This window comes from Micromonospora sp. NPDC005171, assembly GCF_040608575.1.
In the GTDB taxonomy this organism is placed as follows: domain Bacteria; phylum Actinomycetota; class Actinomycetes; order Mycobacteriales; family Micromonosporaceae; genus Micromonospora.
Genome location: NZ_JBEXIM010000001.1, coordinates 57,672 through 114,366, shown reverse-complemented (window position 1 = coordinate 114,366; position 56,695 = coordinate 57,672). Strand labels below are relative to the sequence as shown.

Genomic DNA, 56,695 nt, shown 5'->3' with positions numbered 1-56,695 from the left:
ATCCCGGCGCTGGCTGCCGCGACCGCCCTGGTCGCCGGCCTGATGACCATCCTGATGGGCGTGGTCGGCCGCTTCCCGCTTGCGCTCGCCGCCGGTCTGGGCGTCAACGCACTGGTGGCGTACGAGATCGCTCCGGAGATGACCTGGGCGGACGCGATGGGCCTGGTGGTGATCGAGGGTCTGATCATCGCGGTGCTGGTGCTGACCGGTCTGCGGACCGCGGTGTTCCGCTCGGTGCCGACCCAGATGAAGACCGCGATCGGCGTCGGCATCGGCCTGTTCCTGACCATCATCGGCCTGGTGGACGCCGGCTTTGTCCGGCGCACCCCGGACGCCGCCAACACCACGGTTCCGGTCGGCCTGGGCATCGGCGGCAAGCTGGTGAGCTGGCCCATGCTGGTCTTCGTGGTGGGCCTGCTGATCACGTTGGTGCTGGTGGTCCGTCGGGTGAAGGGCGCGATCCTGATCGGCATCCTCGCCTCGACGGTGCTCGCGGTGATCGTCGAGGCGATCGGCAACATCGGTCCGTCGTTCGTGAACGGTCAGCCCAACCCGAAGGGCTGGTCGCTGAACGTTCCGGAGCTGCCGAAGACGGTGGTCGACCTGCCGGACCTGTCGCTGCTCGGCAAGTTCAACGTGCTCGACTCGTGGGGTCGGGCCGGCTGGGTCGTCGTGCTGATGTTCGTCTTCACCCTGTTGATCACGGACTTCTTCGACACCATGGGCACGATGGTCGCGGTCGGCCAGGAGGGTGGCCTGCTCGACGAGCAGGGCACCCCGCCGAAGGCCAAGGAGATCCTGCTTGTCGACTCGATCGCGGCGGCGGCCGGCGGTGCGGCCAGCACGTCCAGCAACACGTCGTACATCGAGAGTGCCGCCGGTGTCGGGGAGGGTGCCCGGACCGGCGTGGCCAGCCTGGTCACCGGCGTCCTCTTCCTGCTGGCGATGTTCCTGGCGCCGCTGGTGGTGATCGTGCCGTTCGAGGCGGCGTCGACGGCCCTGGTGGTGGTCGGTTTCCTGATGATGACCGCGGTACGGACGATCGACTGGTCCGACTACGAGATCGCCATTCCGGCGTTCCTCACCATCGTGCTGATGCCGTTCACCTACTCGATCTCGAACGGGATCGGTGCCGGTCTGATCACCTTCGTGGTGGTCAAGTTGGCGCGCGGCAAGGCCCGGGAAGTCCACCCGTTGCTGTACGGGGTGGCAGCGCTCTTCGTGCTGTACTTCCTGCGTGGGCCGATCGAGTCCCTGGTGCTCTGAGCCACGTTCGGGCGGGGAGTCGATCAGGATTCCCCGCCCGTACCATCTGAATCCCCCCGTGAGCCTGGTCATAACGGATGTCGTTAGCCATGCTCATTAGTTAAGCTAACTACTGTGACGGAGCGGACGGTGACGGCGGAACGCGTGCCACCGGCGCAGCTGGCTCCCCAGCTGCGTGATGCGATCACCCGACTCAACCGGCGGGTCCGACAGGCCCGACCGGTCGGCGACCTCACGGTCACCCAGGTCTCCGCGCTCACCAGCCTGCGGCTGGCGGGCGCGATGACCCCCCGGGAACTGGCCGACGTGGAGCGGGTGCAGCCGCCGACGATGACCAAGATCGTCGGGAAGTTGGAGGACCGCGGCCTCGTGCAGCGGACACCCCATCCGACCGACGGGCGGCAGGTCATCCTCGCGGCGACCGAAGGAGGGCAGGCCGTGCTCGACCAGTTCGAGCGGGCCCGCGACGAGTGGCTGGCCCACCGGCTGGCCGCACTCGACGAGGACGAACGGGAGACCCTGCGGAGGGCCGCCGAGATTCTTCAGCAGCTCGCTCGCGCCTGAGCCGCACCCGCGCCACCGGGTCCGTGCCGTCACCTGTCGATGACGCGTACGTCCGGAGGAGGCGCACCAAGAGTGCAGGCGAAGCTGAGCACGATGTTCCAGTCCCTACAGGTCCGCAACTACCGCCTCTTCGCATCCGGGCAGCTGATCAAGTTGATCGGCGTCTGGATGATGTTCATCGCCCAGGACTGGCTCGTCCTCGAGCTCTCCAACAACTCGGCCACCGCGCTCGGCGTGGTCACCGCCTGCCAATTCACCCCGGTGCTCCTGCTCACCCTGCTCTCCGGCCGGCTCGCCGACCGGTACGACAAGCGGGTGCTGCTCTTCGTCGCCAACGCCTTCTGGAGCCTTCTGGCCCTCGGGATGTCCCTGTTGGTCATCACCGACCTGGTGCAGCTCTGGCACGTCTTCGCCTTCGCCGCGCTGCTCGGCACAGCCAACGCGGTGGAGACCCCGGTCCGCCAGGCGTTCGTCTCCGAACTCGTCGGCACGCCCCTGCTGCCCAACGCGCTGTCGCTGAACGCCGCCGTGTTCAACTCCGCCCGGATCGTCGGCCCGGCAGTGGCCGGTCTGGCCATCGCCGCGTTCAACGTGGGCCCGGTCTTCCTCTTCACCGCTGTCAGCTCCATCGCGCCCCTGGTCAACGTGGTCCGGATGCGCACGGCCGAGCTGCACCGCGACGCCCTGCTGCCGCGCGACGAGCGGGCGTCCGCCCGGGTCGTCGACGGCCTGCGGTACGTGTGGCGCCGCCCCGACCTGCTGCTGCCGATGGCGATCATGTCGGTGATCGGCATGTCGTTGTTCAACTTCCAGCTCACCCTGGCCGCGTTGGCGAAGACGGTCTTCCACACCGGCGCCGCCTCCTTCGGCCTGTTCAGCACGGCGCTGGCCGTCGGCGCGCTCGGCGGTGCGCTCAGTGGCACCGGTCGGCGCAGCCGCCCGTCCGTGTGGCTGGTGCTCGGCGCGGCTATCGCCTGCGCCAGCTTCGGCACCCTGGTCGGCCTCTCCTCGGCGTACTGGCTGGTCGTGGCGTTGCTGGTGCCGACCGGCTTCTGCATGGTCTTCTTCGCCCAGGCCGCCAACCAGCGGATCCAGATGGGCGTGGACGCGGCCTTCCGGGGGCGGGTGATGGCCCTGTGGGTGCTGGTGTTCCTGGGCACCAACCCGGTCGGCGCGCCGCTGATCGGCTGGGTCGCCGAGCACTACGGTGCCGGTGCCAGCATCTGGATGGGCGGGCTCATCTCGCTGGCCGCCGCGGTGATCGCCCTCACCTGGCAGCTGCGCCACTCCGGTGCCCGGCTGCGCTTCCGGGTGCTGCCGATGCCCCGTTTCTACGTCACCTCCACCGACTGCTGAGGTTTAGGGCCACCCGGCCGCGTCCGGTTGCGCGGATCGCGCGGATGCGGCCAAACCGCTGGCGGGGTGGCGCGGTGGGGCTTAGCGTCGATACGTGGGAGTCGGACGCGCGCTGATGCTGGCCCTGGCGTTCCTCGCCGTGGCCACTCTGCCGGCGGCGTTCGCCCTGCTCTTCTGCTATGACGAGATCCTCGACCGGGTGGTCTGCGGCTGGTCCGAGTGGCGTGACAGTCGACGGGAGAAACGCACGATCGCCCGTCTCGACCGGGCCGTCGAGGCCGACGCGCTGACCCGGGACATCGACCTCAGCGAGTTCGACAGCGCTGACCGCCGGCCGCTGGAGCAGCTCGCCGCCGACCTGCGCCGTCTCGGCGGTCAGCGGGTCGGCGGCAGCGGTCGCTCGATGGTCTGGCACAGCGCACTGCTCCAGGCGTACGACGACCGGCTCCGCCTTGCCTGCCGCGCCCTCGGCATCGCCGAGCACCTCGCCGAGTTGGAAGGCGTCGATCAGGAGATCGAGCGGGTCCGGGTGGAGGGCGTGCTGCACGCCGCCGGGCTGGCCCTTCCGGCGGCCCGGGCTGGGCTTCGGCAGCGGCACCGCTGAGCGGGCGCACCCTGTGCGACTCTTCGTCGCGGTCCGCCCGTCCGTCCAGGCGGTCAACCACCTCGGCGCACAGGTCGCGCGTCTGCGCGTCGCGGCTGCGACCGCCGCTGGCGTCAACGTCCGGCTCGCCGACCCGGCCGACCTGCACCTCACAGTGGCGTTCCTCGGCACCGTCGAGCCTGACCGGCTGGTCGAGGTGGAGAGTGCGCTCGGCTTGGCCGCCGAGCGGTTCCGGGACGGCAGGGACGCCGCACCCCGGTTGAGTCTCGGCGGCGGTGGCCGGTTCGGCTGGGACCGAACCACAGTGCTGTGGGTGGACCTGCGGGGGGAAACCGAGGCGTTGCACGTGCTGGCCGGGCTGATTCGGTCCCGGCTGAGCCACTCTCGGCTGCCGTGCGACGAGAAGCCGTTTCGGCCGCACCTGACCGTCGCCCGGCCCGGCAACCGGATGGACCCGGCCGACGTCGAGGCCGACCGGGCCAGCCTGGACGGGTACGAAGGGCCATCGTGGCCGGCGTCGGAGCTGCTGCTGGTGCGCAGCCACCTCGGCGGCCGACCGCGCTACGAACGGATTGCCGCCTGGTCGCTGTGATCCGACGGCACGTGGCTGGTCGCTGTGGAAGGCCTGCTGCGGAGAACATCGCGGGCCTGCTCGGCGGCGCGGGTGATGCTCTCGCTGATGAAGTCGAGGAAGCGGGCGATGTTCTCCAGCCGGGCGGCGGCGGGGGTGTGCGCGCCGAGGAGGGCGACGCCCTGGCGTGCGGTCGCGACGAGATGGTCATTGGCCCGAGCACTGGCGATCGTCGCCTGGTAGAAAAGCTCGTCGTCGATGACGTAGCGGTCGCGGCGGCGTTCGTCGCGCTCGCGGCGGACGAGGCTCTGGCTCTCCAGGAAGGTGATCGCCTTCGAGATCGACGCCGGGCTCACCTGGAGGCGCTGGGCGAGTTCGGACGCGGTGAGACTGCCCGAGTCGGTGAGGAACAGGTTGGTCAACACCCGGGCCGCCATCTTGTTCAGACCGGAGGCCATGAGGACGGTGGTGAACACCTCCTCGAACTCGGCCACGGCCCGGGCGTCGCGTCCGTCTGGTTGGCGGGCCGCCTCGGCCCCACGGGAGGGGGCCGGCCTGCGCCGGTGGGCTCGGCGCTCGGTCGCGTGGTGGGCCAGATCGGCGCGGTAGCCGGTGGGGCCGCCGTTGCGCATCACCTCGCGCGTGACCGTCGAGGTGGGACGGTCGAGGCGTCGGGCGATCTCGGCGTACGGGAGGCTGTCGGCCAGCCCCAGCGCGATCTGCTGGCGTTCCTGCTGGGTGAGCCTGCCTCCCGGCATCGCGATCTCCCTCGTGGTCCCGTAGGGCTACCGCCCCAGACTCCGCCACCATAGCGTTAACCCGCATACCAATGCAACGACCACGGGCGTGACGTTGCATTAGATTCAGGGTCGTTGCAACAATTTCGTGACGTTTACCAGTAACAACGCAGTTTCACTGCAACAAGGTTGTTGCAGAAACTGGAAAGCAACGTAGCGTTTCCCACATCAGAAACAAGCACGGATCTGGGAGAACACGATGCAGACGTTCGACACACCCGCCCCCATCTCCGCCGTCCTGGACATCCCCGCCGGACGCATCCAGCTCATCGCCGCGGACCGCGCCGACACCACCGTCGAGGTCCTCCCGGCCGACCCCGCCAAGAGCAGCGACACCAGGGCCGCCGAGCAGACCACCGTCACCTACGCCGACGGCGTCCTGCGAGTCACCACCGCGCGTCCCATCAACAAGATCTTCGGCTCCTCCGGCTCTCTGCAGGTCACCGTCCGGGTGCCCGCCGACTCCCATGTCGAGGCCAGGACCGCCAGCGCCGAGCTTCGGGGCGTCGGCCGCCTCGGCGACGTCACCGTCGACGGGGCGTACCGGGAAATCAAGATTGACGAGGCCGCGAGCGTGCGCCTCACCGCGATCGACGGCGACGTCGAGGTCGGCCGGCTCAATGGCCCCGCCGAGATCAGCACCGCCCGGGGTGACATCACTGTCGCCGAGGCCATGCGCGGCACTGTCGTCCTCCGTACCCAGTCGGGTGACATCTCGGTCGCGGCGGCAGCCGGCGTCTCGGCCACCCTGGACGCCGGCACCGGCCACGGACGCGTCAGCAACGCCCTCAAGAACGATGGCACCGCCGAGCTCGACATCCACGCCAGCACCCTGCAGGGCGACATCAACGCCCGCAGCCTCTAAAAGGGACGGACCGAGATGACCAACCACAGCATGTCCTCGACCAACTCGACGTGGACCGGCATGGTGTCCGTCGACGACACGGCCCTGGCCGTCACCGACACCGGCGGCCCCGGCATCCCCGTCATCTACCTCAACGGCCAGTTCGCCACCCAGGGCTACTGGCGGCGGGTCATCGCCGACCTCGGCACCGGATTCCGACACATCACCTACGACGAGCGGGCTCGCGGGCGGAAGTCGAAGCGCTCAGCCGACTACTCGTTCGAGGCAGCCGTTCGGGACGTCGACGCCGTCCTCGCCGCCCGAGGGGTGGACCAGGCGGTGCTGGTGGGCTGGTCCTACGGAGCGGTGGTCGGGGCACACTGGGCCAACCGGAACCCGGAGCGTGCCCTGGGCGCCGTCCTGGTCGACGGAGCGTTCCCGCACGACTGGCTCGACGAGGCCATGGCGCAGCGGATCCGCAAGATGTTCCGACGGATGAACCTGTTCATGCCGCTGCTGCGCCCGACCGGACTGACCCCACGCATGAACGCCGACCAGATGGCGGACAGCAACATCGAACTCGGCGAACTCTCCCGCGAGCGGGAACTCGGCCCGGTGCTGGACGCCATCACCGTCCCGGTGCGGTACGTGGTCGCCTCCGGAACGTCCCTCGGCAGCCGCGGGGACGAGCAGGAACAGATCCGGGCCAGCCTCGACGCGGTGACCGCCCGCAACCCGCACATCACGATTGGTGCGAAGGTCGCCAGCAACCACGGTGCGATCCTCAAGAAGGACTTCCGCACCGTCGCCGACGCCGTACGCGGGGTCGCCGCCCCTCATCGCAACGGCGCTGGCACCATTCGCTGAGGTCCGAACGCTCGCGTTGACGGGTGGCGCACTGTCACCCGTCAACGCGAAGCGTCAGGAAGACTCGCGGGCGGCCGGGCCGCTGCCGAAGAGCACGTCGTCCCAGCTCGGCAGCCGCTTGCGGGGCTTGCCGTTGGCGTCGGTGGACTCGCCGCCGGCAGCCGCCGCGGTGCCCGTCCGGCGGGGCCGCAGCACCGCCAGCGACGGCACGGCCGGCACCTCCTTGGGAGCGTCCGAATCGTCGTCGAAGGCCGAGCCCTGGCCACCGCCGAGCAGCGCGGCGGCACCCCCACCGACCGGCCGCTGCCGGGGCGCGTCCGACCCGGCAAGGGCAGCCGGGGTACGCGGCTCCAGCCCGCGACCCGACGAGGCGCCGAGCGGGCGGTCCAGGGAGGCGAGCAGAGCGTCACGGCCGGCCCGGATCGGATCGCGGCCAGGGCGCGGGTGCTCGGACGCCGCCGGCAACCCGTGCCCGCCACGACTCGGCTCGCCACGCGACGGACCAGGCAGGGCGTGCCCGCCCCGCTCCGGCGCCGGCTCCTGGCCGAGGATCGGTGTGGGCCGCTCGGCGCACAGGTACTGCGCCATGTCGTCGTGCGGCGTGACCATCTGCCGGGCCTTGTCCATGTCCCAGATGGCCTGCGCGGTGGCCTTGCCGGACGGCCAGGTGGCGATGATCCGCCAGGTGCCGTCGTCGCGCCGGTACGCGTCCCAGGAGATCTTCTCGGTGTCGATGCCGTGCTGGCTCAGTCGGCCGTTGACCACCTCGGCGAGCGGGGTGGGCTTCTCCGCGCCCTTGAGCCGGGTGCGCCGGGCGTGCTGGGCGAGCATCGCCCGCTCCTGCAACACCGGGCCGGCGTAGCGCAGCACGCGGTCGACCGGCACCCCGGCGATCCGGGCGACGTCCTCGGCGGACTCACCGGAGCGGATGCGGGCCTGGATGTCCCGGGGGGACAGTGAGGGAGTCGGGTCGACGGTGCTCGGTGCCACCGCGAGCGGCGGGGCACCCGGCTCGGGGTGCATCACGCCGGCGATGCGTTCGTCGATCGGCAGGGCGAGGAGTCGCCCGACCTCGTCGGCGAGCACCAGCGCCTGGCCGTCCTCGGAGAGGGCGACGAAGCGTACTGGGCGCATAGCGTTGCCTCCGTCCCGCTTCGCTGGCCGTACGCCACGAGTCGGCCACCCAGGCGTCTCGGACCACCGTACGCGCATCTGCCTCAGGGTGGGGGAAGCGACACCCCGCATGTCGTGACTGAGCTGCGGCGATGATCACGGTCGGTGTCCGTGGAGGCCCCAACGGACACCGACCGTGACGAACGTCAGAGTCGCTCGACGACGTAGTCGATGGACGCGGTCAGCGCCTCGACGTCGGCCGGCTCGACGGCCGGGAACAGCGCCACCCGCAGCTGGTTGCGACCGAGCTTGCGGTAGGGCTCGGTGTCCACGATGCCGTTGGCGCGCAGCGCCTTGGCGATCGCCGTGGCGTCCACCCCGTCGGCGAAGTCGATGGTGGCAACCACGTTGGAGCGCAGCGCCGGGTCGGTGACGAACGGGGTGGCCACGCTGGATTGCTCGGCCCAGCCGTAGACCGTGGCGGCGCTCTCGGCGGTGCGCTTCGCCGCCCAGGCCAGACCGCCCTGCGAGTTCATCCAGTCGGTCTGCTCGGCGGCCAGGAAGATGGTGGCCAGCGCCGGTGTGTTGTAGGTCTGCTCCAGCCGCGAGTTGTCGATCGCGGTGACCAGGTCGAGGAAGGCGGGGATGTAACGCCCGGACGCCTTGATCTCGGCGGCCCGGTCCAGTGCGGCAGGGGACATCAGGGCCAGCCAGAGACCGCCGTCGGAGCCGAAGCACTTCTGCGGAGCGAAGTAGTAGACGTCGGTCTCGCCGACGTTGACCTCCAGGCCACCCGCGCCGGAGGTCGCGTCGACAAGCAGCAGCGCGCCCTCGTCGGCCCCGGCCACCCGGCTGATCGGGACGGCCACACCTGTCGAGGTCTCGTTCTGCGGCGTCGCGTACGCGTCCACGCCGGACTCGGCGACCAGGGCCGGAGCGCTGCCCGCGTCGGCCTTGCGGACGGTCGGCTCACCCAGGAACGGGGCGTCCTTGACCGACTTGGCGAACTTGGCGCCGAACTCGCCGAAGCTTGCGAACTGGGCCCGGTCGCGAATCAGGCCGAAGGTGGCGACCTCCCAGAACGCGGTGGTGCCACCGTTGCCGATCACCACCTCGTAGCCCTCGGGCAGCGAGAAGAACTCGGCGATGCCGGAACGCAGCCGGGCCACCTGGTCACGGACCGTCTTCTGCCGGTGCGAGGTGCCGAGGTAGGTGGTCGCGACCTCGGCGAGAGCGGACACCGCCGCCGGGCGGACCTTGGACGGGCCGCAGCCGAAACGTCCGTCGGCGGGCTTGATCTCATCGGGAATCCGGATGATCGGTGCGTCAGCCACGGTCTTGAAGATCCTTCCGCAAGGGCGAGGGCGGGCCCGGCGACACTGCCGACCCTCATCCTTGCACCCGGGCCGGACGGCGATGGGCGGGGTCCCGGCGGTCGGTCTGAGTCCTTCGCCACAGTCGGCCCGGGCAGTCGTCGAGAAGGGCCCCTCCTCGACGCCCGGCGTCGAGAAGGGGCCCTTGTCTATCGCTCAGACGCCGTGCGGGATGGCCGCCCAGCCCTCGACGTCGGACGGCTTGCGGGTCTCCGGGCCCATGTAGCGGGCGGACGGGCGGACCAGCCGCTGGAGGCGCTTCTGCTCCAGGATGTGCGCGCTCCAGCCGCCCATCCGGGCGCAGGTGAACATCGAGGTGAACATGTGTGCCGGCACCTCGGCGAAGTCCAGCACCACGGCCGACCAGAACTCGACGTTCGTGGCCAGCACCCGGTCCGGGCGACGGGCCTGAAGCTCGGCGAGGGCGGCCTTCTCCAGCGCCTCGGCGATCTCGAAGCGCGGCGCGCCCAGCTCCTTGGCCGTGCGCCGGAGCACTCGGGCGCGCGGGTCCTCGGCACGGTAGACGCGGTGGCCGAAGCCCATCAACCGCTCGCCACGGTCGAGGACGCCCTTGACGTAGCCCTCCGCGTCGCCGCTGCGCTCCACCGCCTCCAGCATGCTGAGCACCCGGGACGGGGCGCCGCCGTGCAGCGGGCCGGAGAGGGCGCCGATGCCCGACGAGATGCAGGCGGCGGCGTCCGCCCCGGTGGAGGCGACGATGCGAGCGGTGAAGGTGGACGCGTTCAGGCCGTGCTCGGCGGCCGAGATGAAGTACGCGTCGACGGCCTTGACGTGTCGCGGGTCGGGCTCGCCGCGCCAGCGCTTCATGAACCGCTCGACGATGGTCTGCGCCTTGTCGATCTCCTTCTGCGGCACCGCCGGCAGGCCGAGGCCGCGAGCGGACTGGGCGACGAAGGAGAGCGCGGTCACCGAGACCCGTGCGAGATCCTCACGGGCCTGCTCGTCGGAGATGTCCAGCAGTTGGTTCAGACCCCAGTACGGGGCCAGCATGGCGACCGCGGACTGCACGTCGACGCGGATGTCACCGGAGTGCACCGGCACCGGGAACGGCTCCGCCGGCGGCAGGCCCGGCCCGAACCGGCCGTCGACCAGCAGTGCCCACACGTTGCCGAACGACACCTGGCCGATCAGATCCTCGATGTCGACTCCGCGATAGCGCAGCGCACCGCCCTCACGGTCAGGTTCGGCGATCTCGGTCTCGAAGGCGACGACGCCCTCCAGCCCGGGTTTGAAATCGGCCATGTCGCTCTCCTGGATCTGGTCGGTGCGCCCGATCGCTCATCCGGCCCGATCGGCCGAGCGCCTTAGGCGACCCTCAGGGATGTGTTCGGAACATACTGCCTGCTGAGTAAGGGATACGCGACCCGCTGCGACTGTGCTGCACGCGACATCCCCGGACGCGCATTCTCCGCCCGGCTCGGTGAGACTGGGCAGGGCGGGCTGGTCAGCGCGGGAGGGCGCTGGCGGGGCCCCCGAGAAGGAGTGGGGACGTGACGGGCGACACACCCGCCCCGGCCGCGATGCGTAACGAGTACGCCGCGGACCTGGGCCTGACCGAGGCTGACCTGGCCGTCGACTGGCACACCCAGTTCGACAGTTGGTTCGCCGACGCGGTGGCCTTCGGGCTACCCGAACCGAACGCCATGGTGGTCGGCACCGCCGACTCGGCCGGCCGGCCGAGCGGGCGGACGGTGCTGCTGAAGGGGTACGACCCGGAGGGCTTCGTCTTCTTCACCAACCACCTGTCGCGCAAGGGCGTCGAGGTGACCGCCAACCCGTACGCCAGCCTGGTCTTTCCGTGGTTTCCCATGCAGCGTCAGGTGGTGGTCGCCGGGCGGGTCGCGCCGGTCGACCGCGCGACCAGCGAGGCGTACTTCGCCAGCCGGCCGCGCGGCTCCCAACTGGGTGCCTGGGCCAGCCCGCAGTCCCAGGTCGTGTCGGGTAGGGCGGCGCTGGAGGAGCGGTACCAGGAGGTGGCCGAACGGTTCGCCGACCAGGCCGAGATCCCGACCCCGTCGCACTGGGGCGGGCTGCGGGTCCAACCCGAGTCGGTGGAGTTCTGGCAGGGCCGGGCCGGCCGGTTGCACGACCGGCTCCGCTTCCGTCGCCTCGACGCGGGTGGCTGGATCGTCGAGCGGTTGGCGCCGTGACGGGTGTGCAGGAGACCCGGCCGCGCGCCGCGCGCCGCTGGGCGATCGACGTGCGCCCGCTGCGGGTTCCGGCGTACCGACGGCTGTGGCTCGGCAACACCGTGGCGATGTTCGGCTTCCAGTTCACCGCCGTCGCGGTGCCGGTGGAGATGTACGCCCTGACCCAGGACTCGTTCTGGGTCGGCCTGCTGGGAGTGGCCGCCTTCGTACCGTTGCTGGTCTTCGGGCTCTGGGGTGGCGCGGTCGCCGACGCCCGCGACCGGCGTGCGGTGCTGCTCGGCGGCTCATTGTTGCTCTGGGCATCCACTCTCGGGCTGCTGCTCCAGGCACTGCTGGACGTGGGCAGCCCGGTGCTGCTGCTGGCGTTGATGGCGGTGCAGTCGGTGGCCTTCGCGATTAGCTCGCCGGCCCGCAGCGCCATGCTGCCCCGGCTGGTGCCGGAAGACCTGGTGGCGTCCGCCACCACACTGAACTACACGACCTTCACCGCCGCCTCGGTCGCCGGACCGCTCGCCGCCGGCCTGATCCTCTCCGCCTCGCCGGACACCACTGTGGTCCTGCCGATCGCGTACGGGCTGGACGCGGTGCTGTTCACCGCGATGCTCTGGGCCGCGCTACGGCTGCCCTCGCTCCCGCCCGAGCCCACCGCCGACGGCCAGGTCCGGCGTGCCGGCCTGGCCAGCGTCATCGACGGGTTCCGCTACCTGGCCACCACCCCGGTCCTGCTGCTGTCCTTCGGGGTGGACCTGATCGCGATGATCCTCGCCATGCCACGGGCCCTCTTCCCGGAGATCGCGCACGAGCGGTTCGGCGGCGGCGGCGCTGTCGGGCTGCTCTACAGCGCCATCGCCATCGGCTCGATGATCGGTGGGCTGACCTCCGGCTGGATCGGCCGGCTCCGCCGGCAGGGGCTCGGCCTGGTGCTCGCGGTGGTCGGCTGGGGCCTGGCGATCGCCGCGGCCGGGTTGGCCCACCAGCTCTGGCTGATGGTCGTGCTGCTCGCCGTGGCGGGCGCCGCCGACCTGATCAGCGCGGTGCTGCGTCAGTCGATGCTGCTGGTCTACGCGCCGGACCGGATGCGCGGCCGGCTCCAGGGCGTGAACACGGTGGTGGTGGCGGGTGGCCCGCGGCTGGGCGACCTGCGCGCCGGCACCATGGCCGCCGGGCTCGGTGGCGGGGTGGCCTGGGTGGCCGGTGGGCTCGCCTCCGCGGTGCTCGTGGTGGTGCTCGCTGTCGCGTTCCCGGCGCTGCTGCGCTACCGGGCGGCGGCGTCGAGCGACAACCGGGCCTGACCGGCTAGGGTCGCCGGCATGGAAAGCCCCGATCAGCGCCCGTTCTCCGGCGCCCAGTGGACCATCTCGGCCGCCGGCCACGAGGCCGTCATCGTGGAGGTCGGCGGTGGGCTCCGGACGTACCGGCATGACGGTGTCGACCTGGTCGACGGGTACCAGACCGACGAGGTCTGCCCCGGTTGCACAGGGCAGGTGCTGGCACCCTGGCCGAACCGGATCCGCGATGGTCGCTACCCGTTCGGCGGGCGGACGCACCAGCTCGCCCTGACCGAGCCGGAGCGGCACGTGGCCATCCACGGGCTGGTCAACTGGGTGCCGTGGCAGTTGCTGGAGCAGTCGACGGACGCGGTGACGGTCGGCTACGACCTGCCGCCGCAGCCCGGCTACCCGTGGCCGCTGCGGCTGCGCAGCCGGTGGAGCGTCGACGCGGACGGGCTGCGCGCCGAGCACGAGGTGACAAACATCGGCGGGGAGCTGGCCCCGTTCGGCTTCTCCGTGCACCCGTACCTGCAACTGCCGGGCGTCGCGGTGGACGACCTGGTGCTGCGGATGCCCACCCGGAGCCGGGTGCTGGTGGACGGTCGGCTGCTGCCCGTGGGGGTGACCCCGGTGGCCGGCACCGAGTACGACTGGACCAGCCCGCGCCGGATCGGCGCGGCCGTGCTGGACTCCTGCTTCGGCGACGTGATCCGGGACGCCGACGGCGGTTCGTCGGTGAGCCTCTCCGCGCCGGACGGTGCGACAGGTGTGAGCATCTGGGCGGACGCCGAGTTCGGCTGGTGGCAGGTCTTCACCGGGGACGCCCTCACCGGCGAGCGGCACCGCCGCTCGGTGGCGGTCGAGCCGATGACCTGCCCGCCGGACGCGTTCCGGTCGGGCAAGGACCTGCTCACGCTCAAGCCCGGCACCACCTGGCGAGGTGCCTGGGGCATCCGCCCCGGCGTCTGATGGAGTTCGCCGAGGTCGTCCGCCGTCGGCGGATGGTGCGCAACTACGACCCGGACCGTCCGGTCCCGCCCGACGTGGTGGACCGGCTGCTCGACCACGCGGTCCGCGCGCCGTCGGCCGGGTTCGCCCAGGGCTGGGGTTTCCTGGTCCTGGAGGAGCCGGCCGACCGGGAGCGGTTCTGGGCCGCCACCACACCGGACGGCGGTGGGCGGGAGCGCTGGCTCGCCGGCATGCGCCGAGCACCCCTGATCGTGGTGCCGCACGCCAACGAGTCGGCCTACCTGCGGCGGTACGCCGAGCCGGACAAGGGCTGGACGGATCAGTCCACGGACCGGTGGCCGGTGCCGTACTGGCACGTGGACACCGGGTTCGCGGCGTTGCTGATGTTGCTCACCGCCGTGGACGAGGGGTTGGGGGCGTGTTTCTTCGGCATTCCGCCGCAGCGGCTCACCGCCTACCGGGACGCGTTCGGCGTGCCGGCGGAGTATCAACCCATCGGTGCCGTCACAATCGGTTACCGGGCAGCCGACCATCGGTCACCGTCGTTGCGCCGGGGACGTCGCCCGATGGACGAGGTCGTGCGGCGCGGCCGGTGGAACTGAGGTGGACGTCCTGTTCGTCCGGTTGGGGATCGGACGAGCGGTAGCGAAACTGACATCAGGGAGCAGAACGCAGCGTGCGCTGGGCGGCTAGGCTGGCACGGTCATCGAGGTGCCGCGCCGCGCGGTGCCCGCCGCGGCCCGGCTCGGCGCCGTCGGTCGGCCCGGCCACGGGGAGGGGAGCGTGCCGTCGTGATCTTCAGAGCGGTCCGGGACGGGCGTCCCTATCCGGAGCACAATCTGACGCTCAAGCAGTGGGCGGAGATCCCGCCGCGACCACTGCGCCTGGATCAGATGATCACCACCAAGCGCGAGTTGGCGCTGGACAAGCTCCTCGCCGAGGACTCCACCTTCTACGGTGACCTCTTCCCGCACGTGGTGCAGTGGAACGGTGGGCTCTACCTGGAGGACGGGCTGCACCGGGCGCTGCGCGCCGCCCTCCAGCAGCGCAACCAGATCCACGCCCGGGTGCTGGTGCTCTCCGAGCCCATCGAGTGACGAGCCCTTCTTTCCCGCGCTGAACCTTCGTTAGGGTGGCGTCCATGACCGCTCCGCTGGACCTGCTCGACCTGGACCCGTCGCTCAGCGAGGAGGAGCGGCAGATCCGTGACGTCGTCCGCCAGCTCGTCGACGACCGGGTGCGGCCACACGTCGCCGACTGGTACGAGGACGGCAAGGTGCCCGCCCGGGAGCTGGCCCGCGAGTTCGGCAAGCTCGGCCTGCTCGGCATGCACCTGACCGGCTACGGCTGCGCCGGCGCCTCCGCGGTCGCCTACGGACTGGCCTGCCAGGAGCTGGAAGCCGGCGACTCCGGCCTGCGCTCCCTGGTCTCCGTGCAGGGATCGCTCGCCATGTACGCCATCTGGCGCTATGGCAGCGAGGAACAGAAGCAACGCTGGCTGCCGTCGATGGCCACCGGTGAGGCGGTCGGCTGCTTCGGCCTGACCGAGCCGGACCACGGCTCCGACCCCGCCTCGATGGCCACCCGGGCCCGCCGCGACGGCGACGACTGGGTGCTCACCGGCGCAAAAATGTGGATCACCAACGCCCCGATCGCGGACGTCGCGGTGATCTGGGCGCGCACCGACGAGGGCGTACGGGGTTTCGCCGTACCCATGGACACGCCCGGCGTCACGGCCCGGGAGATCCGCCGCAAGATGTCGCTGCGCGCATCGGTGACCGGCGAGATCGTGCTCGACGACGCTCGGCTCCCGGCCGACGCCCAACTGCCCGAGGCGGTCGGGCTCAAGGCGCCGCTGAGCTGCCTCACCGAGGCCCGCTACGGCATCGTCTGGGGCGCGGTCGGCGCGGCCCGCGACTGCCTGGAAACCACATTGGCGTACGCGAGCACCCGCACCCAGTTCGGTCGCCCACTGGCCGGCTTCCAGCTCACCCAGGCGAAGCTCGCCGACATGGCCGTCGAGCTGGTGAAGGGGCAGCTGCTCGCGCTGCACCTGGGCCGGCTCGCGGACGCCGGGCGGTTGCGGCCCGAGCAGGTCAGCGTGGGCAAACTGAACAACGTGCGGGAGGCCCTGGCCATCGCCCGGCAGTGCCGCACCATCCTCGGCGCCAACGGCGTCTCCGGTGAGTACCCGGTGATGCGGCACGCCAACAACCTGGAGAGCGTGCTGACCTACGAGGGCACCTCCGAAATCCACCAACTGGTCATCGGGCAGCGGCTGACCGGGCTCTCCGCGTTCGCCTGACCTGCCCTTTTGTCGCTTCCTGGCGCTCGCCGAGCGACTGTCGTATCGGGGCCGTACCGTCATTGACAGACGACGTGTCTGACGAGGACGGTGAGGGTGATGGCCCGCGACGCTGGCAGCAACGAGCCCACGAGAGAGTTCCCCGGTTACCCGACCGGTGACGATCTCAAGGCGCGGTCGAGCGCGACACCCGAGTGGACCACGGACACGCCTGGCGGCCCCGCTGGTCCTGGTGGTCCCGCCGGTCCTGGTGGCCCCGGCGGGTCCGATGGCCCGACGAGCGGTGGCGACGGCCCCGGCGGTGGTGGTGGCGGTGGGGCGGCCCGAGGGCTGCTCCTGCTGCTCGGCGCCGCCGCGCTGGCCGTGGTCGTGCTGCTCGGCATTCAGGCGACCGGCATCCTGCCGGAGTTCCGCAACCCGTTCGCCAAGGAGCAGACCGACCGCAGTCAGCCACCGCTGCTGAAGTCGATCCAGGACCTCAGCCGCTACGTGGCCGCCGAAGGCAACTTCCAGGTCGTGGTCGACACCCAGAACGACCGGCGCAACGTTCCGGACTTCCTGCTCAACGAACGCACCCTGTTCGTCGGGGCCGGCAGCGTCGAGGCGTACGTCGACTTCACCAAGATCGGTGAGGGTGCCATCGTGCAGTCCGCCGACGGCAAGTCCGTCGAGATCAAGCTGCCCGCGCCGCAGCTGGGCGAGACCAACCTCGACATGGAGAAGAGCTACGTCTTCGCCGAGCAGCGCGGTCTACTCAACCGACTCGGTGACCTGGTCGGCAACGACCCCAACCGGCAGCAGCAGGTCTACCAGCTCGCCGAGGACCGGATCACCGCCGCTGCCCGGGACAGCGGGCTCTCCGCCCGAGCCGAGGAGAACACCCGCAAGATGCTGGAGGGGCTGCTCCGCTCCCTCGGCTACCAGCAGATCACCGTCACCTACGTGGCCCCCTGACCTGCCCCCCGTACGCCGAAGCGCCCGCCCCGACTTCCGTCGGAGCGGGCGCTTCCGCGTGGTGGCTCGCGGGTGGGCCGGCCCTAGAGTTCTCGTCCCCCCGGGCGGCCGGGGTGGCACGGGCGGCCTCGGCGGTCCCGCGCGGCCTCTCCGGACCGGCGCTGGGCGCCTCCGGGCCGGCGCTTGGGCGGCCCCGGGCGGCCAGCGCTGGGCCGGCGCTGGCGCCTTTGGGCCGGCGCTTGGGCGCCTCGGTGCCGGCGTTGGGCGCCTTTGGCCAGCGCTTGGGCGGTCCCGGCCGGCGTTGGGCGCCTTTGGGCGGGCGCTTGGGCGGCCCGAGTTGCCGCCCTGGTCGCCCCCGGGCGGCCCCGGCTGCGCCGGTCGTCGCCCTGGCCGAAGTCGATCACCGATTTGCCGTCTTTGAAGTGCCGGTGTGGCCGCGATGCAAGCAATCTTGGACAGTTTCCGTTAGGTCGGCGGGCCCTCCTAACGGAAACTGTCCAAGATCTGCGATTCCGGGGGTGTGCGGGGCGGGATCAGTGTCCGGTGGAGGCGAGGTAGCGGTCCTCGTTCGGCATCAGCACCCACAGGATCAGGTAGACGATCACCTGCGTGCCGGGCAGCAGCAGCGACAGCAGGAACAGCAGCCGGACCATTCCGGCCGACATGCCGAACCGCCGCCCGAGGCCGGCGCAGACACCGGCGATCATGCGCCCCTCGCGGGGCCGGACCAGTTTGCGACTCATCGTCGTACTCCCACTCTGCGGCGGTGCGCCGCGTCTGCAATCCACGGTAGAAAGGGATGACCACCTCGCCCTCGGTCCCGAGGAGGAGCGGCGACCCGTGGACCCGTAGGTGCTTTACCCGGGCAACCCCCCGCTGACGCCTCCCCAAGCGCCCCACCGGCCGGTCAGCCGCGCCTACCGCCGCCTCAAGATCGTGCTCGATCCTGGTTTTAGTGGCATCGAGGCGCACGGACACCACTACATCCTGGATCGAGCACGATCTTGCAGCGGGCAGCGGGCAGCGGGCAGCGGGCAGCGGGCAGCGGGCAGCGGGCAGCGGACGGCCCACGCGGGCGACGGGCGGCGCGGTCGGGGTGCGCGATGGGCGGGCGGAGGGGCAGGGTCGGGGTGGGCGACGGGCGCTGGCGAGTGAGGTGGGGGAGACAGGCGGCGTGCGTGGCCGGGCGACGGTGGTCGGGTGTTCACGTCCCGGACCGGATGGGCGGTGAGCTGGACGGGTAGGCTGGCTGATCGGCCTTCCACACCCCGGAGGGCCGGCACCCCATACCCCGGACGGTCACCAGCGGGGCCGCCAGATCGGTGGTCACGCCCCGGCCGGGTCCCGTACGCCGGGACGACGGCGAGGAAGCGCAGCCATGATCAGTGTTTTCGACCTCTTCAGCGTCGGCATCGGGCCGTCCAGCTCGCACACGGTGGGGCCGATGCGGGCCGCGCGTACGTTCGTTGGCGGGTTGAAGGCCGACGGGCTGCTCACGGACACGGCGCGGGTGCAGGCCGAGTTGTTCGGTTCGCTGGGTGCCACCGGGCATGGCCACGGCAGTGACCGGGCGGTGCTGCTCGGGTTGGCCGGTGAGTCGCCGGAGACGGTTGACACGGACACCGTCGGGCCTCGGGTCGAGCGGATCCGGGCCGAGCGGCGGATCAACATCCTCGACGCGCACGAGATCGACTTCGACCCGGATCGGGACCTGACGCTGCACCGCCGCCGGTCGTTGCCGTACCACCCGAACGGGATGACCTTCGTTGCGTACGACCGGGCCGGTGCCGTGCTGCGCAGCCGCACCTACTACTCCGTCGGTGGCGGGTTCGTGGTGGACGAGGCGGCGGCGGGGGCGGACCGGATCAAGCCGGACAGCACTGTGGTGCGGTACCCGTTCCTGACCGGGGCGCAGCTGCTCGACGTCACCACCCGCACCGGGTTGTCGATCAGCGAGGTGATGCTGGCCAACGAGCGTTCCTGGCGCAGCGAGGCGGACATCCGGGCCGGTCTGCTGGAGATCTGGCGGGTGATGCGGGAGTGCGTGCAGCGCGGGTGCGAGCGGGACGGCGTACTCCCTGGGGGGTTGAAGGTTCGGCGGCGCGCGGCGGAGCTGCGGCGCGGCCTGGAGGCGGAGGCCGGGTCGGCCGACCCGCTGCACGTGATGGACTGGGTGACGCTGTTCGCGCTCGCGGTCAACGAGGAGAACGCGGCGGGTGGCCGGGTGGTCACCGCGCCGACGAACGGCGCGGCCGGGATCATTCCGGCGGTGCTGCACTACTACACCCGGTTCGTGCCGGGCGCCGACGACGAGGGTGTGGTGCGGTTCCTGCTGACGGCGGGCGCGATCGGCGTGCTGTTCAAGGAGAACGCGTCGATCTCGGGCGCCGAGGTGGGCTGTCAGGGTGAGGTCGGTTCGGCGTGTTCGATGGCGGCGGCGGGGTTGGCCGAGGCGCTCGGTGGCACCCCGGAGCAGGTGGAGAACGCGGCCGAGATCGGGATGGAGCACAACCTCGGGTTGACCTGTGACCCGGTGGGTGGCCTGGTGCAGATCCCCTGCATCGAGCGGAACGCGGTGGCTAGCATCAAGGCGATCACGGCCGCCCGGCTGGCGCTGCGCGGCGACGGGGTGCACAAGGTGTCGCTGGACAAGGTCATCAAGACCATGCGGGAGACGGGCGCCGACATGAAGGTCAAGTACAAGGAGACGGCGCGTGGCGGTCTGGCCGTCAACGTGATCGAGTGCTGAGTCCGGTCGATTCGGGGCAATCGTTCACCGACTGCTAACCTGTCGTCCGTTTCAGGAGGCGGGAGGCTGCGGTGACCTCTGGCGTCGCGGCGTTGTGGTCGCACCGCAACTCGCTGCGCATCCTGGTCAGGCGGGATCTGGCGGTCAAGTACCAGCAGTCGGTGCTGGGCTACTTCTGGTCGTTGATCGAGCCGCTCGGAATGGGCGCCATCTACTGGTTCGTCTTCGGGGTGCTCTACTCCCGGGACACCGGTCGGCATCTCGGTGAGGCGGCCGGGTCGTACCCGTTGTTCCTGATCACCGGCATCTTCGCCTGGATGTGGACCAGTTCGGCGCTCAGTGAGGCGACGAACGCGTTGACCGGCCAGTCCCGGCTGATCACCACGATGAACGTGCCGCGTCAGGTCTTTCCGATCGGCCGGGTCACCGGCCGGTTCGCCGAGTACGCGGCGGGCCTGCCGATCCTGATCGCCATCGCGGTGATCTACGCGGCGCACGGTCGGATCCATCCCGGCTGGTCGCTGCTCTCCCTGCCGCTGGCGGTGGCCGTGCAGGCCGTCCTGTTGACCGGGCTCGCCCTGCTGCTGTCGGCGTGGAACGTGCTGATGCGCGACGTGGAACGGTTGATGCGACTGATCATCCGGGTGCTCTTCTACGCCACGCCGATCATCTATCCGCTCAGCCTGGTCCGGGAGTCGGGGCTGCCCGGCTGGTTGAAGGTGGTGTACGAGCTGAACCCGCTGGTCGGGATCTTCCAGCTGCACCACGCGATCTGGTACCCGGACGAGTTCCCGGACGCCCGGCTGCTGGCCACCACGATCGTCGGGAGTCTGCTGGTGCTGGCACTTGGTTGGTGGTCGTTCCGCCGGTTGGAGCCCGCCGTGCTCAAGGAGCTCTGACATGGCCGCGCCGATCATCGAGGCGGACGGCCTGGGCATCCGGTTCGTCCGCAACCGTCGCCGCCAACTGCGGCTGCGTGAGTTGTTCATCCACCGGGGCGCCCGTGGTGCGCTGCCCGGCCAGTTCTGGCCGCTGCGGGACGTGTCGTTCACCGTGCAGCCCGGCGAGACGGTCGGGGTGATCGGCCGCAACGGCACCGGGAAGAGCACTCTGCTGCGGCTGATCGCCGGGGTGCTGATTCCGGATGAGGGCAGCATCCGGGTGCACGGCGCTGTGGCGCCGTTGCTGGAGTTGTCCGCCGGTTTCTCCAACGACCTGACCGGGCGGGAGAACCTGCACCTGGTCGGTGGGCTGCACGGACTGTCGACGAGCTACCTGAAGCGGCACTTCGACGAGATCGTCGAGTTCGCCGGTGAGCAGGTGGAGCGGGCCATCGACACGTCGGTGCGGCACTACTCGTCGGGGATGAAGGTGCGGCTGGGCTTCGCGATCATCTCGCACCTGCCGCACCCGATCCTGCTGATGGACGAGGTGACCGCGGTCGGAGACGCGGAGTTCCGCAAGAAGTGTTACGCGACTATTGATCGTCTGCTCGGGGAGGGGCGCACGCTGGTGCTGGTGTCACACAACGAAAAGGACCTGACCCGGTTCTGCCGTCGGGGGTTGTACCTCGACGCGGGCCGGTTGACGCTCGACGGCACCATCGCCGAGGCGCTCGACGCGTACCACGCCGCGGTCCCGCGGTGACGCTCGCGATAGTGCTCGCCGCCGGGACTCCCGCGGCGGGGCTGACCACGGCGACAGGTGAGCCGCTGGCTGACCGCCTGGCCGCCCAGTTGCGCCTGGCCGGGGCGGACGAGGTGCGCTTCGCCGCCAACCTCGACGAGCTGACCGACCTGGTCGCCACCGCGACCACCCCCGTGCTGATCACCGGCACCGACCTGGTCGCGCACACCGCCGTACTGCGGCACCTGGCCACCAGCCCGGTGGGCCCCACCGTGGCGTTGGTGCTCGGCGACCCCCCGGTGCCCGGTCGGACCGCGGTGCGGGAGGAGCGCGGCCAGGTGGTCGACGCCGGCGCGTTGAACACCCTCGACGGGGCCGCCACCGGTGTGTTTGGCGGCGCGCTGCGGGTCGGCGTGGACGACCTGCCGACCCTCGCGGCCGCCGCCCGGGCCGCCGCGTCCGGGATGCTCCCCGTCGCCGCCCCGATCGGCCCGGCCGGCGACGTGGCGCCGCTGCCGGCGACCGGCGGGGTCGGGTCCGGTGACTCGGTCGCGGCCGGTGGCCCCGGGTCCGCCGTGGACCGGCTCTTCGCGGGTCTCGCGGGGCTCGGCACCCTGATCTTCGCCCAGCGGGTACGCCTGCTCGTCGCCCACCGGGTCGAGGACGCCGCCGGGCTGACCGCTGCCGAGGCGGCGGTGACCGCTGTCGACGAGGACCGGGCCGAGCTGCGGCTGTCGGTGAAGGAGAAGGACGACTTCTTCTCCACCTACTTCGTCAGCACCTGGTCGCCGTATGTGGTCCGGCTCTCGGCGCGGCTCCGGCTCACCCCGACCGGGGTGACGGTGATCTCGGTGCTCTTCGCGTTGGGCGCGGCGGTGCTGTTCGGAGTCGGTGGGCGACCCGCGCTGGTCGGTGGCGCGGTGCTGCTCTACCTGGGCTTCGTGCTGGACTGCGTGGACGGCCAACTGGCCCGCTACACCCGGCACTTCAGCGCCTGGGGTGGCTGGCTGGACACGATGGCGGACCGGGCCAAGGAGTACCTGGTCTACGCCGGGCTGGGCTTCGGGGTGAGCCACGCCGGGCTGGGCAACGGGTGGGCGCTCGCGATCGCCGCGATGACGTTGCAGACCGTCCGGCACATGACCGACACCTGGTACGGGGTGCTGCACGACGAGGCGGCCCGCCGACCGCGGACGGCGACGAACGCCGGCGGCGGGATCGGTGACCGGCTCAACGCGGCGTCGACCCGGGTGCAGGCGGACACCGGTTCGGTGTCGTACTGGCTGAAGCGGACAGTGGTCTTCCCGATCGGTGAGCGGTGGGCGCTGATCGCGCTGACCGTGGCGCTGTTCAACCCACTGGTCAGCCTGATCGCCGTGCTGGTCTGGGGGGTGCTGGCGTTCGCGTACACCGGGGCGCTGCGGACGCTGCGGGCCCGCTGGATGTGGGTGCCGGTGCTGGACACGGTCGACGCCACCCTGCACCGCGACGACGGGCCGCTGGCCCGCTGGTTGCCTGTGGTCCGCCCGATGGGGCCGCTGACCCTGGCGGTGATCGCCGCGCTCGGCCCGGCGGTGCTGCTGGTCGCGGCGCTGCTGAGTGACGCGCCGGACGGGTTGCGCTGGGCGGTGCCGGTGGCGTTGCTGGTGCTGCTGGTCGGCGGCCTGGGCGCGGGGGCCGCGCACAACGGTCCGCTGGACTGGCTGGTGCCCGCGGCGTTGCGGGCCGCCGAGTATCTGTTCGCCATCGCGGTCGGGGTGGTCGGCGAAGCTCCGGGTTGGTTGATCTTCGGGTACGTCTTCGTGCTCACCGTGCACCACTACGACCTGACCGCCCGGCTGGAGAAGCGGCAGGCGGCACCGCCCCTGCACGGGGCGACGCTGGGCTGGGAGGGGCGCTCGGTGCTGTTGGCCCTCGCGGCGATCGCCGGAATTGCGGGTATCGGACTGGCTACACTCGGTGCGTACCTTCTCGTGGTTTTCGTGGTGAGCGTCGTCCTGGCCTGGTTAGTGCGACCGGCCCGTAGCGCGCGGGCGTCGGTGGCGCCGGCGGGCGCTGGAGGTGCCGCGCCGCGCTGACGGAGGGCGGCCGGATGACTCTGATCAGCTTCGTGGTGCCGGCCTTCCGGGTGCAGGGTTACCTGCGGGAATGCCTGGACTCCATCCTCGGTCAGCCGGAGACCGACATCGAGGTGATCGCCGTCGACGACTGCTCGCCGGACGCCAGCGGCGAGATCATCGACGAGTACGCGGCCCGCGACCAGCGGGTCCGCCCGGTCCGCCTGTCGGAGAACGTCGGCCTCGGTCCCGCCCGGAACATCGGGCTGGACCGGGCCGTCGGCGAGTACGTGTGGTTCCTCGACGGCGACGACTGGCTGGCTCCGGAGTGCCTGACCGAGGTCGCCGAGCGGTTGCGGGTCACCCGCCCGGACGTCCTGCTGGTCGACCACGTCCGCACCCACTGGAACGACACCGCCACCCGCAGTGCGATGGCCGAGGTGTTTCCGGAGTCGCCGGGCCCGGACACCTTCCGGTTGCGGGACCGGCCGCAGGCGATGCACCTGCTGCACACCGCGTGGAACCGGCTGGTCCGTCGGGAGTTCCTCGCCGACCTTGGGTTGCGCTTCGCGCCCGGCTGGTACGAGGACGTCTCGTTCAGCTACCCGGTGCTGATGGCCGCGCGTCGGATCGGCGTACTGGATCGGGTCTGCGTCAACTACCGCCAACGCCGCGCCGGCGCGATCACCCGGACCCGGGGTGACCGGCACTTCGAGGTCTTCCCGCAGTGGCACCGGGTGTTCCACCTGATGGATTCGTGGGGGTCGGCGACGGAGGCCCTGCGGCCGGCGGTCTTCGAACGGATGATCTGGCATTACCTGACCGTCCTCGGCAACGGTCAGCGGATCGCGCCGGAACTGCGGGAGGCGTTCTTCGCGCAGATCACCGCCGACTACGAGCGCTGGCTGCCGCCCGGAGGCTATCCGGTGCCGGACGGGGTCGAGGGGATCAAACACAAGCTTGTCGCCACCGGCCGGTGGCGCACCTTCAGCGCGTTGCGGGCCGCCGGCCGGGCCCGCGACGCCGCCCGCCGGCAGGCCCGCACCGCCCGGCGCAAGGTCGGGCCGGTCGCCCGGCGCGGTGCCCGGCTGACCCGCGACGGGCTGCTGCGCGAGTACTACCGCGCCGAGCTGCGGCGGCCGGTCGACCCGACACTCGCTGTGTACGCCGCGTACTGGTACCGGGGTTACTCCTGCAACCCGGCGGCCATCTACGAGGTCGCCCGCCGGTTGGCGCCGGGGGTGCGCGGGGTGTGGGTGGTGCGCCGGGACCGGGTGGACTCCGTGCCGGCCGGGGTGGAGTACGTGGTTGCCGGCACGCCGGCGTACTACCGGGTGCTCGCCCGCGCCCGGTGGCTGGTCAACAACGTCAACTTTCCGGACTTCGTCCGCAAGCGCCCGGAACAGGTGCACGTGCAGACCCACCACGGCACGCCGGTCAAGGTGATGGGGCTGGACCAGCAGCGCTATCCGATCGGCGCGGGCCGGATGGACTTCGCCGGGCTGCTGCGCCGGGTGGACCGCTGGGACTACAGCGTCAGCGCCAACAGCTTCTCGACCCAGATGTGGGACCGGGCCTATCCGGCCACGTACACCACCCTGGAAGTGGGGTACCCGCGCAACGACCGCCTGGTCACGGCCGGTCCGGAGGAGGTGCGCCGGCTTCGCGCGGAGTTCGGCCTCGACCCCGACGAGCAGGTCGTCCTGTACGCCCCGACGCACCGCGAGCACCTGCCCGGCTACCGGCCGCCGTTCGACCCGGACCGGTTCGTCCAGGCGCTGGGCGGTGCCGGCCGGTTGCTGATGCGCAGTCACTACTTCCACGACCGGGACCGCCGTCCGGGGCGGCCGAAGGACTGGGAGCGGGTCCGCGATGTCAGCGGCCATCAGCGGGTGGAGGATCTCTACCTGGTGGCGGACGTGCTGGTCACCGACTACTCATCCGCCATGTTCGACTACGCGGTGCTGGACCGGCCGATCGTGCTCTACACCCCCGACTGGGAGGCGTACCGGCTGGCCCGGGGGGTCTACTTCGATGTCACCGCCGAACCGCCGGGCGCGGTAGCGTCCACTTTCGCCGATCTGCTCGACCTGTTCCGTGCCGATGAGGTGCGCTCGGACGCGGCGACGAAGGCCCGTGAGCATTTCCGGGCCCGATTCTGCACTTTGGACGACGGGCGGGCCGCGGAGCGGGTGGTGCGTCGGGTGTTCCTCGGGGAGCCGGGCGAGCCGTCCACGCGCTGCTGACGAGGCTTCTGTCGTGTAATAGCAGTGTCATCGACCGAACATAAGACGTTTACCCGATGTGCTAATCCAATGATCCTGGTCACAGTCTTGTGGAGTTCGGCCGACGCGCTGGGGGGGAAGACGGTGAGCACCGTCACGCTCAAGGATGTGACCAAGGTTTTTCGAGATGGCACGCTTGCCGTCGACAGCATCAACCTTGATGTGAACGACGGCGAGTTCATGGTGCTGCTTGGGCCGTCCGGGTGCGGCAAGTCGACGGTGCTGCGCATGATCGCCGGGTTGGAGGAGCCGACCACGGGTGCGGTCATGCTCGACGGGGAGGTGGCCAACGACCTCCCCCCACGCGATCGCAAGATCGCCATGGTCTTCCAGGACTTCGCGCTCTACCCGCACATGACAGTTGGCGACAACATCGCGTTTCCGCTGCGGCTGGCCGGGATCGAGCCCGAGCCGCGGGGCGAGCGGGTCAGTGACGTGGCGAGCGCGCTGGGCATCGGTGACGTGCTGGCCCGCAAGCCGGGTCAGCTCTCCGGCGGGCAACGGCAGCGGGTGGCGATGGGCCGGGCGATCGTCCGCCGGCCCGGCCTGTTCCTGATGGACGAGCCGCTGTCCAACCTGGACAGCGGCCTGCGGGCCGAGCTGCGCGCGGAGATTTCGGGGCTGACCCGGGAGCTGGGCGTCACCACCGTCTACGTCACGCACGACCAGGCCGAGGCGCTCACCATGGCCGACCGGGTGGCCATCATGCGCCGCGGCGTGCTCCAGGACGTGGGCACCCCAACCCAGGTGTACGGCCGGCCGGCGACGCTGTACGTGGCGGCGTTCCTGGGCAGCCCACGGATGAACCTGCTGGAGGCGTCGGTCTACGTCCACCTCGACAGGTACGTCACGCTCAACCTCGGTGACCAGTCGCTCTACCTGCCCTGGAACGACATCCGCAGTCGGGCGGTGGCGCACTACCACGGTGAGCGGATCGTGGTCGGCATGCGGGCCGAGGCGCTCACCCCGGTCGCCCCGGACAGCCCCGGCGACGTGCTGCGCGGGCGGATCCGCTACCTGGAGCATCACGGGCACGAGTCGTTGGCGTTCCTCGACATCGGCGCGACCGCGATCGTGGTGGACGAGATGGGCGCACCGCTCGAACCGCCACCGGTCGGCCAGCGCGGCCTGCGCCGGTTCGGCTCGGTGATGCAGCGGCTCACCGGCAAGCCGGTGGAGGCGCAGGAAGCCCAGGCCAGTGGCGTCCAGACCAGCGTGCTCCCGGATCCGGGTCGGCACCACCGACGCCCGGCGGAGCTGGCGGTGCGGCTGGCGCCGTACCCGGCGGTCAGCGCCGGTCACCCGCTCGCCGTCTCGGTGCGGATGGACTCGCTGCACTTCTTCGACGAGCGTGGCGACCGGATCGACGTGGGTTGGCGCTGACGACCTGCCGGAGCGGGGTGGCGGGTCCACCACCCGGTGCCCTACCGTCTGCCCACCCAGTCCATTGTGAGTGACCACCGAGAGGGGTGCACCCGTGTCGGGTGACCGTCCCAGCCCGCTCGTCATCGAGCGCATCCTGCGGGATCGCGAGAGCATCTGGCAGCAGATCGTGGCCGAGCGTGACCTCAACGCCCTGACCGGGCGGATGCTGACCAGCTCCGCCATCGCGTTGGCCTGCTACGGGGCGGTGCTCGGCTTCTTCCACAGCCCGCTGATGGCGCTGACCTCGGCGGCGAAGCTGCCACTGCTGTTCCTGGTCACGCTGGCCATCTGCCTGCCCACGCTCTACCTGTTCAACCTGGTCTTCGGCGCCCGGCTGTCGGTGCGGCAGTCGTTGGCGCTCGTGATGGTGGCCATCACTGTCACCTCGATGCTCGCGGTGGCGTTCGCGCCGATCAGCCTCTTCTTCCTGATCACCGCCAACGACTACGGGTTCTTCAAGCTGCTCAACGTGGCGATCCTGACCCTGTCGGCGCTTGTCGGGTTGCGCTTCCTGACCAGCGGGATGCAGGTGCTCAACGACCACGGCCTGCTCGCGCCGGAGGCCGCCAACGCCACTGTCGACCAGCAGGCGAACGCCCAGACGCCGGTCCAGGCCGGGCCGGTCGCGGTGCCCGTCGGAGCGGCGCCGGTCGCCGAACCGGTCGCCGTGCCGGCCGGAGCCCCGGGGGCCGAGCCGACTGCGAACGGTGCCGTGACGACCGCGCCAGCCCCGGCCCAGGTGCCGACGCAGTGGCCCGGACAGCCGACCGGGGCCTCGTTCCCGCCTGGCATGCTGCCGCCCGGCTACGTCGCGCAACGCCCGCAAAGCGGCAGGCCCGTCCGACGCGACGAGCCGACGCAGCGGCCGGCCAGCATGACCCTGCTCTACATCTGGATCCTGCTCTTCGGTTTCGTCGGCACCCAGCTCGCCTGGACGCTGCGGCCGTTCTTCGGCGACCCCGGCCAGGACTTCGCCTTCTTCCGCAGCATCGACGGCAACTTCTACGCGGAGATCCTGCGCACCATCGCCAACCTCTGAGCCTGCCCCGTCGGCGAAAGTCGCTGGTTGCCGGCCTGGTTACCGATTAGTAACGTCAGGCCATGACTATCGACTCCCGCCAGGTGGCGGCCGGCATGCTGGAAGCGGTGCCGTTCGCTCGTACGCTCGGTATCGAGTTCGTCGAGGTGGCGCCCGAGGCGGAGGGCGGCGTGCGGGCGGTGGTCCGACTGCCCGACACGACGGCCACCCACAACCACATCGGCGGGCCGCACGCCGGCGCCATGTTCGCCCTCGGCGAGACGGCCTCCGGCGCGGTCGTGCTGGCCGCCTTCGGGCAGCTGCTCGACCGGGCCGTGCCGTTGGCCGTCCGAGCCGAGATCGCGTACCGGAAACTCGCCATGGGGCCGGTGCTGGCCACCGCGCGACTCGGCCGGCCGGCGGCAGAGGTGACCGAGGAGTTGGCGGCCGGGCGACGCCCGGAATTCCCGGTCACGGTTCAGATCACCACCGAGGACGGTAAGCCGACCTCGGAAATGACGGTGATCTGGACACTGCGGCCGAACTGAACAGCCTCAGGGCGGCGGAAATGGGTTTGCGGGCCCAGCAGGGTGGTTAGATTCGTACCGTGCTGGGCCTACCTGCTCACGTGACCGCCTGTCTCTTCGATCTGGACGGTGTGCTGACGCAGACCGCCCGCGTACACAACGCCGCCTGGACGCAGACCTTCGACGAGTTCCTCCGCCAGCGGGCCACGGTCTCCGGCGAACCGTTCCAACCGTTCGATCCGGGCCCGGACTACAACCGCTACGTCGACGGCCGGCCCCGGGCCGACGGCGTCCGGTCGTTCCTCGCCTCCCGGGGGATCGTGCTGCCCGAAGGCAGCCCGGACGACCCGCCGGAGGCCGAGACGGTCAACGGCCTGGGCAACCGCAAGAACGTCCTGCTGCTGCACCGTCTGCGCACCGCCGGCGTGGAGGTCTACCCGGGCTCGGTGCGCTATCTGAAGGCGGCGACCGCCGCCGGGCTCCGTCGAGCCGTGGTCACCGCCAGCGCGAACGGGGGCGAAGTGGTCGCCGCCGCCGGGTTCGAGCCGTTGCTGGAGACTCGGGTCGACGGGCTGGTCGCCCGTGCGCAGGGGCTGCGTGGCAAACCACACCCCGACACCTTCCTCGCCGGAGCCAGGCTGCTGGGCGTCGACCCGACGCAGGCCGCCGTCTTCGAGGACGCGCTCTCCGGGGTGGCCGCCGGCCGCGCCGGTGGCTTCGGCTACGTGGTCGGCGTCGACCGGGTCGGGCAGGCCGACGAGTTGCTCGCCCACGGCGCCGATGTCGTGGTGAAGGACCTCGCCGACCTCCTCGACGCCGCCGACCCGCCAGCGCCGACCCGCGCCGCGACCGACCCGCTCGCCGCCGAACGAGGCTCCGGATGATTCGGGAGCGCGCCTACCCGGTCGAGCCGTGGCACGTCCGGGAGACCCGGCTGGACATGGACGTGCTGGCCCAGTCGGAGTCGGTCTTCGCGCTCTCCAACGGGCACGTCGGCCTGCGGGGCAACCTCGACGAGGGCGAGCCGCACGGCCTGCCCGGCACCTACCTCAACTCGTTCTACGAACTCCGCCCGTTGCCGTACGCGGAGGCGGGCTACGGTTTCCCCGAGTCCGGGCAGACAATCGTCAACGTCACCAACGGCAAGCTGATCCGGCTGCTGGTCGACGACGAACCGCTCGACGTGCGTTACGGGGAGTTGATCGCCCACGAACGGATCCTCGACCTGCGGGCCGGCACGCTGCACCGGGAGCTGCACTGGCGCTCACCCGCCGGCCGCGAGGTCAAGGTCCGCAGCACCCGCCTCGTCTCGTTCACCCAGCGGTCGGTGGCCGCCATCAGCTACGAGGTGGAGGCCGTCGACGGCCCGCTGCGGCTGATCGTGCAGTCCGAGTTGGTGGCCAACGAGTCGCTGCCCGCGCAGAGCAAGGATCCCCGGGTCGCGGCGGTGCTGGAGTCGCCGCTGCAGGCCGAGGAGGAGCTGACCACCCCCGACGGCGGGCAGCTGATCCACCGCACCAAGGTCTCCGGGCTGCGGGTCGCCGCCGCCATGGAGCACGAGGTGCACGGCCCGGACCACACCACGATCGAGTCCGAGGGATACCAGGACTGGGTGCGGACCACCATCGCCTGCGTACTCAAGCCCGGCGAGAAGCTGCGGGTGATCAAGTATCTGACCTACAGCTGGTCGAGCCGCCGGTCCCTGCCGGCGCTGCGCGACCAGGTCGGCGCGGCACTGGCCGGCGCCCGGCTCGACGGCTGGGACGGGCTCCACCGGGAGCAGCGCAACTACCTCGACGCGTTCTGGGACGCCTCAGACGTGCTGGTCGAGGGCGACCCGGAGGTGCAGCAGGCGGTCCGGTTCGGGCTCTTCCACGTCCTGCAGGCCGGCGCGCGGGCCGAGCAGCGACCGATCTCGGCGAAGGGGCTGACCGGCCCCGGTTACGACGGTCACGCCTTCTGGGACACCGAGATGTTCGTCCTGCCGGTGCTCACGTACACCCAGCCGAGCGCGGTGCGCAGCGCGTTGCAGTGGCGACACAGCACGCTGGAGTCGGCGCGGGAACGTGCCGAGACGCTCAACCTCCGGGGCGCCGCCTTCCCCTGGCGGACCATCGAGGGCCCCGAATCATCCGGATACTGGCCGGCCGGTACGGCAGCGTTCCACATCGCCGCCGACATCGCCGACGCCGTGCGCCGCTACGTGATGGTCACCGGGGACACCCAGTTGGAACGTGAGATCGGCCTGGAGCTGCTGGTGGAGACCGCCCGGCTGTGGCGCTCGATCGGCCACCACGACCGGCACGGGCAGTTCCACATCGATGGTGTCACCGGTCCGGACGAGTACACCGCCGTGAAGAACGACAACATCTACACCAACCTGATGGCGCAGCGGAACCTGCTCGCCGCCGCCGAAGTGGTCATGCGCTACCGGGACGAGGCGTTCCACCTCGGGGTCACCGACGAGGAGGCCGCGAGCTGGCGGGACGCCGCCACCTCGATGCACGTCCCGTACGACGAGGAACTCGACGTCCACGAGCAGGTGGAGGGCTTCACCCGCCTTCAGGAATGGGACTTCACGCACACCCCCGCGGAGAAGTACCCGTTGCTGCTGCACTACCCGTACTTCGAGCTGTACCGCAAGCAGGTGGTGAAGCAGGCCGACCTGGTCCTCGCCATGCACTGGCGGGGGGACGCCTTCACCCCCGAGGAGAAGGTCCGCAACTTCCTCTACTACGAGCGCCGCACCGTGCGCGACTCGTCGTTGTCGGCCTGCACCCAGTCCGTGCTCGCCGCCGAGGTGGGCCACCCGGAACTCGCGCACACCTACCTGCGTGAGGCCGCGTTGATGGACCTGCACGACCTCAACGAGAACACCCGCGACGGCGTACACATGGCGTCGTTGGCCGGCGCGTGGCTCGCCCTGGTCAGCGGGTTCGGCGGTCTGCGGGACCACGAAGGTGAGCTGTCGTTCGCCCCCCGGCTCTCCAGCCGACTGAGCCGGTTGGAGTTCTCGCTCCAGTGGCGGGGGCTGTCGCTGCGAGTGGACGTCCGGCCGCACCAGACGACGTACTCGCTGCGGCACGGCGGCCCGGACGACGTGGTGGAACTGCGCCACCACGACCAGGTGCTACGGGTGACCTGCGACGAGCCGGTGACGGTGCCGGTGCCGCCGGCCGAGCCGATCGGCCCGCCTCCCGAGCAACCACCGGGGCGGTCTCCGCTGATGCGGTTGCCCGAACGCGAACAGTGACGGGCGGGGCGGGAGTGTTCCCGCCCCGCCCGCCCACGCCGGTGGTCATTCCGGCTCGCCGGTCCCGTGGGTCAGACCGGCTCGCCGGTCGATGGACGTCCGATCGCGTCCCGGGGCGCAGCCGCCTTCGGATCGTCGGGCAGCCGGGCCGAGGCGGCCTGGTCCCCGAAATCCTGATCCCCGACGTCCTGGTTGCGCTCGGCGTCCTGTTCCCGCTGGGCCCGCTCGGTCAGCTGCTGCTGCCGGGAAATCTGCTGCTTGGCCATGGCGATCCTCGCGATCCGTCGGGGCGCGTTGCGCCGACACGGTCTGCGGTCGCTCGTCGCGTACCCGACGCCCCATCGGGCAAACGCGGCCCGGCGGCGCGCTCACGGCCCGAGGTGACGCGGCCGACGGCGGGCGTGCCGCGCGGCCGGCGGGGTACCCGGAGGACCGGCGAGCACCCGGAGGTGGGGCATGGACGAGCAGCACGGCACTGTGACGATTCCGATCGGGGACGCCCAACTCCCCGCCGACCTGACGCTGCCCGCCCAACCGGTCGGCGTGGTGCTGTTCGCGCACGGCAGCGGCAGTTCCCGGCACAGCCCGCGCAACGTGGCGGTGGCCCGGACGCTGAACGACAGTGGGCTCGGCACGGTGCTGGCGGACCTGCTCACCCCGGCCGAGGACGAGGTGGACGCCCGAACCGCCGAACTGCGCTTCGACATCGGGCTGCTGGCCAGCCGGTTGGTCGGGATCGTCGACTGGCTGGCCGTCGAGCGCCCTGCCGGCGACGTGCCGATCGGCCTGTTCGGGGCCAGCACCGGTGCTGCCGCTGCCCTGGTCGCGGCGGCGTCCCGCGCCAATCGGGTGGCTGCCGTGGTCAGCCGGGGTGGTCGGCCGGACCTGGCCGAGGACGCGCTGGCCCAGGTGCGTACCCCGACGTTGCTGTTGGTGGGTGGGCTGGACGAAGAGGTGATCACGCTCAACGAGCGGGCGCTGGCCGAGTTGGGGGAGGTCGGTGAGCTGCGGGTGATCCCCGGCGCCACCCATCTCTTCGAGGAGCCCGGCACCCTTGAGCAGGTCGCCGACCAGGCCGGCACCTGGTTCACCACGCACCTCAGTCGATGATCATTCCGCGGGCAGGAGGGCCGAGGCCGCACGGCGCTGTTGGACGGTGTCGATGACGCGCCAGAGCACGGCGGTGATCGGGACGCTGACGAAGGCGCCGGCGATTCCCGCGATCAGCGTGCCCGCGGTGACCGCCACCAGGATCACCGCCGGATGCAGTCGTACCTGCCGCTTCATCACCAGCGGTTCCAGCAGGTTGCCCTCGATCTGCTGGACGGCGATCACCGCCGCGAGGGTGAGCAGCGCGGTGGTGGGGCCGGCCAGCGCCACGAGCACCGCCACCGCCCCGGCCACAGTCGCCCCGATGATCGGCACGAACCCGCCGAGGAACGTGATCAACGCCAGCGGCAGGGCGAGCGGCACCCGCAGCACCACCAGAGCCAGCCCGATGCCCAGCGCGTCGATCGCGGCGATGAACATGGTGCCCCGGCTGTACGCGCCCAACGTCTGCCAACCGGCCCGGCCGGCCTCGGCCAGCACGGGCTGGTTCGGGCCGGTCACCCGGGACAGCACCCAGTGCCACATCGACCGGCCATCCTTCAGCAGGAAGAACAGCAGCACCAGGGCCAGCAGCGCGGAGCCGAACACCTCAGTGGCGGTCCGGGCGCCGGCCACCGGGTCCGGAGAGCCGCCACCGAGCCCCTCTCGGGCCTGGTCGACCAGCCGGTCCAGTTGTGCGTCGGTGACCGGCAGCGTGGACGTCACGAAGTCCCGGCTGCGTTCGACCCCCTGCGTCAGTTCCTGGCTGAGCTGATCGAACTGGCTGGCGGTCAGGTTCCAGACCAGGGCGCCGACGCCGACCAGGATGCCCAGCAGCAGCAGTACGGTGCAGAGCGCGGCCAGCGCCGCCGGCAGGCGCAACCGACGCAGCAGCAGCAGGACCGGATCGAGAAGCGCGGTGAGGAAGATGGTGGCGGCCAGCGCGATGGCCAGTGGCGCCAACAGGACGGCGATCTGGCCGAGCAGGTAGAGCCCTGCGGCGATCACCACCAGGCAGGCGCTCCACAACACTGCGGTTCGGACCAGCCAGGGCAGCCCCGCCCAGGTCTGGCGCGGCCCGGGTCCGCCTGTCGGTCCGGGTTCCTCTGCGGCCATGTCGGTCCTCCTCGATGTCGACGAGGTCGGTACCCGGTCGGTCGTGCCCCGACACCCGAATCGCTGGCCATCGCCCGCGCGGATCGTACGCTGGCTCACGTGACGCGGGTCGGTGTTCGCGAATTGGATCCGCAACGCCGGCGTTTGCGCGCCCGGGCCGAGGGAACGCGAAGGGGACGGACCGGACTGAGGAGGAACACCGTGGGTGACTTCATGGACAAGGCCAAGGACTTCGCGGACAAGCATGACAAGCAGGTCGACCAGGGTGCGGAGAAGGCAGGCGAGATGGCCGACAAGCGCAGCGGCGGCAAGTACGGCGATCAGATCGACAAGGGCGTGGACCAGGCCCAGGCGCGCACCGGTGAGGGCGACCAGGTCCGCTGACCCGTCATGCTCCTCCCGGGCCGCCGTGCCGTCGGCGACCCGGGAGCGCCCGGTCCGGCTGGTGCGCGGGTCAGCGCTGCTGCTTGTCGGACAGCTCGTCCATCGAGGTGGGTCGGCCGCTCAACGCATCGCGTAGCCGGTCGACCAGACCGATGCCGGGGGCGAGCAGCTTGTTCGCCAGAGGGTGTTCCGGGCTCCCCGGATGTGGCCGGGTCGGCCCGATCTCCTTGATCGCCGTCACCCGGGCTGCGACCTCGACCAGCTCCTCCCGGGCCGTCGCCGCGCGCAGCCGGGGAAAGAGTTCCTTCTCCTCTTCCACCACGTGGTGTCGGACGGTGCTGGTCAGCTGAGCGAGAAGCTCGTCGAAGCGAGGGTCGGACACGTCGACGGACTCCAACTCCTTCATGGTCCGCTCGGCGTCGGCGTGCTCCGCGATCTCCCGGTCGGCGATCTGGTCACCGTCGGGCAGCGCCTTGCGGGCGATCGGATACACGTACGCCTCTTCGGCGACCGAGTGGCGAACGAGTTCGGCGATCACCACGTCGGCGAGGCGTCGGCGGTGCTCGGGGGTGCCCTGCCGGGTCGCCAACTCGACGAGAACTGCCTCGATCCGACGATGATCGGAGATCAGGATGTCGACGGCGTCGTGGTCGTCGGCGGTCTGTGGACTGGTCATGTCACGGCCCCTTACCGGTTGCGGATCGGTGGGAGGTGTGTGGCTCTGGTACCCCCACGGGGCTGCACAAACCTACGGTTGACGATGTGTTCGACGGGGTCGGCGGTGCCTACGGTGGCGGTGCTGCCGAACCGCCACGATTGCCCTGCCGTCGCCGGGGTAACCGCCGACATGGCCGACGATCGCCCACTCGCCGACCGCGGTCAGTCGCGGCTCGACGAGACCGCACAGCGGACGGTTCGTCGGGTGCGGCACCGTGGTGGGCAGGCCGGCCGGATCCGGGCCCGGCAGTGGGAGGTCACCCTGGTGATCTCCATTCAGGCCGGGTTGGCCGCGGCGATCGCCGCCCTGCTCGCCAAGAACCTGCTCGGCCAGGGATCGCACGTCTTCGCGCCCGCCGCCGCCGTCGGTACGATCGCCACCGCCATCGGGCAGCGGGCCCGCCGGACCTTCGAGCTGTTGGGCGGCGTGGCCCTGGGCATCATCATCGGCGACACGCTGCGATTCCTGCTCGGCTCAGGCCCGTGGCAGACAGGTGTGGTGGTCGCGCTGGCCATCGCCGCCGCGTTGCTGGTGGCCGGCAGGGGTGGTCCGCTGGTCGGTCAGGCCGGCGGTACCGCCGTGCTGATCGCCACACTGGCCCCGATGGAACGTGGCCTGGAGTTGCCCCGGATCTTCGACGCGCTCGTCGGCGGCGTGGTGGGCCTGGTGGTGGTCGCGCTGCTGGTGCCGATCAACCCGATGCGAGTGCTGGACCGGGCCGCAACGCCGATCTTCGCGATCCTCCGCGAGCAACTCGCTGAGCTGGCGCAGGCGTTGCGCGAGCGCGACGGAACCCGGACCCTGGGTGTCCTGGAGCGGCTCCGCAGCACCGAGGACGACCTGGGCCGCCTGCACGACGCGCTGAGCGGCGCTGAGGAAGTGGTGACGATCGCTCCGGTGCGTTGGCACCGCCGACAGCAGTACCACCGGTACGCCCGCGGCGCGGGGCACCTGGAACGGTTGTTACTGGACGCTCGTGGCATGGCCCGCTGGTCGAGCACCGCGTTGCAGTACGACGAGCCCATCCCGCCGGAGCTGCCGGACGCGATGGGCCGGTTGGGTCAGGCCGTGACAGAGATGCGCAGGGAGTGCAGGGTCGGTGACGACCCCCAGCGCACCCGTCGGTTGGTCGAGCAGTGCGCCGAGTTGGCCGGGCGGGCGGCCGCGACCGGAGTCAAACCGTTCGGCGAATCCCTGGTGACCAGCCTGCGCACCGCGGCCAGCGACCTGCTCCGGGCAGCCGGCTGCGAACCCGGCGACGCCAACCGGATCGTGCGCCGGGCGGCCGGTGCCGGCGCGGCGGAAATCCACCCGCCGGTCCGGCGACAACTGCACCGGACCATACCGAAACGGGCCACCCGAGCCCGCCGACGCGCGCACCTCGCCGCCCGGATCCGTAACGACGGCCTGGCCGGCCTCCCCGCACGGGAGAGGCCGGCCCGGTGAACCGTCACGATCAGGAGGAGTAGCCGCGCTCGGCGATCCAGTTGGCGACCTTCGGCAGGCTCATCCAGTACTCGCCCAACGCCGGGTCGGCCGGGTCGGCGACCCGGATCGTGTCACCACCGTCGCGGTAGCCGACGAGGGTCAGGTAGTGCCCGCCCTCGTACGAGTGCGGGTTGCCGTCGGTGTCCACTGTCGTGCCCTTGATGTTGGCCACCACCGGTCGACCGGCGTCCACAGCGGCCAGCACGTCACGGCGCAGCTGCTCGACCTGGTCGGGGCGCGCCACCGAATCGCGGATCTCGGTGGTCCGGTACTTGCCGCCGGTCAGTTCGTTGAGCACCCGGGTGGTGTCCAGGGCCGAGGGGGTGCCAGCCTCGGTGGTGCCGAGCAGTCGGGCCACCTCGTCCTGGGAGAGCGCCTTGCCCTGGGCGGACAACGCGATCCGGGTCGCGGCCGGGCCGCAGTAGTAGAAGTTCGGCTGGGCCTGGTAGTCGACGCCGAGAATCCGTTCGGCGTGCCTGTCGTTCTGACTCGACGAGGCCGGGGCGGCCGGCACCGGGGCGGCCTGTGCGGCCACCGCAGGGCCGAGGGCGCAACCGCCGGCGACGAGCAGGCCGACGACCGACATACCGCTCTTCTGGACGATCGGGTTCATGGTCGAGTCTCCGTTCGGGGGTTGGCGCCTCCGGCCAGCGGAGGGCGGCAGCACCGGGAATGGCGCTCGGCGCAACACAGGGGCCGACCATCGGTGGTCTCGGCCCTGGGCGTACCGAGGGCGTAACGACTCTGCTCCATCGCGAATTCCGCCGGCTGCGGGCACCGGGGCCGTGCGGCATCCCGGCCCGGCCCGAACCGGTCACCGGGGACGCGCGGTCAGCTCAGAGGCTTCCCAGCAGCCTGGTCACGGTGATCTCGATGACCACCCGCTCCGGATTCGGACGCGGCGTCCGATACCGCTCGGCGTAGCGCCGCTCCGCCTCGGCCACGGCGGCCGGATCCGACCGCAGCACCGCGCGACCCTCGATTGTCAACCAGCGGCGGCCGTCAACGTGGCACACGGCCACCGCCGCACCCGCCGCGCCGGCCGCCGCCACCTGACGGGCCTTGCGGGAGGCGCCCGAGGTGATGACCCGGGCCAGTCCGGCCGCCGGGTCGAGAGTCACCCCTACCGGTACGACGTGCGGGGTGCCGTCCGCCCGCACTGTGGTAAGCGTCGCGAGGTGCCGTTCCGCGCAGAAGGCGACAACACGCTCATCGTGCACGTCCAACCGATGGTCGCCCGCCATGCCCGTCCCCTGTCCGCCGAACCGGCCTCGATCATGGCACGCGGCGGCGCACCTGGTCCCGATCCGGCGGGGAGCCCGGCTGACCGGGCAGCTGGCGACCCGCCGCCCGACGTTGATGCACCAGCCGGGTCAGGTAGATCAGCGCGGCGGCCAGGACCCCCATGTCATCCAGGTAGATCGGGTCCGGCAGCACGTCGACCGGGAAGATCGTGTAGATCAGCGCCCCGTAGAAGGCGACCTTGCCGCCCGCGCCGAGCCCGGTCAGCAGCCGCCGCGTACGCACCACCCGCACCGCGAGCACCACGGCACCCACCAGAGTGGCGAGCGCCAGGATGCCGGCGATCACCACGAGGACCCACGCCTGTCGGGACATGCCGTCACGCTAACCCACCCGACCCCGTGGGGCTCAGAACGCGGGCACCGTCGCCCGGCCGCGAGCGGCAACCTTGTTTTCCCGGGTCTGCTCGACGTTCTCCCGGGTCTGTGCGCCCAGCGGTCGGGCAACCTCGCTCAGCGGCAACACCGACGCCGACTCGGCGACTCGTCGTCCGGTCGCGGCGTGCGCCTCCTCGCGCAGACTGCGAGCCGCAGCCACCGCCAACTCCGCCGCCCGCCACGCGGCCTGCTCCCGCTCGCGGGCCGCGGTGTGCCTGGCCGCCAGGTTGTCCCGGATCGCCCGCTGCAGCACCAGCTCCTGCTCGACCGGGTGCAGGCGCGGGTCCCAGCCGTCGCGGTGCGCGAAGACGTCGCTGAGCTGCTCCACCGACAGCTCCCGCCGCCAGTACGCGTCCAGCGCCGCCCGGTGCAGGTAACGCTCGCGGTCGGCGTACTCGGCGGGGGTCCGTGCGGTGTGCGGCAGTGGCATCGCAGCCGCCCCGTCGAGCCGCCGTACGCCATCCTCGGCCGCCTCGTACGCCAGCCAGGCCGCTTCGACCGCCTCCTGCGCGGCCACCCACTCCGCCCGGCGGCGCCGCACGGTGGTGGTCGCCCGTTCCGCGGCCACCGCGACCTCCTGCGCGTAGCGGCTCTGCTCCCGTTCCTCCTGCGCCTGCTCAAGTTGGCTCGGCATCGCCGCGCGGCGGATCCGGGCGCCGGGGTCGAGGCGGAGCCGGCCGGGCCGCAGCAGGAGAGCGGCGACGGCGACGGCGACCACCCCGAGCAGGCTCAGCCAGATGACGGCGGCCCGGGAGAGGTCTGGCAGGACGGCGGAGAGGAGGGTTTGCATGATCAGCACCTCGCGGTCGAAGGCGGGTATCGACGGGCGGCAGGAGGGCCCGGTAGCGCCGGTCGGCCCGGGTGCCGGGGTCGTCCCGTCGACGGCGAACTCAGGTGCCGTGCGGGAGGATCAGCCGGTCTCGGACCCCGGGGGTCACCGGGCCTGGCTCAGCGGACGGGCGGGCCGCGTCGCGCGGGAGTGCCACGGCCGGGCTCGATGGCCGGGGCGTGCACCGGGCCCGCCGCGACCGGACCGGTCGCCGTGACGGTGTCGCGCGTGTCAGCCGGCGGGGCGACAGCGGGCTGGCCCGCCCGCTCGATGGCCGGGCCGGCGTCGGGGTGGACACCTTCCACCCGGCTGCTCACGGCACTGGGCCGCAGCTGCGTGGGGGCGGGCGGTGGGGTCGCGGCGAGGGCGGCACCGAGGCCGAGCGCGAGCACCAGCGCGGTGATCGCCAGGCGAGTCAGTTCGCGCAGTGACCGCAGCACAGCCCACCGGGCTGGGCGGACAGACGCTGCGGACGACACCTCACCAACCTAACGCCAGTCCCCGCCTACCGCAGCACGGCGACGAGTTGCGCTGGCGTGACCGCCACCACCATGCGCACTGTGGACGCCGTCGACCGGGGCCTGAAAACGGCGGTGCCCCCGACCGGATCGGACCGATCGGAGGCACCAAATCGTCTAAGTGGCCTCGCCGGTGATGCGGGCTCGCCAGCGGCCGACCGTGGTCAATCGTCGGTGCCGAGCACCGGCGGCGCGGCCTTCTCGTCGCCTTGCCACACCATCTCGTCCTCAGTCAACCAGGTCAGTCGCTCGTCGGAGTCGTCGTCCTGCGCCCGACCCTGCCCGCCGAGCACACCGGGACGGCCGCCGGACCCCGGCCGCGCGTTGCCGCCGGCCCCGCCGCGCTGGCCGTCGATGCTGCGCCCGACCCCGTTGGCGGCGCGGCTCTCCGCCGGGGCCGTACCACCGCCGGACGGTCGAGCCGAAGTGGGGGCCGCGTTGCCCGAGCCCGCGAGCGCGCCGCTGCGCAACACCCCGCCGGCCGGTGCTCCGCCCTGTGCCCCGTAGAGCAGGCCGGGGCCGGTGCTCGCCCCGGCCGGCACGGCGGCCGGCCCGGACAGGCCGACCAACCCGGCGGCACCCCCGCCGAGCAGCGCGCCGCCGACCAGTGGGTCCGCTCCGGCGAGGGAGGTGCCGCGGTCAGCGGGATCGCTGCCAGCGCCGATCGGGCCGGTGACGACAGCCGGGCCGCCACCGGTGCCCGAGCCGACCTCGCCCGAAGGCGAACCGTCGCCCGGAAGTTGGGCAACGCGGTCGGGCGTCGAGATGGTCGCGTCACCTGTGCGCCCGGTGTCAGTGCCGGTGGTGGGGCCGCCGCTCACCCTGGCGATGGCCGAGACACTCTGTGGCGTCGTCGAATCCTTGCTGGCGGTGCTCGGAGTGTCAGGGTCCGGCGGTGGCGGCTCGACCACCCGGTCATAGGCGGAGATCTCGTAACTGCTGGCCAGATCGGCCACCAGGTTCACCATCCGCTGGTGGGCCTTCTCCTGCTCGGCCTTGTCCTGCTGGTGACCCGCGATGCCCCCGACGATCGCACCGGTCAGCCCGAAGGTGGCGGCCCCCTTGATCGCACCGCCGATCAACTGGTCGTTGTCGTCGGTCTCCTCCGGGCTCTCGGCCTGCTTGTGAGCGGCGCGCAGATGGTCGGCCATCATGGTCAACCCCTGCTTGATGCCGGCCATCCCTTCGCCCAACGCGTCGGTGTGGGCGACGATCAGGCTGAGTCGCCGATGGAACTCCCGACCTGCCGACCCCGTCCAGGTGTTGCCGAGCTTGTCGAGGTCGCCGCCCAGCTCCCGGCCGAGACCGTCGAGGATCCCCTTGAGCTCGGCCCACTGGGTGGCCACGCCCTCGATCTGCTCCGGCTTGCCCGCCATCAGGCCGTCGTACAGCTGCTGGTGGCTGCTGCCCTGGTAGCGCTGGGTGTATTCAGACACGCCCGTCCCCCTTCGGCTGCAACGCCCGGTCGACCGGGGTCAGCGCAGCGGTGACGTCGTCGGCGTTTGCCGCGTTACGCGCCTCGGCGGTGCGGTAGTTGCTCAGGATCGTGCTGGTGGCCTGCTGTGCCGCCAGCACCGCCTGCCGGATCCGTTCGGCCTGGTCGACATAGGACTGGTGCACCTCGCTGTAGCGACGCGCCTTGTCGGTGGCGTCGAAGAACGAGCCCAGCGCCGGCGGACGGCACTGCATCTCGGTGTTGAGCTTGCGCAGCACCGACTCGGCCTGGCTCAGCCGAGACGCCAGGTGCTCGTGGAAGTCCTCAAGGGACAACAGGTCGACTTCCGTACGCCCGGCCATGGCAACATCCCCGTCGTTCTGGTTGGCAACCGTCAGCGACATCCAGGTTAGTCCACCAGTGCGACTCCGGGCGACCCGTCGAAGCTGCTCAGCCGTCGGCGTCGGTCGATTCGGTGGACCTTCCGCCGCCGGTCCCGCCGCTCGACGGGGCGCCGCTGGCCGGAGTCGACGGTGTCGAGCCCGACGGCGGCGCGGCGGACGACGACCCCGACGGTGCCCCGGCGGACGGCGTGCCGGACGGCGGTGCCGCGGATGGCGAGGCCGACTTCGGCGCGGCCGGCGGTGGGGCGGCCGGTGCCGGTCCGTCGGGAGCGAAGACGGCGAACGCGTCCTCGCGGTCCAACGTCGGCCCGGTCGGGATCAGCGCGAGCAGCGAGCCGGGCACCGCCAGTGGGGTGACCCCGCCGTAGCCGAGCGCCTCCAACGTCGCCGCCGAGCCGAGCGGATACCGGATGCCCTGCGGGCTGATCAGGTAGATCGTCGACCCGGCGGCGCCGGACCCGCTGGTCCCGGCACCGGGCGAAGCCTGCGCGATGACACCCTTGCCGCCGGGCAGCAGCACCGCCTCGGCGGTGCGTACGGCGTCGCGTCTGGTCTGCCGCACCGGCACCAGGCCCGGATCGCCGTCGGTCAGCTCGTCGGGCACCCGGTCGAAGACCTCCATTGTGGTGGTCGGGGGGCCGCCCGCGCTGCCCTTCCGGTACGTCGCGCACAGCGTGGTCTGACCGGGCTGGGCCACGTACAGGGCGGGCATCGTCGGGGGCAGCCCCTCCTCCTCGATCCGCCGCTCCTCGAACGCCTCGCTGGCCTCATTCGGGGTGATGTCGGTGATCCGACCGCCGTTGCTGACGAGCAGCAACGCGGTGATCTCACTGATCGACACGAGAGCGTCCCGGGTCAGCACGTAGTGCCGCCCGGCGGCCTTGAACACCGAGCCGACGTCGTACGACTGCCCGGCCACCCTGCGGCTGCTGGGCTCGCCCTCACCGGTCAGCGACGGCCGGCGCAGGGGCGGCCCGGCGGGAACCGAGTTGAGCAGCTGCTGCCCGACCTGGAGTCGCTCGGTGCCGGCCATCCGCAGCGCCGTGATCGTGCGGGACGGGTCGAGCAACTGGAGCCGGGCGTTGTTGGTGATCAGATAGCGCTGGTCGTCCACCGAGACCAGCACCGCCCGGTCACCCAGCGGCGTGCCACCGGGCAACGCACGGTCGATCACCACCCGGGTGCTGGACCGCTGCCGGTCGACCGGGTCGGGCACGTCGCAGACCGACCAGGGCAGTCCGGTCAGCGACTTGCGGTCCGGCAGGGCGTCCGGCGCTCCGACGATGCCGAGGGTGACGCCGCGGGGCCGGTCCCGCAGGGACGCCTGGGACATCGTCCGCACCTCGGCACTGGCGTCGTTCACGATGAGGCGCGCCGACGCGTAGTTGAGCGTCGGGTGCAGTTTCCCCTCGATGAACACGTACGTCGCGCCGGTCTCCCGTTCGATGACCAGGGTCTGGTCGTCCAGCGGCGCCGCGCCGCCGGTCAACTGGCCGTAGGCACCCACCCCACCGAGCACGATGGCGGCGGCGAGGACACTGCCGAAGACGGCCATGCCGAGCCGTCGCATCGGCAGGTTCGTGGTCTCCGGATCGCCCGACAGCAAGGCGGAGACGATGCGGCGGGTGACGAAGCGGTACGCCTGCACCTGATCGCGGCGGGTCCGCATGACTTACCTCCGGCGGGGTGGATCCGCGACGATCAGGGTCGGGGTGCCGTCGCGGGCTTCCCTACGATAAGGGGCCGACGGTGGTTCCTTGGGACCACCGCTCGTGGCCGGCACCGGAGCAGACCCGGCGCAGAGTCGTACCGTGCAGGAGGGACAGTCAGCGATGACGCAGCTTCAGGCGCCACCCGCCCCAGCGGTCACGGACCCTGTCGGCATTCCGACCCGGCCGGCGCCCCCGGCCGAGCGGCCCGGCCGTGGGCGCGTCGGTCCCGTGCTGGTCGGGCAGCTCGTCGTGCTGGAGTTGTGCGTGGTCGGCGTCTGGGCCGCCACCGCCGGACCCAGCTGGGTGCTCGCCGCGGTGGGCGCGGCGGCGCTGCTGATCGTCCTGGCGGCCTTCGCCCGTCGAGGTGGTCGCTGGTGGTTCGAGGATCTGCTGCTGCGTCGACGGCTGCGGCGACGCGGCGAACGCGCGTCGGCCGCGCTTGCCAGCGGCACCGCTACCGACCCACGGTTGGCTGCGCTCGCTCCCGAGCTGAGCGTCATCGAGCTGACCGACCGCGGCACCCGGCTCGGCATCGGGCGGGACGACCAGGGCTGGTTCGCCGCCGTCGCCCTGCAGTCGGCCACCGGCGCGGCGGTCGGCTCCGTCGACGCCGCAGCGGTGGACCGCGCACTGCGGGTGCTGGCGGATTTCAGCGCCCCGGTCTCTCGGGCCCAGGTCGTCGCGCACACGCTGGTCTGGTACCCGGCGCCCGGGGCGCCACCGGCGGCGCACCGGACCGTCTGGGTGGCCGTGCGGCTCACCGTTCGGGACGCCCGGGTCGAGGCGGTGAGTCGGGGTGGTGGGCTGACCGGCGTACACCGGACGGTGGCCGCCGGAATCGGCCGGCTCGGCAAGGCGCTGACCTCCGCGGGGCTGGCCCATCGCCCGTTGGGTCGTGAGGAACTACGCGCGGCGATCGTCTCGGCCGCCGGTCTGGACCTGGTGCCGGAGGCGCCGACGGAGAGCTGGCGTGGGCTGCGTGGCGGCGGCTGGACACACCGCTGCATGGCCCTGCGGGGCCGTTCCGACGCGCCGCTCGGCCCGCTGGTGGACGCGATCACCGCGACGTCGGCGCCGTCGCACACGGTGGCCGTGACCGTCTCGGCGGACGGTCGGGTGGCGGCACCGCTACTGCGGGTCGCGGCGATGGACAACCACGTCGAGGCCCTGGTCAAGGTGGTTCGCGAGGTCGCGGATCGGACCGGCGCGGCCACCCGGCCGATGGACGGTCAGCATGCTCCGGGCGTCTACGCCACCGCTCCGGTCGCGTCGGCGCTGGGTGCCTCCACCGGTCTGCGGTCGCGCTGACCGGCGCGGCGGGGAGGCGCGGTCAGGGTCGCAGGTTGACGATCCAGCCGTAGAGGCCGCAGACCCAGAAGGCGAGCGGCACCAGCGAGATGATGAGCAGGATCTCGACGATGTCGAGCAGGCGGCCCCAGACCGGCGAGATGCGCTTGCCGGCGACGGTCAGACCGTAGATCAGACTGATCACGGCGGCCAGCACCAGCCCGCCCAGGATCAGGCCGAGCCGGACCGGCAGCGACCCACCGGCGAAGGTGGTCGCGGCGGTCAGGCCCAGTCCCACGGTGCCGGCCAGCAGCACCGGGGTGCGCTGGGACCGGCCCAGGAGGGGCCGCGCCCGCAGCAGCGCCAGCAGGGCCAGCACCAGGCACAGCAGAGCCGCGGGCAGGCGCCCGTCCAGGGCCAGCACGATCTGCGCGCCGAGCACCAGCAGCGACACCGTCCACAGCAGACCGGTGAGGAACTGGTCGGCGCGCTCACTCTGCTGGAGCACCTGCCGGCCGTCCACCGACTCGCTGTCGGTCTTCAGGTCCTCCGGACCGGTCGGGATCGACGGCACCGGCAGCCGTGCCAGCCGGTAGGCCATCATCGGCAGCGCCGGCACCACGCCGAACGCGACTGCCGCGACCACCGCCGCGGAGGCCGCCGCGTCGAGGCCGAGGACCAGGCAGAGCATCGCGCCCAGGCCGGTCGCGGCCGCGACCCCGATCGCGGCGAAGAAGAGAGGGTAGCGGTCGCCGACCGCCAGCACCGCCACCGCGCCGGCCACCACCGCGGCGGTTGCCGCGAGCAGGACATGGGGACTGGCCAGCTCGGTCAGCGATCGATCGCCGGCGAGCAGCAGCAGGCCGCCGGTGGCCGCGTGCACCAGGCCGACCAGGGCCAGCACCGCGCCGATGTCGCTGTCACCGGCGGCCCTGGACAGCACCGCGGCGCCCACCAACAGCGCCACCGCGACCAGCAGCGCGGCCAGCGCGCCGGGCAGGTGCGGCGGGCCGGCGAAGAGGGCGGCCAGCGCGCCGGCGCCGAGCGCCGCCGCCGCGAAGACCACGGCGAAGGAGCGGGTCGCGCCGACCTGCCAGGCGCCGGGGCGCTGGTTCGTCGCGGTGGCGACCGCGTCCACCACGTCGTCGAAGACGACCTCCGGCGCGGCGTCCGACCGCGGGTTGAAGTAGAGCACCTCACCGTCGCGGACGCTGAGCTGCGCCGCGGTACGACCACCGTCGAGGGGCGCACCGCCCAACCGGGACAGTGCCCAGCCGCCGTGCCGCGCGCCCTCGTCGGCCATGTCCTCGCCGGCGTAGCGCAGCAGGGTGGGGAGCAGGTCGGCCAGCGGCACGTCGGACGGCAGCGCCAGATCCATCCGGGTACGCGGAGCCACGATGGTGATCCGGCTCAGACCACCGGTCGCCGTCTTCGTCGCCACAGTGGCCTCCAGGTGTGCGTCTGTGATCGGCTGGCTGTGATGCTGCGGTCCGGGTCCACCGCGCACACGGCAGATTACCTACGATGGCGGCACGTACGATGCCCACCCGCGGGCGCTGTTCCGCGGACCGCACGTCATCAGGGCCGCTTCTGGGGAGGAGACAGCCGTGAGCACGGTGGTGTTCCGCCGGCTCCCGCGTCAGCCGGGGCCGGCCTTACCGCGCGGCGAGGTGCTGCTGGAGTCGCCTCCCGAGCTGCCCGAGCCAACACCCCGCGGGATGGGGCAGTTGCTCATGATCCTGCCGATGTTCTGCGGGGTCGGCGCCATGGCGTTCCTCTACGCCGGCAAGGGCGGCGGCATGATGACCTACGTCGCCGGTGGTCTGTTCGGTGTCTCGATGCTCGGCATGGCGATCGGTTCGCTGGCCAACAGTGGTGGCAAGGACAAGGCCGAGCTGAACGCCGATCGCCGCGACTACATGCGCTACCTGGCGCAGATGCGCAAGCGCACCCGGCGTGCCGCCGAGCAGCAGCGGGCGGCGATGGCGTGGCGGCACCCGGAGCCCGACGCGCTCTGGTCGATCGCCGCGTCCCGGCGACTCTGGGAGCGGCGGATCACCGAGGACGACTTCGGCGAGACCCGGATCGCCCTCGGCCCGCAGCGGCTCGCCGTGGAGATCGTCCCACCGGAGACGAAGCCGGTGGAGGACCTGGAGCCGATGAGCGCCATCGCGCTTCGCCGGTTCGTCCGGGCGCACTCCACGGTGCCGGACCTGCCGACGGCGCTGTCGGTGCGCGCGTTCAGTCGGGTGGTGCTGCGCGGCGACCGCGAGTCGGTGCTCGACCTGACCCGGGCGGCGTTGGGGCAGCTGGCCACCTTCCACGCGCCTGACGACCTGGTGATCGCTGTAGTCGCCGCACCCGACCGGCAGTCGTCCTGGGGCTGGGTGAAGTGGCTGCCACACGCCCACCACAGCGGTCGTACGGACGCGGCCGGCGCTCGCCGGCTGGTCTTCGCCAGCCTGGCCGAGGCCGAGGCGTCGCTCACCGCCGAGTTGGCCGGGCGGCCTCGGTTCGCGCCGGAGGCCAAGCCGCTGACCACCGCCCCGCACCTGATCGTGGTGATCGACGGCGGGGAGATCTCACCGACCTGCCAGCTGGTGGGCCCGGGGCTGCTCGGCGCTACCGTGATCGACCTCTCCGGGACGGTGCCGCGTGACGCCGGCCGCTGGCTGCTCTGTCTCGACGTGGGTGACGGAAGCTCACTCGATCTGGTCCGGGGCAGCTCGTCGTCGACGCTGGGTCGGCCCGACCGGCTCAGTGCCGAGGCCGCCGAGGGGTTGGCCCGGCAGATCGCCCCGTTCCGGCTCTCCCAGCAGCAGACCGGCGGCGACGAGCCGCTGGCCCGCAGCACGGAGCTGCCGGACCTGCTCGGGGTCGGTGACGCCGCAGCGGTCGACGTGCAGAACACCTGGCGTCCGCGAGGTCACCGCGATCGGCTGCGTATCCCACTCGGTGTCGGCCCGGACGGCAACGTGGTCGAGCTCGACTTCAAGGAGTCGGCACACGAGGGCATGGGTCCGCACGGTCTGGTGATCGGCGCGACCGGGTCCGGCAAGAGCGAGCTGCTGCGTACGGTGGTGGCCGCGTTGGCGGTGACCCACTCGTCGGAGGAGTTGAACTTCGTCCTGGTGGACTTCAAGGGCGGCGCGACCTTCGCCTCGCTGGAGGCGCTGCCGCACACCAGCGCGGTGATCACCAACCTGGCCGACGAGCTCCCGCTCGTCGACCGGATGCGCGACGCGCTCGCCGGTGAGATGGTGCGCCGGCAGGAGCTGCTGCGGGCGGCCGGCAACTACGTCTCCCGCTTCGAGTACGAGAAGGCGCGTTCGGCGGGTGAGCCACTGGCGCCGATGCCCAGCTTGTTGATCATCTGTGACGAGTTCAGCGAACTCCTCGCCGCCAAACCGGACTTTATCGACCTGTTCGTGATGATCGGCCGGTTGGGTCGGTCCCTCGGCGTGCACCTGCTGCTGGCCAGCCAGCGCCTGGAAGAGGGCAAGCTGCGCGGCCTCGACACCCACCTGTCGTACCGGATCGGTCTGCGGACGTTCTCCGCTGTGGAGAGCCGGATCGTGCTCGGCGTACCTGACGCGTACGAGCTGCCGAACGCGCCGGGCCACGGCTACCTGAAGACGGACACCAGCACCATGCTGCGGTTCCGGGCCGCGTACGTGTCGGGGGCGTACCGGGCGCCGGGACAGCAGGCCTCCGCCTCGCAGGCGCTGGTGCAGCGGCGGATCGTGCCGTACGGCCTCGACTTCGTGCCGGTGCAGGTCCCGCAGGTGCCGGTCGACACCGCCCCGGAGCCGGAGCAGCCGGCCGACGGCAAGGCCGTGGCGATGCTCGACGTGCTGATCGACCAGCTCAAGGGTCGGGGTCGCCCGGCCCACCAGGTGTGGCTGCCGCCGTTGGCCGACCCGCCGGGCCTGGGTGAGCTGCTCGGCCCGCTGGCGGTCGACCCGACCTACGGGCTGTGCACCGCGTCCTGGCCCGGGCGCGGGCGGCTGACCGTGCCGGTGGGCGTGGTGGACCGCCCCTACGAGCAGCGCCGGGACCCGATGATGGTCGAGTTGGCCGGGGCCGGTGGCAACGTGGTCATCGTCGGTCGGTCGCTGAGTGGCAAGAGCACGATGCTCCGTACCCTGCTCGCGTCGCTGGCGCTCACGCACACGCCACGGGAGGTGCAGTTCTTCTGCCTGGACTTCGGCGGGGGCGCGCTGCGCAGCATGGAGCGGTTGCCGCACATGGCCGGGGTGGCCGGTCGGCGCGACGTCGAGGCGGTCCGCCGGACGGTGGCCGAGGTGGTCGCCGTGCTGGATGAGCGGGAGGCTCGTTTCGCCCAGCACGGCATCGACTCGGTGGCGAGCTACCGCCGTCGCCGCGCCGCGGGTGAGTTCGCGGACGACCCGTTCGGCGACGTGTTCCTGGTGGTCGACGGGTGGAACACGTTGCGCCAGGAGTACGAGGAGCTGGAGCAGACCATCACCACGTTGGCCAACCGCGGCCTCGGCTTCGGCGTGCACGTGGTGCTCACCGCCGTGCGGTGGGCGGAGATCCGGATCAACATGCGGGATCTGCTCGGCACCAAGTTGGAGCTGCGCCTGGGTGACGCGTCGGAGTCCGAGATCGACCGCCGCGCGGCGAACAACGTGCCGGAGAAGTCGCCCGGTCGGGGTCTGACCCGGGACAAGCTGCACTTCCTCACCGCCATCTCCCGCATCGACGGTCGCCGCGACATCGATGATCTGAGCGAGGCCTCGCTCGCCCTGGCCGGGCATGTGGCGGCGAACTGGCCGGGTCGGCCGGCGCCGAAGGTGCGCTTGTTGCCGCGTCGGCTGCCGGTGGCGGAGCTGGCCCGGATCATCGACAGGTCGGCACCGGGGCTTCCGATCGGTGTCAACGAGTCGGCACTCGCGCCGGTCTACCTGGACCTGGCCAACGAGCCGCACCTGACGGTCTTCGGCGACGCGGAGTGCGGCAAGACCAACCTGCTGCGCCTGATCGCCCGGGGGATCACCGAGCGGTACACCCCGGCGCAGGCCCGGCTGGTGATCGCCGACTACCGGCGGGGCCTGCTGGGGGCGGTGGAGGGTGACCATCTGCTCGACTACGCACCGTCGAACCAGGCGTTCGCCCAGGGGCTCGGCTCGATCCGTAGCGCGCTCTCCAACCGGCTGCCCGGCCCGGACGTGACCACGGCCCAGCTGCGCGACCGGAGCTGGTGGAAGGGCCCGGATCTGTACATCCTGGTGGACGACTACGACCTGGTGGCCTCCGGCGGCAGCAACCCGCTCAGCGCCCTGCAGGAGCTGTTGCCGCAGGCTCGGGACATCGGTCTGCACCTGATCGTCACGCGCCGGGTCGGTGGTGTGTCCAGGGCGCTCTACGAGCCGGTGCTGCAACGGCTGCGCGAGTTGGACTCACCGGGCCTGCTGATGTCCGGTAACCGGGAGGAGGGCGCGGTGTTCGGCACGTTGCGACCGAGCCCGCAACCGCCCGGCCGGGGCACCCTGGTTCGCCGTCGCGATGGCCAGCAGCTGATTCAGACCGCTTGGTCTGAGCCGGCCTGAGCGCGGTCGGCCGTTCGGTAGGGGTGGTGGGCCGTCTCGGCCCGATTCACCACCATCCATCGAACGTCGGCGGTCAGGGCTGCGAGGGCTGGACAGGTTCCGCTACGGTCTTCACAGGAGTGTCCGTCGGTGGGGTGTTGCTGCCTTGCCGCGGGGGAGGGTGCGGCGAAGCCGCCACCACAACAGACGGAAGGGTGTGAAGCATGGCGTTCGAGGTCGAAGCTGCGACTCTGCATACCGCCGCGAGTGACGTGCGGTCCACGCGCAGCGAGGTCGACGGCGAGCTGAAGAAGCTGTGGAACGTGGTCGATGACCTGGCCATCGCGTGGAAGGGGCAGGCGTCCACTGGCTTCCAGTCGCTGATGACGCGCTGGAACGAGGACACCGTCAAACTGCTGACGGCGATGGACAGCATCGCTGACCTGCTCGACAAGTCGGGTACGACGCACCAGGTCAACGACGAAGAGCAGCAGCAGATGCTGGACAAGTTCCACTCTGCTCTCAACCCGTGATCCGCAGCCGGCAGAGGAGGAAATCGTGACGATCAAAGTTGACTATGCGGTCCTCGAGAGCAGCAACCAGCAGATGCAGGCCATCTCGAAGACCCTCGAGGAAAAGCTTGACACGCTGCGGTCGATGCTGACCAAGCTGCACTGGGACGGCGAGGACCGGGTTGCCTACGAGCAGCACCAGGCGAAGTGGGACGCGGCGGTCCGGGACATCAACCGGATCCTGAACGAGATCGGCGGTGCCGTGGGCATCGCCCGCGAAAACTACCTCACCACGGAGATGAGCAACTCCAAGGTGTGGAGCTGAGGCATTCGCACGAGCGGCTCCGGTCCGGTTCACCCGGCCCGGAGCCGCTCTGTGTCGGCGTAGGCGTCGGCCCCGCGTCGCGGTGTGCGGCTCAGCCGGCAGTCGGTGCGTCGGTGCGTCGGCCGGGGCGCCAGTCGCGTCGGCGGCCCCGGGTCATTATCGGTCGCGCTACCAGCAGCAGCCCGGCGACCAGAGCGCCGAGGACCGCCGCCCAGATCGCGGCGGGGCGCTGCCAGCTCAGCGGGTCTTCCCGGACGGCGGGTGCCGGGAGCGCGCCGGCCGGCGGGTTCGCCCGGGTGCCGAGCAGGCTCGACACCGCCCGGTACGGGTTGACCATCCCGTGGCCGATGTCGGCGTTCTGACCCTCCGGTGGGTTGTCCGCGGTGCGTTTGAGCCGATCCGCTACCTGCTGCGGGTTGAGACTCGGGTAGGCGGCCCGGACCAGCGCGGCCACCCCCGAGACGTACGCGGCGGCGTAACTGGTGCCGCCCTCCGGCACGGTGCGGTAGCCGGTGTTTCCGGGCGCCGGCCCGACGATGTTCATCCCGGGCGCGGCGATGTCGACGTAGTCGCCGCTGATCGAGGTGCCGACGTGGCTGCCCTGCTCGTCCACCCCGCCGACCGCGATCACCCCTGGGTACGCGGCCGGGTAACCCGGCAGGTTCTGGGAATTTTCCGATCGGTTGCCTGCGGCGGCGACGAGCACCACCCCGTTGGCCAGCGCGCGCTCCACGGCCGCCGTCAGTTCGGGGCGGGGAATCGTCGTCAGGGACAGGTTGATCACGTCGGCGCCCTGGGCGACCGCCCAGTCGATGGCCGCCGCGATCTCCGCGGGGAGCTGCGGATTGCTGACCTCCCCGAGCTGCGGCAGGACTCGGATCGGCAGGATGCGGGCGGCCGGCGCGATGCCGCTGAAGGGGACGACGGTGCCCTCCCGACCGGCGATGATCCCGGCGATCAGGGTGCCGTGCCCGGCCTCGTCGCACTGGCCCTTGCGGGCCGGCAGGCCGTTGAAGTCGCGACCCTCGAGCACTTGCCCCTTGAGCAGCGGGTGGGCGGCGGAGACTCCGGAGTCGATCACGGCCACCGTGACCCCGGCGCCCCGGGACAGCGGCCACGCCGAGGACGGCTCCAGCCGGCGTAGCGCCCACGGCGTCTGGGTCAGGCCCTCGGCACCGCTGGGGCCGCAGAGGGGCGGCGCGGCGGTCGCGGGGGAGGGTGCCACCAGGCCGGCGCCGAGCAGGGCCGCCAGCGCTCCACTGAGGACGCCGCGAAGGGCACGTCGGGACGGGGTCGCGCTCAACGGCGGGCATTCGCGCACCCGCAAAGGTTACCGCCGTGGCCGCCGGGCAGCGGCCCCGGCGACGAGGGTCAGGCGCGGGGGGACGCCTTCGCTGTGGAAGCGTCAGCGAACAGCGCGAGCAGGTCGCCAACCTGCCGGTCGGCCTCGGCGGGGTGCCGGAACCGGCCGGCCGGGTTGAGGGTGTACTCGTTGCGCCGCCCGACCCGGGTGCGGTGCAGGTAACCGCCCGCCTCCAGGTCGGCGACGATCGCCTGCGCGGCCCGTTCGGTCACGCCGACCTCGGCCGCGACGTCGCGCAGCCGGGCGGTCGGATCGCGGGCGATGGCCAGCAGGACGTGCCCGTGATTGGTGAGGAACGTCCAGTTCCGCCCGCTGCCGGTGTCGCCCGTCACCGTGCCCGCCATCGTGGGACCGCCTTTCCGGATGTCCGCCTGCCTTCGCGAGAGTCTTCTCCGCCCTGCCTCGGAAAGGTTGCCCAGGGGGCGGCCGGAATCAACGTATGAAATCTAAATCACGCATCCCTTGACGCACCTTACCGTGCGTGTGACGGTGGAGCCCGAGCCAGCGCCCGCCGCCCGGCCGGCGGAATGCCGGTTTGACCAGGTCAAATGCGTCGAGACGAGGTGCGGGATGAGTCATACCGGGAGCGTCGGCGGGCAGCCGGGTCCGCAGCGGACCACCGACCGGGCGTCCGCGCTCAGCGAGCCGACCCTGGCGTACGCCGAACTGGTCGCTGGCAACCGGCGCTTTGTCGGTGGCACTCCACGCCACCCCAACCAGGATGCCGGGCACCGGGCCGCCGTGGCCGACGGGCAACACCCGTTCGCGGTGATCGTCGGCTGCTCCGACTCCCGGCTCGCTGCCGAGATCATCTTCGACCGGGGGCTGGGCGACCTGTTCGTGGTTCGCACGGCCGGGCACACCGCCGGCCCCGAGGTGCTCGGCAGCGTCGAGTACGCGGTGACCGTGCTCGGCACTCCGCTGGTGGTGGTGCTCGGCCACGACTCGTGCGGAGCGGTGCAGGCGGCCCGGGAGTCCGCCGCGACCGGCACCGCACCCAGTGGCCATCTGCGCGCGGTGGTCGACGCCGTGCTGCCCAGCCTGCGCCGGGCCCAGGCCGAGGGCGTGGAGGACATCGACGGCATCGTCGACATCCACATCGCACAGACCGTCGAGACGTTGCTCGGGCAGTCTCCGGTGCTGGCCGACGAGGTGGCGCAGGGGCGGTGCGCGGTGGTGGGGGTGTCCTACCGCCTGGCCGCCGGAGCGGTGCGCCCGGTGGCCGTAGTGCCGGCCGACTTCGCGACGCTGGACACCCCGGCCGGATCACCCGAGTCGACCGGCCCGGCCGCGCCGGCCACCGTCTGACGCGTCGAGGGCCGCTCCGCGTCACGCGGAACGGCCCTCGACGGGGATCGTGCGGGTCAGAGCAGCGACATGTGGACGTGGTCGGTGTGGTTCGACGGCCCGCTGTACGAACTCCAGCCGGTGGCCGGGAACCAGATCTGCCGGTTCCAGATCACGTAGTAGATGCCGAGCCGGTCGGCGTTACGGATGAGGAACGCGGCGACGTTGTTGCCGTACGTCCGGGTGTCCTCGTTGTGCCATGGGGAGAAGCCGCTCTTCTGCAGCGACCAGTCGCAGGCGCGGCCCTTCGGGTGCTCCCACGGCCCGCCGGGGCGGTAGCAGCCGACGAACCGGTTGAAGCCGGCCCGCTTGACCTCCTTGTACGCGTGCAGCGTGCGAGGGGTGATGCAGCCGGACGTGGTGGGGTCGTTCTCGCTGCACGACTGTGGCTTCCAGTCACCGTCGGCCGTGCGACCCGGGCCGATCCTCGCGACCGGGGAGGTGGCATCCACCAGGCCGCCGGTGAAACCCTTCCCGCCGACGAGGGAGAGCGCCTTGTCGGCCTCGCTCTTCCGCTTCGCCATCAGGGCGGTCTGCTTCTGCTGCTCGCGGACCTCCGTGTCGAGGGCCAGCTTGGCCTGCTCGGCGCGGGCCTTCACCTCGTTGACCTCGGAGAGCTTCTTCTCGTTGACCATGTTTATCTCGTCGAGCATCCCGGCGCGCCGGACGAACGAGTCGGGAGCTTCGCTCTCCAGCAGCATCGCGACCGCGCCGATCCGACCGGTCCGGTACGCCTGGGCGGCGATCTCCCCGACCTGCGGGGCCAACGCGTCCAGGTCGGCCTTGGCCCGGTTGACCTGGGCAGCCAACTCGCTCTGCCGCTTCTTGGATTTGTCCAGCTTGGACTTGGCGGCGGAGTAGTCGCGGTTGGCCTGCTCGATGACGTCGTTGAGCAGCTTGGGCTCGCCGTCCTCCTCGTGCCCTGACGGTGTGGGGTTCGTCGGGGCGGCGTGCGCCGGGAGTGGCCCGGCGAACACGGTCAGTGCGGCGATCACGGCCACCACGGGTGTCAACCAGCGGCGTAGGGGTGCCGTCACAATGTTCCCTTCCGTCGACCGCCGACCGGGTTAGCTGACGGGTTCGGGGCGGAAGCGGCCCCTACCGCTGACGCGGATTCACCCCGGATACCTGGGTCCCCGGCTCGCCGGCTGGCGATTGGGCGGTGGCACCGCAGGCGCCGCTTCGCGCCTTCATCGGTAACCGGCAGCGAGGTTACCCGAGAGTCGACCGGGTGAGCTACGCCTGGATGCCGACCAAAAGCGTCATTTCGCCATAGCGTTGAGTGACCAGTGACGTGGTTCTCAGGGTGGATGCCCGATCTGGTCACGCTGAGGAGTGTCACCATGCCGTATCCGTGCTCCTGTTCGACTCCGGCCACCTGTCGGTGGCCTCGGATGGGGGTGCGGTCCGCGTCCGGTCCGGTTCGTCGGAGCCGGTCGTTCGCGGTGAGCTGAGTGCCGCAAGTGCCTCCGTGCGGTCCGGTTGGGGCCGGGGCGCGGGAGCATCGGTGGGTTGTGCGGCATCGATGCGCCCGGCGGCGGTCACCACCGCGGCCAGCCCGGTGGTCAGCGGTACGGCGGCGATCAGACCGAGGGTGGCGACCGCGCTGCGGACGATCTCCTGCGCGAGGAACTCACTGGTGAGGATCTGCCCGATCGGCCGCGAGTCGGCGGTGAGCAGGAGTAGCAGTGGTAGCGACGCGCCCGCGTACGCCAGCACGATGGTGTTGACAGTGGAGGCGATGTGCGCGCGGCCGACCCGGGTGGCTGCCCGGTACAGCTGCAACCGGGTCAGCCCGGGGTTCGCGTTCGCCAGCTCGGTGACGGTGGCCGCCTGGGTGACCGTCACGTCGTCGAGCACCCCGAGCGATCCGATGATGATCCCGGCGAGCAGTAGGCCGTGCAGGTCCACGTCGCCCTGGAACATCGACAGGGTGGTGGCGTCTTCGCTGCCGAAGCCGGTGAGGTGGGTCGCGGCTGTGGCGATGGTGGCGAGCACGCCGGTCAGCACCAGGCTGCCCAGGGTGCCGAGCACCGCGACCGAGGTCTGTGCGGTGACCCCGTGCGTCAGATAGAGCACCACGAACATGATCAGGGCCGCTCCGACCACCGCCACCAGCAGCGGTGACCGGCCGGCGCCGATGCCCGGCAGCACGAAGGTGAGCAGGATGGCGAAGCTGGCGGCCAGCCCGGCGAGCGCGGCCAGACCCCGCCATCGACCGAACGCGACGATCGCGGCCGCGAAGACCACTGCCAGCCACACCATCGGGGTGCCGCGTTGGTGCTCGGCGATGTTCCAGTTGCTGGTGGTCGGATCGGTGGGGTCGGACAGCTCGACCAGGATGACCTCGTCGCCGACCTCGACCCGGGGTGCGCCGGGTCCGTCGGGCACCGGTGTCCGCACCTGCTGGCCGGCGTTCGGTCCGTCGTCCACCCGGACGTCGACGGTGCCGCACCGTCCGTCGCCGACCCTCGGGGTGCCCTCGGGGACCGACGGCGCCGGCGGGCACGGCTCGCTCACCACCCGGGTGACAGTGCCGGGGTGGCGCGGCACGTCCGCACCACCATCGGTCTGCGGTGACCCGCCGCGCGGCCACAGCAGCGCCGCGGCGAGCACGGTGGCGACGAAGAGGGGGACCACGGTCACGACGAGGATCCGTCGCACCCGTGGTGGGGCGGACGGCGCAGGGCGGGTGTGGTCGGCGGCCAAGGCGAAACTCCCAACGATCCGGTGCGGGGTACGGGTCAGCGGGCCGGGCGGTTCACCGTTTCGGTGGAAACGCGGCGGACGGCGGGGTGGATCGCTGCCTGACGACCGCTTGATCACGGACGGTCAGTGCTCGGCCCGGTCGGCCGGGGGCGACGCCACGTCGTGGCGGCGCCGGTGCCCGACTGTGCAGCGGCATGCGGAGGGCCATCGTGGGAGATGCTAGCCAGCCCGTCCGGGGGCTGCAGGTCGTGGCGGAGTGTCGC

General features: G+C 71.5%; 53 protein-coding genes and 1 riboswitch (1 of these 54 running past the window's edge). Of the genes, 32 read left to right on the top strand and 21 right to left on the bottom strand.

Translation table 11 applies throughout. The annotated features are described in order from the left end of the window. The 5 genes from ABZU74_RS00515 to thpR all read left to right on the top strand — a co-directional run. Positions 1-1,266: the 3' portion of an NCS2 family permease gene (locus ABZU74_RS00515; protein WP_355416545.1), read on the top strand. It extends 213 nt beyond the left edge of the window; only the last 1,266 of its 1,479 coding nucleotides appear in the window; its start codon lies beyond the left edge, outside the window; the stop codon is at positions 1,264-1,266. A 114-nt stretch (positions 1,267-1,380) separates the two neighbouring features. After that, positions 1,381-1,830 (top strand): MarR family transcriptional regulator, encoded by a 450-nt coding sequence (locus ABZU74_RS00510; RefSeq protein WP_355416542.1) that lies wholly within the window; start codon positions 1,381-1,383, stop codon positions 1,828-1,830. A 72-nt stretch (positions 1,831-1,902) separates the two neighbouring features. Then, complete coding sequence (locus ABZU74_RS00505) at positions 1,903-3,186, top strand: MFS transporter (RefSeq protein WP_355416539.1); 1,284 nt, start codon at positions 1,903-1,905, stop codon at positions 3,184-3,186. Positions 3,187-3,280: 94 nt separating this feature from the next. Then, positions 3,281-3,790: a hypothetical protein gene (locus tag ABZU74_RS00500; RefSeq protein ID WP_355416536.1), complete on the top strand. Its 510-nt coding sequence runs from the start codon at positions 3,281-3,283 to the stop codon at positions 3,788-3,790. 13 nt (positions 3,791-3,803) lie between these two features. After that, a complete protein-coding gene (gene thpR / locus ABZU74_RS00495) occupies positions 3,804-4,382 on the top strand; it encodes an RNA 2',3'-cyclic phosphodiesterase (RefSeq protein WP_355416533.1) in 579 nt (192 codons plus the stop codon). Here thpR and ABZU74_RS00490 read toward each other — a convergent pair. Next, on the bottom strand, positions 4,352-5,119 hold the full coding sequence (locus ABZU74_RS00490) for a helix-turn-helix domain-containing protein (RefSeq protein WP_355416530.1): 768 nt from the start codon (positions 5,117-5,119) through the stop codon (positions 4,352-4,354). The genes thpR and ABZU74_RS00490 overlap by 31 nt on opposite strands. A 238-nt stretch (positions 5,120-5,357) precedes the next feature. Here ABZU74_RS00490 and ABZU74_RS00485 point away from each other — a divergent pair, with 238 nt between their 5' ends. Continuing rightward, positions 5,358-6,023, top strand: coding sequence for a DUF4097 family beta strand repeat-containing protein (locus ABZU74_RS00485; RefSeq protein ID WP_355416527.1), 666 nt, complete (start codon positions 5,358-5,360; stop codon positions 6,021-6,023). Between the two features lie 15 nt (positions 6,024-6,038). Next, positions 6,039-6,869 (top strand): alpha/beta hydrolase, encoded by an 831-nt coding sequence (locus ABZU74_RS00480; protein ID WP_355416524.1) that lies wholly within the window; start codon positions 6,039-6,041, stop codon positions 6,867-6,869. 54 nt (positions 6,870-6,923) lie between these two features. Here ABZU74_RS00480 and sepH read toward each other — a convergent pair whose 3' ends face one another. The 3 genes from sepH to ABZU74_RS00465 form a co-directional block, all read right to left on the bottom strand. Next, complete coding sequence (sepH, locus tag ABZU74_RS00475; RefSeq protein WP_355416521.1) at positions 6,924-8,003, bottom strand: septation protein SepH; 1,080 nt, start codon at positions 8,001-8,003, stop codon at positions 6,924-6,926. Between the two features lie 185 nt (positions 8,004-8,188). Beyond that, complete coding sequence (gene serC, locus ABZU74_RS00470) at positions 8,189-9,316, bottom strand: phosphoserine transaminase (RefSeq protein WP_355416518.1); 1,128 nt, start codon at positions 9,314-9,316, stop codon at positions 8,189-8,191. Positions 9,317-9,511: 195 nt separating this feature from the next. Then, positions 9,512-10,618: a citrate synthase 2 gene (locus tag ABZU74_RS00465; protein WP_091395245.1), complete on the bottom strand. Its 1,107-nt coding sequence runs from the start codon at positions 10,616-10,618 to the stop codon at positions 9,512-9,514. Positions 10,619-10,896: 278 nt separating this feature from the next. On the opposite strand from ABZU74_RS00465, the gene pdxH reads away from it, so the two are divergent. The 7 genes from pdxH (at position 10,897) to ABZU74_RS00430 (ending at position 17,025) form a co-directional block, all read left to right on the top strand. Then, on the top strand, positions 10,897-11,526 hold the full coding sequence (pdxH, locus tag ABZU74_RS00460; protein WP_355418171.1) for a pyridoxamine 5'-phosphate oxidase: 630 nt from the start codon (positions 10,897-10,899) through the stop codon (positions 11,524-11,526). Next, positions 11,523-12,818 (top strand): MFS transporter, encoded by a 1,296-nt coding sequence (locus tag ABZU74_RS00455; protein WP_355416514.1) that lies wholly within the window; start codon positions 11,523-11,525, stop codon positions 12,816-12,818. Before pdxH ends, ABZU74_RS00455 begins: the two co-directional genes overlap by 4 nt. An 18-nt stretch (positions 12,819-12,836) precedes the next feature. Continuing rightward, the gene (locus ABZU74_RS00450) at positions 12,837-13,766 is read left to right on the top strand and encodes an aldose 1-epimerase family protein (protein ID WP_355416512.1); all 930 of its coding nucleotides are present in this window, start codon (positions 12,837-12,839) and stop codon (positions 13,764-13,766) included. Next, the gene (locus tag ABZU74_RS00445; RefSeq protein ID WP_355416509.1) at positions 13,766-14,368 is read left to right on the top strand and encodes a nitroreductase family protein; all 603 of its coding nucleotides are present in this window, start codon (positions 13,766-13,768) and stop codon (positions 14,366-14,368) included. The genes ABZU74_RS00450 and ABZU74_RS00445 overlap by 1 nt, the downstream gene beginning before the upstream one ends. Before the next feature lie 189 nt (positions 14,369-14,557). Continuing rightward, positions 14,558-14,863, top strand: coding sequence for a type II toxin-antitoxin system VapB family antitoxin (locus ABZU74_RS00440; protein ID WP_030329612.1), 306 nt, complete (start codon positions 14,558-14,560; stop codon positions 14,861-14,863). Between the two features lie 44 nt (positions 14,864-14,907). Next, positions 14,908-16,071, top strand: a complete 1,164-nt coding sequence (locus tag ABZU74_RS00435; protein WP_355416506.1) for an acyl-CoA dehydrogenase family protein — start codon at positions 14,908-14,910, stop codon at positions 16,069-16,071. 99 nt (positions 16,072-16,170) lie between these two features. Continuing rightward, positions 16,171-17,025 (top strand): DUF4230 domain-containing protein, encoded by an 855-nt coding sequence (locus ABZU74_RS00430; protein ID WP_355416502.1) that lies wholly within the window; start codon positions 16,171-16,173, stop codon positions 17,023-17,025. 533 nt (positions 17,026-17,558) lie between these two features. Here the strand turns inward: ABZU74_RS00430 and ABZU74_RS00425 are convergent. Then, positions 17,559-17,768 (bottom strand): PspC domain-containing protein, encoded by a 210-nt coding sequence (locus ABZU74_RS00425; protein WP_030486383.1) that lies wholly within the window; start codon positions 17,766-17,768, stop codon positions 17,559-17,561. Between the two features lie 635 nt (positions 17,769-18,403). Here ABZU74_RS00425 and ABZU74_RS00420 point away from each other — a divergent pair. From ABZU74_RS00420 to ABZU74_RS00375, 10 genes are all read left to right on the top strand, one after another. Then, on the top strand, positions 18,404-19,774 hold the full coding sequence (locus ABZU74_RS00420; protein WP_355416499.1) for an L-serine ammonia-lyase: 1,371 nt from the start codon (positions 18,404-18,406) through the stop codon (positions 19,772-19,774). Between the two features lie 71 nt (positions 19,775-19,845). Beyond that, positions 19,846-20,673 carry an ABC transporter permease gene (locus ABZU74_RS00415; RefSeq protein WP_355416496.1) on the top strand — a complete coding sequence of 276 codons (828 nt, stop codon included), beginning with the start codon at positions 19,846-19,848 and terminating at the stop codon, positions 20,671-20,673. Between the two features lies 1 nt (position 20,674). Then, a complete protein-coding gene (locus ABZU74_RS00410) occupies positions 20,675-21,421 on the top strand; it encodes an ABC transporter ATP-binding protein (protein ID WP_112581808.1) in 747 nt (248 codons plus the stop codon). 41 nt (positions 21,422-21,462) lie between these two features. After that, the gene (locus ABZU74_RS00405) at positions 21,463-23,478 is read left to right on the top strand and encodes a DUF5941 domain-containing protein (protein ID WP_355418168.1); all 2,016 of its coding nucleotides are present in this window, start codon (positions 21,463-21,465) and stop codon (positions 23,476-23,478) included. 14 nt (positions 23,479-23,492) lie between these two features. After that, a complete protein-coding gene (locus ABZU74_RS00400) occupies positions 23,493-25,703 on the top strand; it encodes a bifunctional glycosyltransferase family 2 protein/CDP-glycerol:glycerophosphate glycerophosphotransferase (protein ID WP_355416492.1) in 2,211 nt (736 codons plus the stop codon). A gap of 123 nt (positions 25,704-25,826) precedes the next feature. Further along, positions 25,827-27,125, top strand: a complete 1,299-nt coding sequence (locus tag ABZU74_RS00395) for an ABC transporter ATP-binding protein (protein WP_355416489.1) — start codon at positions 25,827-25,829, stop codon at positions 27,123-27,125. A gap of 94 nt (positions 27,126-27,219) precedes the next feature. Continuing rightward, positions 27,220-28,206, top strand: a complete 987-nt coding sequence (locus tag ABZU74_RS00390; RefSeq protein ID WP_355416486.1) for a hypothetical protein — start codon at positions 27,220-27,222, stop codon at positions 28,204-28,206. 62 nt (positions 28,207-28,268) lie between these two features. After that, entirely contained in the window at positions 28,269-28,733 is a 465-nt protein-coding gene (locus ABZU74_RS00385) for a DUF4442 domain-containing protein (protein WP_355416483.1), read from the top strand. A 59-nt stretch (positions 28,734-28,792) separates the two neighbouring features. Then, positions 28,793-29,596 (top strand): beta-phosphoglucomutase family hydrolase, encoded by an 804-nt coding sequence (locus ABZU74_RS00380; protein ID WP_355416480.1) that lies wholly within the window; start codon positions 28,793-28,795, stop codon positions 29,594-29,596. Next, complete coding sequence (locus ABZU74_RS00375; protein WP_355416477.1) at positions 29,593-31,965, top strand: glycoside hydrolase family 65 protein; 2,373 nt, start codon at positions 29,593-29,595, stop codon at positions 31,963-31,965. The genes ABZU74_RS00380 and ABZU74_RS00375 overlap by 4 nt, the downstream gene beginning before the upstream one ends. Before the next feature lie 71 nt (positions 31,966-32,036). Here ABZU74_RS00375 and ABZU74_RS00370 read toward each other — a convergent pair whose 3' ends face one another. Next, positions 32,037-32,231: a hypothetical protein gene (locus ABZU74_RS00370; protein WP_355004984.1), complete on the bottom strand. Its 195-nt coding sequence runs from the start codon at positions 32,229-32,231 to the stop codon at positions 32,037-32,039. 190 nt (positions 32,232-32,421) lie between these two features. Between ABZU74_RS00370 and ABZU74_RS00365 the strand changes: the two genes are divergently transcribed. Beyond that, the gene (locus ABZU74_RS00365; RefSeq protein WP_355416474.1) at positions 32,422-33,075 is read left to right on the top strand and encodes an alpha/beta fold hydrolase; all 654 of its coding nucleotides are present in this window, start codon (positions 32,422-32,424) and stop codon (positions 33,073-33,075) included. Here ABZU74_RS00365 and ABZU74_RS00360 read toward each other — a convergent pair whose 3' ends face one another. Continuing rightward, entirely contained in the window at positions 33,076-34,170 is a 1,095-nt protein-coding gene (locus ABZU74_RS00360; RefSeq protein WP_355416471.1) for an AI-2E family transporter, read from the bottom strand. A gap of 201 nt (positions 34,171-34,371) precedes the next feature. Between ABZU74_RS00360 and ABZU74_RS00355 the strand changes: the two genes are divergently transcribed. Further along, the gene (locus tag ABZU74_RS00355; RefSeq protein ID WP_355416469.1) at positions 34,372-34,554 is read left to right on the top strand and encodes an antitoxin; all 183 of its coding nucleotides are present in this window, start codon (positions 34,372-34,374) and stop codon (positions 34,552-34,554) included. 70 nt (positions 34,555-34,624) lie between these two features. Here ABZU74_RS00355 and ABZU74_RS00350 read toward each other — a convergent pair whose 3' ends face one another. After that, positions 34,625-35,230 carry a hemerythrin domain-containing protein gene (locus ABZU74_RS00350; RefSeq protein ID WP_355416466.1) on the bottom strand — a complete coding sequence of 202 codons (606 nt, stop codon included), beginning with the start codon at positions 35,228-35,230 and terminating at the stop codon, positions 34,625-34,627. Positions 35,231-35,401: 171 nt separating this feature from the next. Here ABZU74_RS00350 and ABZU74_RS00345 point away from each other — a divergent pair, with 171 nt between their 5' ends. Then, a complete protein-coding gene (locus ABZU74_RS00345) occupies positions 35,402-36,718 on the top strand; it encodes an FUSC family protein (protein WP_355416463.1) in 1,317 nt (438 codons plus the stop codon). A 10-nt stretch (positions 36,719-36,728) separates the two neighbouring features. Here ABZU74_RS00345 and ABZU74_RS00340 read toward each other — a convergent pair whose 3' ends face one another. The 8 genes from ABZU74_RS00340 to eccB form a co-directional block, all read right to left on the bottom strand. Continuing rightward, positions 36,729-37,373 carry a C39 family peptidase gene (locus ABZU74_RS00340; RefSeq protein WP_355416460.1) on the bottom strand — a complete coding sequence of 215 codons (645 nt, stop codon included), beginning with the start codon at positions 37,371-37,373 and terminating at the stop codon, positions 36,729-36,731. Between the two features lie 223 nt (positions 37,374-37,596). Beyond that, on the bottom strand, positions 37,597-38,004 hold the full coding sequence (locus tag ABZU74_RS00335; RefSeq protein ID WP_354973269.1) for a TIGR03618 family F420-dependent PPOX class oxidoreductase: 408 nt from the start codon (positions 38,002-38,004) through the stop codon (positions 37,597-37,599). A gap of 31 nt (positions 38,005-38,035) precedes the next feature. Beyond that, positions 38,036-38,377: a YkvA family protein gene (locus ABZU74_RS00330; RefSeq protein WP_355416456.1), complete on the bottom strand. Its 342-nt coding sequence runs from the start codon at positions 38,375-38,377 to the stop codon at positions 38,036-38,038. Between the two features lie 33 nt (positions 38,378-38,410). Further along, positions 38,411-39,229 carry a hypothetical protein gene (locus ABZU74_RS00325; RefSeq protein WP_355416453.1) on the bottom strand — a complete coding sequence of 273 codons (819 nt, stop codon included), beginning with the start codon at positions 39,227-39,229 and terminating at the stop codon, positions 38,411-38,413. Positions 39,230-39,387: 158 nt separating this feature from the next. Beyond that, complete coding sequence (locus ABZU74_RS00320; RefSeq protein WP_355416450.1) at positions 39,388-39,708, bottom strand: hypothetical protein; 321 nt, start codon at positions 39,706-39,708, stop codon at positions 39,388-39,390. 242 nt (positions 39,709-39,950) lie between these two features. Next, complete coding sequence (locus tag ABZU74_RS00315) at positions 39,951-41,222, bottom strand: hypothetical protein (protein WP_355416447.1); 1,272 nt, start codon at positions 41,220-41,222, stop codon at positions 39,951-39,953. Continuing rightward, on the bottom strand, positions 41,215-41,625 hold the full coding sequence (locus ABZU74_RS00310; RefSeq protein WP_355416444.1) for a hypothetical protein: 411 nt from the start codon (positions 41,623-41,625) through the stop codon (positions 41,215-41,217). Before ABZU74_RS00310 ends, ABZU74_RS00315 begins: the two co-directional genes overlap by 8 nt. A gap of 46 nt (positions 41,626-41,671) precedes the next feature. Continuing rightward, entirely contained in the window at positions 41,672-43,294 is a 1,623-nt protein-coding gene (eccB, locus tag ABZU74_RS00305; protein WP_355416441.1) for a type VII secretion protein EccB, read from the bottom strand. A gap of 163 nt (positions 43,295-43,457) precedes the next feature. On the opposite strand from eccB, the gene ABZU74_RS00300 reads away from it, so the two are divergent. Next, a complete protein-coding gene (locus ABZU74_RS00300; protein WP_355416438.1) occupies positions 43,458-44,645 on the top strand; it encodes a type VII secretion protein EccE in 1,188 nt (395 codons plus the stop codon). Between the two features lie 22 nt (positions 44,646-44,667). On the opposite strand, the gene eccD is transcribed toward ABZU74_RS00300, so the two are convergent. After that, complete coding sequence (gene eccD, locus ABZU74_RS00295) at positions 44,668-46,065, bottom strand: type VII secretion integral membrane protein EccD (protein WP_355416435.1); 1,398 nt, start codon at positions 46,063-46,065, stop codon at positions 44,668-44,670. Between the two features lie 166 nt (positions 46,066-46,231). On the opposite strand from eccD, the gene eccCa reads away from it, so the two are divergent. From eccCa to ABZU74_RS00280, 3 genes are all read left to right on the top strand, one after another. Beyond that, positions 46,232-50,197 (top strand): type VII secretion protein EccCa, encoded by a 3,966-nt coding sequence (gene eccCa / locus ABZU74_RS00290; protein WP_355416432.1) that lies wholly within the window; start codon positions 46,232-46,234, stop codon positions 50,195-50,197. 203 nt (positions 50,198-50,400) lie between these two features. Next, on the top strand, positions 50,401-50,709 hold the full coding sequence (locus tag ABZU74_RS00285) for a WXG100 family type VII secretion target (protein WP_030329557.1): 309 nt from the start codon (positions 50,401-50,403) through the stop codon (positions 50,707-50,709). 25 nt (positions 50,710-50,734) lie between these two features. Then, positions 50,735-51,013, top strand: a complete 279-nt coding sequence (locus ABZU74_RS00280) for a WXG100 family type VII secretion target (protein ID WP_030329555.1) — start codon at positions 50,735-50,737, stop codon at positions 51,011-51,013. A 91-nt stretch (positions 51,014-51,104) separates the two neighbouring features. Here ABZU74_RS00280 and mycP read toward each other — a convergent pair whose 3' ends face one another. Together mycP and ABZU74_RS00270 are read right to left on the bottom strand one after the other, a co-directional pair. Continuing rightward, positions 51,105-52,334 (bottom strand): type VII secretion-associated serine protease mycosin, encoded by a 1,230-nt coding sequence (mycP, locus tag ABZU74_RS00275; RefSeq protein WP_355416428.1) that lies wholly within the window; start codon positions 52,332-52,334, stop codon positions 51,105-51,107. Positions 52,335-52,384: 50 nt separating this feature from the next. Beyond that, positions 52,385-52,720, bottom strand: coding sequence for a MarR family winged helix-turn-helix transcriptional regulator (locus ABZU74_RS00270; RefSeq protein WP_355416425.1), 336 nt, complete (start codon positions 52,718-52,720; stop codon positions 52,385-52,387). 226 nt (positions 52,721-52,946) lie between these two features. Here ABZU74_RS00270 and ABZU74_RS00265 point away from each other — a divergent pair, with 226 nt between their 5' ends. Beyond that, the gene (locus tag ABZU74_RS00265) at positions 52,947-53,684 is read left to right on the top strand and encodes a carbonic anhydrase (protein WP_355416422.1); all 738 of its coding nucleotides are present in this window, start codon (positions 52,947-52,949) and stop codon (positions 53,682-53,684) included. A 56-nt stretch (positions 53,685-53,740) separates the two neighbouring features. On the opposite strand, the gene ABZU74_RS00260 is transcribed toward ABZU74_RS00265, so the two are convergent. Both ABZU74_RS00260 and ABZU74_RS00255 read right to left on the bottom strand, forming a co-directional pair. Further along, a complete protein-coding gene (locus ABZU74_RS00260) occupies positions 53,741-54,760 on the bottom strand; it encodes a hypothetical protein (RefSeq protein ID WP_355416419.1) in 1,020 nt (339 codons plus the stop codon). A gap of 4 nt (positions 54,761-54,764) precedes the next feature. After that, a riboswitch (cyclic di-AMP (ydaO/yuaA leader) is annotated at positions 54,765-54,895 on the bottom strand. Between the two features lie 166 nt (positions 54,896-55,061). Then, the gene (locus tag ABZU74_RS00255; protein ID WP_355416416.1) at positions 55,062-56,432 is read right to left on the bottom strand and encodes a YibE/F family protein; all 1,371 of its coding nucleotides are present in this window, start codon (positions 56,430-56,432) and stop codon (positions 55,062-55,064) included. Positions 56,433-56,695: the final 263 nt, after the last annotated feature.

What these genes read in the sequence shown, in the direction of transcription:
- ABZU74_RS00490 (WP_355416530.1), bottom strand. Translation starts at nt 5,119, where the DNA reads ATGCCGGGAGGCAGGCTCACCCAGCAGGAACGCCAGCAGATCGCGCTG.
- ABZU74_RS00485 (WP_355416527.1), top strand. Translation starts at nt 5,358, where the DNA reads ATGCAGACGTTCGACACACCCGCCCCCATCTCCGCCGTCCTGGACATC.
- ABZU74_RS00480 (WP_355416524.1), top strand. Translation starts at nt 6,039, where the DNA reads ATGACCAACCACAGCATGTCCTCGACCAACTCGACGTGGACCGGCATG.
- sepH (WP_355416521.1), bottom strand. Translation starts at nt 8,003, where the DNA reads ATGCGCCCAGTACGCTTCGTCGCCCTCTCCGAGGACGGCCAGGCGCTG.
- ABZU74_RS00465 (WP_091395245.1), bottom strand. Translation starts at nt 10,618, where the DNA reads ATGGCCGATTTCAAACCCGGGCTGGAGGGCGTCGTCGCCTTCGAGACC.
- pdxH (WP_355418171.1), top strand. Translation starts at nt 10,897, where the DNA reads ATGCGTAACGAGTACGCCGCGGACCTGGGCCTGACCGAGGCTGACCTG.
- ABZU74_RS00450 (WP_355416512.1), top strand. Translation starts at nt 12,837, where the DNA reads ATGGAAAGCCCCGATCAGCGCCCGTTCTCCGGCGCCCAGTGGACCATC.
- ABZU74_RS00445 (WP_355416509.1), top strand. Translation starts at nt 13,766, where the DNA reads ATGGAGTTCGCCGAGGTCGTCCGCCGTCGGCGGATGGTGCGCAACTAC.
- ABZU74_RS00435 (WP_355416506.1), top strand. Translation starts at nt 14,908, where the DNA reads ATGACCGCTCCGCTGGACCTGCTCGACCTGGACCCGTCGCTCAGCGAG.
- ABZU74_RS00430 (WP_355416502.1), top strand. Translation starts at nt 16,171, where the DNA reads ATGGCCCGCGACGCTGGCAGCAACGAGCCCACGAGAGAGTTCCCCGGT.
- ABZU74_RS00425 (WP_030486383.1), bottom strand. Translation starts at nt 17,768, where the DNA reads ATGAGTCGCAAACTGGTCCGGCCCCGCGAGGGGCGCATGATCGCCGGT.
- ABZU74_RS00420 (WP_355416499.1), top strand. Translation starts at nt 18,404, where the DNA reads ATGATCAGTGTTTTCGACCTCTTCAGCGTCGGCATCGGGCCGTCCAGC.
- ABZU74_RS00410 (WP_112581808.1), top strand. Translation starts at nt 20,675, where the DNA reads ATGGCCGCGCCGATCATCGAGGCGGACGGCCTGGGCATCCGGTTCGTC.
- ABZU74_RS00400 (WP_355416492.1), top strand. Translation starts at nt 23,493, where the DNA reads ATGACTCTGATCAGCTTCGTGGTGCCGGCCTTCCGGGTGCAGGGTTAC.
- ABZU74_RS00385 (WP_355416483.1), top strand. Translation starts at nt 28,269, where the DNA reads ATGACTATCGACTCCCGCCAGGTGGCGGCCGGCATGCTGGAAGCGGTG.
- ABZU74_RS00375 (WP_355416477.1), top strand. Translation starts at nt 29,593, where the DNA reads ATGATTCGGGAGCGCGCCTACCCGGTCGAGCCGTGGCACGTCCGGGAG.
- ABZU74_RS00370 (WP_355004984.1), bottom strand. Translation starts at nt 32,231, where the DNA reads ATGGCCAAGCAGCAGATTTCCCGGCAGCAGCAGCTGACCGAGCGGGCC.
- ABZU74_RS00365 (WP_355416474.1), top strand. Translation starts at nt 32,422, where the DNA reads ATGGACGAGCAGCACGGCACTGTGACGATTCCGATCGGGGACGCCCAA.
- ABZU74_RS00360 (WP_355416471.1), bottom strand. Translation starts at nt 34,170, where the DNA reads ATGGCCGCAGAGGAACCCGGACCGACAGGCGGACCCGGGCCGCGCCAG.
- ABZU74_RS00350 (WP_355416466.1), bottom strand. Translation starts at nt 35,230, where the DNA reads ATGACCAGTCCACAGACCGCCGACGACCACGACGCCGTCGACATCCTG.
- ABZU74_RS00345 (WP_355416463.1), top strand. Translation starts at nt 35,402, where the DNA reads ATGGCCGACGATCGCCCACTCGCCGACCGCGGTCAGTCGCGGCTCGAC.
- ABZU74_RS00340 (WP_355416460.1), bottom strand. Translation starts at nt 37,373, where the DNA reads ATGAACCCGATCGTCCAGAAGAGCGGTATGTCGGTCGTCGGCCTGCTC.
- ABZU74_RS00335 (WP_354973269.1), bottom strand. Translation starts at nt 38,004, where the DNA reads ATGGCGGGCGACCATCGGTTGGACGTGCACGATGAGCGTGTTGTCGCC.
- ABZU74_RS00330 (WP_355416456.1), bottom strand. Translation starts at nt 38,377, where the DNA reads ATGTCCCGACAGGCGTGGGTCCTCGTGGTGATCGCCGGCATCCTGGCG.
- ABZU74_RS00325 (WP_355416453.1), bottom strand. Translation starts at nt 39,229, where the DNA reads ATGCAAACCCTCCTCTCCGCCGTCCTGCCAGACCTCTCCCGGGCCGCC.
- ABZU74_RS00310 (WP_355416444.1), bottom strand. Translation starts at nt 41,625, where the DNA reads ATGTCGCTGACGGTTGCCAACCAGAACGACGGGGATGTTGCCATGGCC.
- eccB (WP_355416441.1), bottom strand. Translation starts at nt 43,294, where the DNA reads ATGCGGACCCGCCGCGATCAGGTGCAGGCGTACCGCTTCGTCACCCGC.
- ABZU74_RS00300 (WP_355416438.1), top strand. Translation starts at nt 43,458, where the DNA reads ATGACGCAGCTTCAGGCGCCACCCGCCCCAGCGGTCACGGACCCTGTC.
- ABZU74_RS00285 (WP_030329557.1), top strand. Translation starts at nt 50,401, where the DNA reads ATGGCGTTCGAGGTCGAAGCTGCGACTCTGCATACCGCCGCGAGTGAC.
- ABZU74_RS00270 (WP_355416425.1), bottom strand. Translation starts at nt 52,720, where the DNA reads ATGGCGGGCACGGTGACGGGCGACACCGGCAGCGGGCGGAACTGGACG.
- ABZU74_RS00265 (WP_355416422.1), top strand. Translation starts at nt 52,947, where the DNA reads ATGAGTCATACCGGGAGCGTCGGCGGGCAGCCGGGTCCGCAGCGGACC.